This window comes from Pseudomonadota bacterium (genome assembly GCA_018823285.1).
Taxonomy (GTDB): domain Bacteria; phylum Desulfobacterota; class Desulfobulbia; order Desulfobulbales; family JAGXFP01; genus JAHJIQ01.
Window position 1 is genome coordinate 1 of sequence record JAHJIQ010000048.1, and the last position, 57,671, is coordinate 57,671.

At 54.4% G+C, this 57,671-nt stretch carries 49 protein-coding genes, 1 other RNA gene and 1 pseudogene (1 of these 51 running past the window's edge); 22 read left to right on the plus strand and 29 right to left on the minus strand.

Annotated elements, in window-relative coordinates; all coding sequences use genetic code 11:
- Positions 1 to 193: 193 nt before the first annotated feature.
- Positions 194 to 1,027, minus strand: coding sequence for a sulfotransferase domain-containing protein (locus KKG35_11660; protein ID MBU1738783.1), 834 nt, complete (start codon positions 1,025 to 1,027; stop codon positions 194 to 196).
- 216 nt (positions 1,028 to 1,243) lie between these two features.
- Between KKG35_11660 and KKG35_11665 the strand changes: the two genes are divergently transcribed.
- The 5 genes from KKG35_11665 (at position 1,244) to KKG35_11685 (ending at position 7,342) form a co-directional block, all read left to right on the plus strand.
- Positions 1,244 to 2,539 carry a glycosyltransferase family 4 protein gene (locus tag KKG35_11665; GenBank protein ID MBU1738784.1) on the plus strand — a complete coding sequence of 432 codons (1,296 nt, stop codon included), beginning with the start codon at positions 1,244 to 1,246 and terminating at the stop codon, positions 2,537 to 2,539.
- 178 nt (positions 2,540 to 2,717) lie between these two features.
- Positions 2,718 to 4,046 carry a nucleotide sugar dehydrogenase gene (locus KKG35_11670; GenBank protein MBU1738785.1) on the plus strand — a complete coding sequence of 443 codons (1,329 nt, stop codon included), beginning with the start codon at positions 2,718 to 2,720 and terminating at the stop codon, positions 4,044 to 4,046.
- A 17-nt stretch (positions 4,047 to 4,063) separates the two neighbouring features.
- Positions 4,064 to 5,077 (plus strand): UDP-glucose 4-epimerase GalE, encoded by a 1,014-nt coding sequence (galE, locus tag KKG35_11675; protein MBU1738786.1) that lies wholly within the window; start codon positions 4,064 to 4,066, stop codon positions 5,075 to 5,077.
- A 123-nt stretch (positions 5,078 to 5,200) separates the two neighbouring features.
- On the plus strand, positions 5,201 to 6,337 hold the full coding sequence (gene gmd, locus KKG35_11680; GenBank protein MBU1738787.1) for a GDP-mannose 4,6-dehydratase: 1,137 nt from the start codon (positions 5,201 to 5,203) through the stop codon (positions 6,335 to 6,337).
- 6 nt (positions 6,338 to 6,343) lie between these two features.
- Positions 6,344 to 7,342: a GDP-L-fucose synthase gene (locus tag KKG35_11685; protein ID MBU1738788.1), complete on the plus strand. Its 999-nt coding sequence runs from the start codon at positions 6,344 to 6,346 to the stop codon at positions 7,340 to 7,342.
- Between the two features lie 105 nt (positions 7,343 to 7,447).
- On the opposite strand, the gene KKG35_11690 is transcribed toward KKG35_11685, so the two are convergent.
- Positions 7,448 to 7,816 (minus strand): PilZ domain-containing protein, encoded by a 369-nt coding sequence (locus tag KKG35_11690; GenBank protein MBU1738789.1) that lies wholly within the window; start codon positions 7,814 to 7,816, stop codon positions 7,448 to 7,450.
- Between the two features lie 92 nt (positions 7,817 to 7,908).
- On the opposite strand from KKG35_11690, the gene KKG35_11695 reads away from it, so the two are divergent.
- Positions 7,909 to 9,039 carry a VanZ family protein gene (locus tag KKG35_11695; GenBank protein MBU1738790.1) on the plus strand — a complete coding sequence of 377 codons (1,131 nt, stop codon included), beginning with the start codon at positions 7,909 to 7,911 and terminating at the stop codon, positions 9,037 to 9,039.
- 125 nt (positions 9,040 to 9,164) lie between these two features.
- Here the strand turns inward: KKG35_11695 and KKG35_11700 are convergent, their stop codons facing one another.
- The 14 genes from KKG35_11700 to KKG35_11765 all read right to left on the minus strand — a co-directional run bounded on the left by KKG35_11700 (position 9,165) and on the right by KKG35_11765 (position 23,655).
- On the minus strand, positions 9,165 to 9,914 hold the full coding sequence (locus KKG35_11700; protein MBU1738791.1) for a methyltransferase domain-containing protein: 750 nt from the start codon (positions 9,912 to 9,914) through the stop codon (positions 9,165 to 9,167).
- A 44-nt stretch (positions 9,915 to 9,958) separates the two neighbouring features.
- Entirely contained in the window at positions 9,959 to 10,936 is a 978-nt protein-coding gene (locus tag KKG35_11705) for a calcium/sodium antiporter (protein ID MBU1738792.1), read from the minus strand.
- Entirely contained in the window at positions 10,933 to 11,844 is a 912-nt protein-coding gene (locus KKG35_11710) for a M48 family metallopeptidase (protein ID MBU1738793.1), read from the minus strand. The genes KKG35_11705 and KKG35_11710 overlap by 4 nt, the downstream gene beginning before the upstream one ends.
- Before the next feature lie 2 nt (positions 11,845 to 11,846).
- Positions 11,847 to 12,170, minus strand: coding sequence for a hypothetical protein (locus KKG35_11715; GenBank protein ID MBU1738794.1), 324 nt, complete (start codon positions 12,168 to 12,170; stop codon positions 11,847 to 11,849).
- A complete protein-coding gene (locus KKG35_11720; protein MBU1738795.1) occupies positions 12,124 to 12,492 on the minus strand; it encodes a hypothetical protein in 369 nt (122 codons plus the stop codon). The genes KKG35_11715 and KKG35_11720 overlap by 47 nt, the downstream gene beginning before the upstream one ends.
- 185 nt (positions 12,493 to 12,677) lie before the next feature.
- Positions 12,678 to 13,037: a transfer-messenger RNA gene (ssrA, locus tag KKG35_11725) on the minus strand.
- A gap of 59 nt (positions 13,038 to 13,096) precedes the next feature.
- Entirely contained in the window at positions 13,097 to 13,558 is a 462-nt protein-coding gene (gene smpB / locus KKG35_11730; GenBank protein ID MBU1738796.1) for an SsrA-binding protein SmpB, read from the minus strand.
- 115 nt (positions 13,559 to 13,673) lie between these two features.
- Complete coding sequence (gene tadA / locus KKG35_11735) at positions 13,674 to 15,470, minus strand: Flp pilus assembly complex ATPase component TadA (GenBank protein ID MBU1738797.1); 1,797 nt, start codon at positions 15,468 to 15,470, stop codon at positions 13,674 to 13,676.
- Positions 15,471 to 15,672: 202 nt separating this feature from the next.
- A complete protein-coding gene (locus tag KKG35_11740; protein MBU1738798.1) occupies positions 15,673 to 15,948 on the minus strand; it encodes a hypothetical protein in 276 nt (91 codons plus the stop codon).
- Between the two features lie 168 nt (positions 15,949 to 16,116).
- Positions 16,117 to 21,048 (minus strand): thrombospondin type 3 repeat-containing protein, encoded by a 4,932-nt coding sequence (locus KKG35_11745; protein MBU1738799.1) that lies wholly within the window; start codon positions 21,046 to 21,048, stop codon positions 16,117 to 16,119.
- A gap of 16 nt (positions 21,049 to 21,064) precedes the next feature.
- Positions 21,065 to 21,718 carry a hypothetical protein gene (locus tag KKG35_11750; GenBank protein ID MBU1738800.1) on the minus strand — a complete coding sequence of 218 codons (654 nt, stop codon included), beginning with the start codon at positions 21,716 to 21,718 and terminating at the stop codon, positions 21,065 to 21,067.
- Entirely contained in the window at positions 21,708 to 22,166 is a 459-nt protein-coding gene (locus KKG35_11755) for a hypothetical protein (GenBank protein ID MBU1738801.1), read from the minus strand. The genes KKG35_11750 and KKG35_11755 overlap by 11 nt, the downstream gene beginning before the upstream one ends.
- Positions 22,167 to 22,195: 29 nt before the next feature.
- Positions 22,196 to 22,876, minus strand: a complete 681-nt coding sequence (locus tag KKG35_11760) for a prepilin-type N-terminal cleavage/methylation domain-containing protein (protein MBU1738802.1) — start codon at positions 22,874 to 22,876, stop codon at positions 22,196 to 22,198.
- Positions 22,877 to 22,914: 38 nt separating this feature from the next.
- Positions 22,915 to 23,655: a GspH/FimT family pseudopilin gene (locus KKG35_11765; GenBank protein MBU1738803.1), complete on the minus strand. Its 741-nt coding sequence runs from the start codon at positions 23,653 to 23,655 to the stop codon at positions 22,915 to 22,917.
- 559 nt (positions 23,656 to 24,214) lie between these two features.
- Between KKG35_11765 and KKG35_11770 the strand changes: the two are divergent.
- From KKG35_11770 to KKG35_11840, 15 genes and pseudogenes are all read left to right on the plus strand, one after another.
- Positions 24,215 to 24,313, plus strand: a pseudogene (locus KKG35_11770) (prepilin-type N-terminal cleavage/methylation domain-containing protein).
- A gap of 694 nt (positions 24,314 to 25,007) precedes the next feature.
- On the plus strand, positions 25,008 to 27,998 hold the full coding sequence (locus KKG35_11775; protein ID MBU1738804.1) for a phosphoribosylformylglycinamidine synthase: 2,991 nt from the start codon (positions 25,008 to 25,010) through the stop codon (positions 27,996 to 27,998).
- Between the two features lie 10 nt (positions 27,999 to 28,008).
- The gene (locus KKG35_11780) at positions 28,009 to 29,049 is read left to right on the plus strand and encodes an HD domain-containing protein (protein MBU1738805.1); all 1,041 of its coding nucleotides are present in this window, start codon (positions 28,009 to 28,011) and stop codon (positions 29,047 to 29,049) included.
- Positions 29,037 to 30,041, plus strand: a complete 1,005-nt coding sequence (gene holB, locus KKG35_11785) for a DNA polymerase III subunit delta' (GenBank protein ID MBU1738806.1) — start codon at positions 29,037 to 29,039, stop codon at positions 30,039 to 30,041. Before KKG35_11780 ends, holB begins: the two co-directional genes overlap by 13 nt.
- A 355-nt stretch (positions 30,042 to 30,396) precedes the next feature.
- Positions 30,397 to 31,248 (plus strand): hypothetical protein, encoded by an 852-nt coding sequence (locus tag KKG35_11790; protein ID MBU1738807.1) that lies wholly within the window; start codon positions 30,397 to 30,399, stop codon positions 31,246 to 31,248.
- Complete coding sequence (metG, locus tag KKG35_11795) at positions 31,215 to 33,149, plus strand: methionine--tRNA ligase (GenBank protein MBU1738808.1); 1,935 nt, start codon at positions 31,215 to 31,217, stop codon at positions 33,147 to 33,149. Before KKG35_11790 ends, metG begins: the two co-directional genes overlap by 34 nt.
- Positions 33,146 to 33,451 (plus strand): hypothetical protein, encoded by a 306-nt coding sequence (locus KKG35_11800; GenBank protein ID MBU1738809.1) that lies wholly within the window; start codon positions 33,146 to 33,148, stop codon positions 33,449 to 33,451. The genes metG and KKG35_11800 overlap by 4 nt, the downstream gene beginning before the upstream one ends.
- Positions 33,448 to 34,221, plus strand: coding sequence for a MinD/ParA family protein (locus KKG35_11805; GenBank protein ID MBU1738810.1), 774 nt, complete (start codon positions 33,448 to 33,450; stop codon positions 34,219 to 34,221). Before KKG35_11800 ends, KKG35_11805 begins: the two co-directional genes overlap by 4 nt.
- 166 nt (positions 34,222 to 34,387) lie before the next feature.
- Positions 34,388 to 34,687: a YggT family protein gene (locus tag KKG35_11810; GenBank protein MBU1738811.1), complete on the plus strand. Its 300-nt coding sequence runs from the start codon at positions 34,388 to 34,390 to the stop codon at positions 34,685 to 34,687.
- Between the two features lie 84 nt (positions 34,688 to 34,771).
- Complete coding sequence (locus KKG35_11815) at positions 34,772 to 35,719, plus strand: DivIVA domain-containing protein (GenBank protein ID MBU1738812.1); 948 nt, start codon at positions 34,772 to 34,774, stop codon at positions 35,717 to 35,719.
- A gap of 5 nt (positions 35,720 to 35,724) precedes the next feature.
- Positions 35,725 to 36,021 carry a YggU family protein gene (locus KKG35_11820; protein MBU1738813.1) on the plus strand — a complete coding sequence of 99 codons (297 nt, stop codon included), beginning with the start codon at positions 35,725 to 35,727 and terminating at the stop codon, positions 36,019 to 36,021.
- A 109-nt stretch (positions 36,022 to 36,130) separates the two neighbouring features.
- Positions 36,131 to 36,628, plus strand: a complete 498-nt coding sequence (locus KKG35_11825; GenBank protein ID MBU1738814.1) for a YfcE family phosphodiesterase — start codon at positions 36,131 to 36,133, stop codon at positions 36,626 to 36,628.
- A complete protein-coding gene (locus KKG35_11830) occupies positions 36,628 to 37,134 on the plus strand; it encodes an HIT domain-containing protein (GenBank protein MBU1738815.1) in 507 nt (168 codons plus the stop codon). Before KKG35_11825 ends, KKG35_11830 begins: the two co-directional genes overlap by 1 nt.
- Positions 37,127 to 39,757 carry a DNA mismatch repair protein MutS gene (mutS, locus tag KKG35_11835; protein MBU1738816.1) on the plus strand — a complete coding sequence of 877 codons (2,631 nt, stop codon included), beginning with the start codon at positions 37,127 to 37,129 and terminating at the stop codon, positions 39,755 to 39,757. Before KKG35_11830 ends, mutS begins: the two co-directional genes overlap by 8 nt.
- A gap of 268 nt (positions 39,758 to 40,025) precedes the next feature.
- Positions 40,026 to 41,858, plus strand: coding sequence for an N-acetylmuramoyl-L-alanine amidase (locus tag KKG35_11840; protein MBU1738817.1), 1,833 nt, complete (start codon positions 40,026 to 40,028; stop codon positions 41,856 to 41,858).
- A 63-nt stretch (positions 41,859 to 41,921) separates the two neighbouring features.
- On the opposite strand, the gene KKG35_11845 is transcribed toward KKG35_11840, so the two are convergent.
- On the minus strand, positions 41,922 to 42,899 hold the full coding sequence (locus KKG35_11845; GenBank protein MBU1738818.1) for a TonB-dependent receptor: 978 nt from the start codon (positions 42,897 to 42,899) through the stop codon (positions 41,922 to 41,924).
- A gap of 130 nt (positions 42,900 to 43,029) precedes the next feature.
- Entirely contained in the window at positions 43,030 to 44,433 is a 1,404-nt protein-coding gene (locus tag KKG35_11850) for an NAD(P)-dependent oxidoreductase (GenBank protein ID MBU1738819.1), read from the minus strand.
- Positions 44,434 to 44,549: 116 nt separating this feature from the next.
- Here KKG35_11850 and KKG35_11855 point away from each other — a divergent pair, with 116 nt between their 5' ends.
- Positions 44,550 to 45,026: a chemotaxis protein CheX gene (locus KKG35_11855; protein MBU1738820.1), complete on the plus strand. Its 477-nt coding sequence runs from the start codon at positions 44,550 to 44,552 to the stop codon at positions 45,024 to 45,026.
- Positions 45,027 to 45,104: 78 nt separating this feature from the next.
- On the opposite strand, the gene KKG35_11860 is transcribed toward KKG35_11855, so the two are convergent.
- The 11 genes from KKG35_11860 to mtaB form a co-directional block, all read right to left on the minus strand.
- Positions 45,105 to 45,518: a F0F1 ATP synthase subunit epsilon gene (locus KKG35_11860; protein ID MBU1738821.1), complete on the minus strand. Its 414-nt coding sequence runs from the start codon at positions 45,516 to 45,518 to the stop codon at positions 45,105 to 45,107.
- An 81-nt stretch (positions 45,519 to 45,599) separates the two neighbouring features.
- Positions 45,600 to 47,024: a F0F1 ATP synthase subunit beta gene (atpD, locus tag KKG35_11865; protein MBU1738822.1), complete on the minus strand. Its 1,425-nt coding sequence runs from the start codon at positions 47,022 to 47,024 to the stop codon at positions 45,600 to 45,602.
- An 89-nt stretch (positions 47,025 to 47,113) separates the two neighbouring features.
- Positions 47,114 to 47,989, minus strand: a complete 876-nt coding sequence (atpG, locus tag KKG35_11870) for an ATP synthase F1 subunit gamma (protein ID MBU1738823.1) — start codon at positions 47,987 to 47,989, stop codon at positions 47,114 to 47,116.
- A 14-nt stretch (positions 47,990 to 48,003) separates the two neighbouring features.
- The gene (atpA, locus tag KKG35_11875) at positions 48,004 to 49,527 is read right to left on the minus strand and encodes a F0F1 ATP synthase subunit alpha (GenBank protein ID MBU1738824.1); all 1,524 of its coding nucleotides are present in this window, start codon (positions 49,525 to 49,527) and stop codon (positions 48,004 to 48,006) included.
- Between the two features lie 3 nt (positions 49,528 to 49,530).
- Positions 49,531 to 50,076 carry a F0F1 ATP synthase subunit delta gene (locus KKG35_11880; protein MBU1738825.1) on the minus strand — a complete coding sequence of 182 codons (546 nt, stop codon included), beginning with the start codon at positions 50,074 to 50,076 and terminating at the stop codon, positions 49,531 to 49,533.
- The gene (locus KKG35_11885) at positions 50,073 to 50,672 is read right to left on the minus strand and encodes an ATP synthase F0 subunit B (GenBank protein ID MBU1738826.1); all 600 of its coding nucleotides are present in this window, start codon (positions 50,670 to 50,672) and stop codon (positions 50,073 to 50,075) included. Before KKG35_11885 ends, KKG35_11880 begins: the two co-directional genes overlap by 4 nt.
- Positions 50,672 to 51,097, minus strand: coding sequence for an ATP synthase F0 subunit B (locus KKG35_11890; protein MBU1738827.1), 426 nt, complete (start codon positions 51,095 to 51,097; stop codon positions 50,672 to 50,674). Before KKG35_11890 ends, KKG35_11885 begins: the two co-directional genes overlap by 1 nt.
- A gap of 270 nt (positions 51,098 to 51,367) precedes the next feature.
- On the minus strand, positions 51,368 to 54,010 hold the full coding sequence (gene alaS, locus KKG35_11895; protein MBU1738828.1) for an alanine--tRNA ligase: 2,643 nt from the start codon (positions 54,008 to 54,010) through the stop codon (positions 51,368 to 51,370).
- Between the two features lie 174 nt (positions 54,011 to 54,184).
- Positions 54,185 to 55,186 carry a recombinase RecA gene (recA, locus tag KKG35_11900; GenBank protein MBU1738829.1) on the minus strand — a complete coding sequence of 334 codons (1,002 nt, stop codon included), beginning with the start codon at positions 55,184 to 55,186 and terminating at the stop codon, positions 54,185 to 54,187.
- 83 nt (positions 55,187 to 55,269) lie between these two features.
- Positions 55,270 to 56,508, minus strand: a complete 1,239-nt coding sequence (locus KKG35_11905; GenBank protein ID MBU1738830.1) for a competence/damage-inducible protein A — start codon at positions 56,506 to 56,508, stop codon at positions 55,270 to 55,272.
- 3 nt (positions 56,509 to 56,511) lie between these two features.
- Positions 56,512 to 57,671 carry the 3' portion of a tRNA (N(6)-L-threonylcarbamoyladenosine(37)-C(2))-methylthiotransferase MtaB gene (gene mtaB / locus KKG35_11910; protein MBU1738831.1) on the minus strand. The gene runs 163 nt beyond the window's last position, so 1,160 of the gene's 1,323 nt are visible here — the last part of the coding sequence; the start codon falls outside the window, past its right edge — the gene reads right to left on this strand; it ends in the stop codon at positions 56,512 to 56,514.

The window sequence follows — 57,671 nt, forward strand, 5'->3', positions numbered from 1 at the left end:
CAGTTCAGGTGAATTTGCAGAAGATGTAATTGTTGCCATGCTTGATGCAATCATGGGTGCTGCCATAGAGTTCATCCAAACAAGCAGCACTTTATCCTTAACAATGGCCGAAAATCCAGCATGTTGAGTCAACCCGGAAAGATGAGCTCTTTACTTTTTGCAAACGTATAACTATCTGTCCATCATTAAACATTCATCTTCCGTAACCCAATTTTTCGACAACATTCCCTGAAAGTTCATCCAATAAATCGGAGAGGCCGGAATCAAAATAATTCTTCCAATCACCAGATATTCCTTTCCGGAAGTGGGATTTTTGATCGAATTCTCCCTGATTTCTTCCGCCACTCATTTTTTTGAATGAGTGCGCATCCAGCACAGCACGCAAAGTAGCTTCTGACATTTCAATATCCAAATGAAATAAGAGTTTTTTGAATTCACAAATTTGACCCGGACCAGTAAGATCCTCATACTTTGTCAGCAACACCTTTGAATCATCACTTTGAGCATCAATCCATGAGTTCAGGGCATCGAAAACGCCATATTCAGCCTGTGCATTCAAGCAATAAACCAAACCTTCAGAAATCCCCAGGGAGTTGAGCTTTTTTCTATGGGTATGAGTAGCGCCCAATTCAGTTGAATGAGAAAATTTCATGGAAAAATACCATGAGATCACAATATCCCGTGGGTCACGTGACACAAAAAAGGCTTTATAAACCTGTGGTTTCGGTATGGCCTTAAATGCCTCATAGCTGAGATACAGCGGCGAAACTATTGTTCTGGGTGGCAAAGAAATTGCGACACGATCTTCCGTAAGCCTGATTGATGGCTTGACGCCAGCTGGAAGATTACGGTTATAGTCAAAGGTTCTCAGGCCGCAATTTTTGAATATCCGGGCATCCGATAGCACGTCTCTAACCCATTGACTCGCAGTTTTCTGTACACAGCAATGATAAATATTCTCTGAAGAAGACCTGCGTTTTACTCCCAACTCGGCAAGTTTTCTTATCAAATATTTTGACAAGTTCATAAATTAACCCTCTTCAAATGGTTGATCCTCTTCTTAATATACCGGCAAATGAGCGGATATACAGGAGGAATCTCTGGTCTCAAATATGATTTTCTGCTAAAGGTTCAAATCATGCCATCCTATAAACACATCGGTTTATCTGTGGTTGGCTAATAATCGCACAAAAAACCTCTCGTCTTCTTTTAATTTGATAAAGCCTATATTTTTGAGATTTAAATGATGACAAATATAAAAGTAACTCATTTCAATACACATGATATTGAAGGTGGCGCTGCCCGAGCGGTGTTCAGGCTCCACACTGGTTTATTATCTCAAGGCCTTGACTCAAAAGTGTTTGTACTGAACAAACACAGCGATGATTCACATGTTATTCAATTCAACTATAAGGTCCCGGAAAAGCTCACGACACGCCTCAGACAATTTCTTTTTTTCAGACAGATTCTTTGGGATTTTTCAAAATATAAGAGATCAAGACCTCATGGGTTGGAACCCTTTAGCGATGATCGAACAGTCTTCAAAGAGTACATCACGGACCAGATGCCGGTGTCTGATATTGTCAATCTGCACTGGATTGGAGATTTTATCAGCATTGCCGATTTTTTTCGACTGTATCAAAAACCTGTCGTCTGGACCCTGCACGATATGAATGCCTTCACGGGCGGATGTCATTACACCATCAACTGCGATAGATTCACAGCGGAATGCGGGCACTGCCCGCAATTGGGTTCTTCCCGGCAAAATGATTTATCACGTCAGGTATGGCACAGAAAGAAAAATGCATACTCCCGAATTAAAGCAAACAACCTGCACATTGTCACTCTTTGTAACTGGATGGGAAAGGAGGTTGCCCGAAGCCCTCTTATGAAGGACTTCCCTCTTTCAATTATTCCCAACGGCATTGATCATCACGTTTTCAAGCCTAGAGACAAGAACCTGGCACGCACCCTGCTCGGTATTGACGTAACAGCAAAGGTCATTTTTTTTATTGCTGAATCTGTTACGAATGAAAGGAAGGGCCTCTCTTTCTTGTTAAATTCCCTGGCTTTGTTGCAAAAAGATAAAAGCATCGTATTAATTTCTGCCGGCAAGGGCAAACCAGACATCCCTTCCTCAATATCGCATATTCATGTCGGCAACATCAGTAATGATATTATTTTATCCCATCTCTACAGTGCCGCAGATGTTTTTGTTATCCCCTCATTGCAGGACAATTTACCCAATACTGTTCTCGAAGCCATGGCATGCGGTTCGCCGGTAGTAGGTTTTGATACTGGAGGAATTCCGGACATGGTCCGCCCCGGCGAGACTGGTTACCTGGCTCCCGTTTCTGATGTGGGGGCTCTTGGTGAAGCTATCTCCTGCATGTTGTCCGACTCTCAAAAACGTGCCGCCATGTCAAAAAAATGCCGAGAAACAGTGGAGAATGAGTACACCTTGGAAATTCAGGCACGGAGATATAAGTCTCTGTATAATCGCCTGTACAAGGAAAATGTTGAAACAAAGAAGTACTGAACAATATAAGACCACTATATCCCACTACTCTCTCCTGCCACTTTTAAACCTCACCTCTACATTCTTCACCCTGCCCCCACAAACAACTCCTTGATTTCAATTACAAATTCATGCTAGTATCGCATCTTTCGCTTGCTACACAGCACAATATTATCAATGCAAAGAGAAACTACACGCGATGACCAATCATCCCCATCTTGCCGGATTAGCCAAGAAAATATCCAATCAATCCCTGACCCTTGGAATTATTGGCCTTGGCTATGTTGGACTGCCATTGAGTCTTACTTTTCTACGAAAAGGGGTAAAGGTCATCGGTTTTGATCTGGACCAGACCAAAATCGCTAAACTCGCAGCAGGTAAAAGCTACATAAAACACATCCCCTCAACCGAACTGGCAGAGCACGTTACTTCCGGCAGATTTTCCGCCACCAACGATTTCAGCAGACTGAATGAACCTGACGGCCTCCTGATTTGCGTGCCGACACCGCTCACCGCCAGCCGTGAGCCTAATCTTGAATTTATTAAAGATACCGGGAAGACAATTTCCAAAGCCCTTCGCCCGGGGCAACTGATAATTTTGGAATCCACCACCTACCCGGGAACAACCGTTGAAGTCCTCCAGCCAATCCTCGAAAAAAGCGGGCGGAAAGCAGGTGTTGATTTCGCCCTGGCCTTTTCGCCGGAAAGAGAAGACCCCGGCAACCCTGATTTCGGCACTGCTGATATCGCCAAGGTTGTCGGTGGCATCGACCCCGCTTCTCTTCAACTGGCCAGCGATCTATACAGGATTGTCATGACCAGAGTGGTCCCCGTCTCTTCCACACAAGCCGCAGAACTCACCAAGCTTCTGGAGAATATCTTCCGTAGCGTCAACATAGCATTGGTGAATGAGATGAAAATACTGTGCCTGCGAATGGGAATCGATATTTTCGAAGTAATAAATGCTGCAGCAACCAAGCCCTTCGGCTACATGCCCTTTTACCCTGGGCCCGGACTCGGAGGCCACTGCATTCCAATCGACCCATTCTATCTCACCTCCAAAGCACGGGAGTATGATATCCCGACCAAATTTATCGAACTTGCAGGCGAAATCAACACCGCTATGCCGAACTTCGTGGTACAGCGGGTTATGGATGCATTGAACGAACACGGCAAGGCCCTGAAAGGGGCAAGAGTCCTGATCCTCGGTGCAGCATACAAAAAAGATGTTGATGATGATCGGGAATCGCCATCTTACAAGCTGATGGAGATTCTGCAAAATAAAGGTGCGGTCATCAGCTATAACGACCCACACATCCCCAAACTCCGTGCCACTCGTAAATACAATTTCAATTTGACCAGCACGGCTCTTTCTGCCGAAAACATTATCGGTGCCGATTGTGTATTGGTTGCTACCAACCACTCCGCATACGACTACAACTTTATCTTTGATCACGCTCGCCTGATCGTTGACACCCGAAATGTCTTTGCCGGCAAGGAAACCGGCAACAAACTCTTTGTGGCCTGAATATGAAGAATCGGAAAATGAAAGTACTGGTTACCGGTGGAGCCGGATATATCGGCAGCCACACCTGCCTTGAACTCCTTGCAGAGGGACACGAGGTTGTAGTTGTCGACAACCTCGTCAACTCCAGTGAGGAATCATTAAAAAGGGTCCAGGAAATTAACGGTCAAGTGTTGGAGTTTCACCAGATTGATCTCAATGACAAACCTGCCCTAACAGATATCCTCGCCGACTCAGGAATCAACACGGTTATTCACTTCGCAGGTCTGAAAGCAGTCGGGGAGTCAGTTCAAATCCCCCTACGCTATTACCAGAACAACCTCTCGACCACTTTGGTTCTCTGCGAAGTAATGGCTGCAACCGGAATCAAGAATATTGTTTTCAGTTCTTCTGCCACAGTATATGGTGATCCGGCATCTCTCCCGATCACCGAGGATTTCCCAGTCTCAGTTACCAACCCATACGGCCGCTGCAAGCTGATGATAGAAGAGATTCTTCGCGACCTCAATATTGCCGACCCGTCCCTCAACGTGGCCTTGCTCAGATATTTCAACCCGGTGGGCGCCCACAAAAGTGGCAGGATAGGCGAAAATCCAAAGGGTATCCCTAATAATCTCATGCCGTTTATCAGTCAGGTCGCGGTTGGCAAACTGCAGGAATTGCTGGTCTTCGGCAACGACTACCCAACCCCGGATGGCACTGGTGTCCGGGATTATGTCCATGTGGTTGATCTTGCCCGAGGCCATTTAAAAGCCTTGGAAAAGCTCCAGGAAAATCCCGGGGTGATCACTTACAATCTGGGAACCGGGCGTGGATATTCAGTCCTTGAAATGGTTCATGCATTTGCCAAAACATCCGGCTGCGAAATTCCTTACCGTATCGTGCCGCGCCGGGCTGGTGATGTCGCCAGTGTTTATGGAGACTCAAGCCTTGCCAAAAAAGAACTCGGCTGGCAAGCGGAACTGGGCCTTGATGAAATGTGTGCAGACACCTGGCGGTGGCAATCAAAAAATCCCGATGGGTACTCATCTTGATCCTGGTCGGTATCTGATAAAATTCAAGTCGGATTTGAGATAGAAAACCATATACGTTTATGGTAAAACATCCCTCACTTTTTAATATAGCGTTCACTAGAGATTCCATAACAGGAGATAGGCATGGCGAAAAAAACGGCGTTAATCACCGGAGTCACCGGCCAGGACGGGGCATATCTTGCCGAATTCCTGCTGGACAAGGGATATGAGGTGCATGGCCTGAAGCGCCGGACGTCTCTGTTCAACACCGACCGGATCGATCATCTCTACCAGGACCCGCATGAGAAAAACAAAAGATTCTTTCTCCATCATGGAGACCTGACCGACTCTTCCAGCCTGATCCATATTATCGCAAAAATCCAGCCGGACGAGATATACAACCTGGCCGCCCAGTCCCATGTTGCCGTTTCCTTTGAAGAGCCTGAATACACGGCCAACTCCGATGCATTAGGCGCCTTACGCCTGCTGGAAGCGATCCGAATCCTCGGCCTGGCCGGCAAAACGAAATTCTATCAGGCCTCCACTTCCGAGCTGTTCGGAAAGGTGCAGGAGATTCCCCAAACCGAAAAGACCCCTTTTTATCCCCGCTCGCCTTACGCAGTTGCCAAACTCTATTCATACTGGATCGTTATCAACTACCGTGAGGCATACAATATTTTTGCCTGCAATGGCATTCTCTTCAACCATGAATCACCGGTCCGGGGCGAAACCTTTGTAACCCGCAAGATCACCCGCGCCCTGGCACGAATCAGCCTGGGCCTGCAGGACTGCGTTTACCTGGGAAACCTGGATGCAAAAAGAGACTGGGGCCACGCCAGGGATTATGTTGAGATGCAGTGGCTGATGCTCCAGCAGGAAAAACCTGATGATTTTGTAATCGCCTCCGGGAAACAGTACTCGGTCAGAGAGTTTGTCGATCATGCGGCAAAAGAGATCGGCATCACTTTAAGCTGGCAGGGAAAAGGAGTTGACGAAATCGGAACCATCACCGCTCTTGATCAAAAAAGAACGCCCGATGCAAACGGCAGAACCCCTCGCGTTGGAGATGTGATTGTCCGGGTTGACAAACGTTACTTCCGGCCGACCGAAGTTGAAACGTTACTGGGCGATCCTTCCAAGGCCAAAAAAAAGCTGGGCTGGGAAACAAAAACAACGTTTGCGGAGCTGGTGAAGGAAATGATCGAGGCGGACCTGGAAACCGCCAAAAAAGATGAGCTCTGCAAAACTCACGGTTTTAAAACCATGGATTTTCATGAGTAAAAAATCATGTCATATCATACAAAATACTCTTTGCCCCTCTCAGTGAATGCAAAAATTTACGTGGCCGGTCACCGTGGCCTGGTCGGCTCGGCCATGGTCCGCGAACTGGAAAAGAATGGCTTTTCCAACCTGATCACCAGAACCCGCTCCGAACTGGATCTGCTCAACCAGGAGCAGGTCGACACCTTCTTTGCTGAGATCCGTCCTGAGTTTGTTATAGACGCTGCGGCTAAAGTGGGAGGGATTTATGCCAATAACACCTATCCGGCAGACTTCATTTACGAGAACCTGAAAATCCAGAACAACATTATCCATGCCAGCCACGTAAATAATGTCAACAGACTGCTGTTTCTCGGCAGCTCCTGCATCTATCCGAAGCTGGCGCCCCAACCCATGAAGGAGGAATACCTCCTGACCGGGCCTCTTGAAGCGACCAACGATGCCTATGCTCTCGCCAAAATTGCCGGGATCAAGATGTGCGAGTCCTACAACCGGCAATATCACACCAGGTTCTTATCGGTCATGCCGACCAACCTCTACGGTCCGGGAGACAATTTCGACCTGGAAAACTCCCATGTCCTCCCGGCCCTGATCAGGAAGTTCCATGAGGCAAAAATCAGCGGGGAGAAAACGGTTACGGTCTGGGGCACGGGAAAAGCCCGCCGCGAATTCCTGCATGTCGATGATATGGCGAGAGGATGTATCCATCTTCTGGGGCTTGAAGAAGAAAAATTCACCGAGCTGATCACCCACCTCAAACCGACCATCATCAATCTCGGCACCGGAAAGGACACCACGATCCGGGACCTCGCTGAAACGGTTCAGAAGGTGGTTGGTTTTCAGGGGGAAATAGTCTTTGACCCCGGCAAGCCGGACGGGACACCCCAAAAGCTGCTCGACATCTCAAGAATATCCGCTCTTGGCTGGCAACCGGAAATACCCCTTGAGCAGGGGATCAAATCAACTTATGAGTGGTTTCTCGCCTCTCCGGAACTGAGGCTCTGATCAGAATCGAAAATAGTTGACCGCAGGCAAAATGGAACGCTTTCCCCACGACTCGATGTCTTATACTTTATGCGATCTCCCGCAGGAAGCTGCAACATAGCACCCCTAGTTCCAGGTAAGAATCTCAAGCCAGCGCCTGTAGGAATAAACCGGGTCGGTCATCCCGGTCAACTCAATACCCAGTCTGGCTTTCTTTCTTTCCCCACTCTCTTCATTCCTGCGCCAGCAGACAAAACCCACAACCTTGAGGGGTGGTTCATCGTCAAACACCCTGATCCTTACATCAACCGTATCGCCTTCACCCGGGACATCCTTGCTGTCGATCAGGATACCAAGCCCCCTGAGGGAAATATCGCTGGTCCGTCCGCTGAAAAGCCGGGCTCTGCCGCTGCTGTCACAATGGCGGCCAACAAAATCGTAGATCTGTTTCTTTCTGTCAAAACGACGACTGTCTTTGACCGGTTCTATCTCCACAGACACCTCCCGATGCACCTTTTCTCCTTCTCTACTATAGGATCGCTAAAAACCGTTTGTAAAGCATAAAAAAATCTGTTCTCCTGCTCAATATGACCCGCTCCCGCAAGCATATTTTTCGGCTCACGATTTTAATCGCCGCCCTCACGGCGACGTTCCTGCTCACCCATTTTCTGCAACGGTATGTAGAAATCGGCCAAGAACTTCTCACCAACCATGATTTCAGCAGCAACCTTGAGGCATGGAAAACCAGACCGGCGGGCACCGGAGCCATTAACCTTGAAAGCGGCAATATCCTGCATCTGAGTTCTGAAGATACCGACAACTTCATCTCCATCTGGCAGGATCTCCCCCCACAACCTGTTGACTCCCTCCTGAAGCTCTCGGCATATATAAAAGTCCAGGATGTCGTCCAAGGCCCGAAGGGTTGGCACAAGGCACGCCTGATTCTCGATCGCCGAGACAGTTCCGGGAAAGGACAGAAACTGCCTCATCATGCGGCGTCACTGGATGGTACGGCAGGCTGGAAACTCTATGAAGAGGTCTTCCGAATGGCTCCGGATACTGCAAAAATGTCGGTTAAAGCCGAGCTGGCAAGATCTTCCGGCAACATGTGGGTCCGCAAACCGGGCCTGAAACAGGTTTCGATAAGCCCCCTCTTCACCGCGATCAGGCCGCTCGTTTTCATCCTCTGGGCATTTGTCCTTGCCTGGATGTTCCATCCGTATTTTACGGGTAAACCGGGCGTGATTGCATCGACCGCCACCCTGCTCGTTCTGTCGGCCATTCTCGCCGGGACACTTGCCCCTGCCGTTTCAAAGACCCAACTTCAGGGAACGGGCAAGGAAGTGCTGATATCCATCGGTTCGAAAATCGACATGATCGGCAAAAACCTGGAAGAGCCCGGAGAAGAACATCCCTATGACGTGTATATCAAAAGAACTGAGATCGGCAAGATCGGCCATTTTCTGTTGTTCGGAGTTTTTTCTTTCCTGCTGTTCACCTGCGGAAAAACCATCCCCGTCGCCACCATTCTGGCAGACGCCGGGATCCTGGCCGGCACCACAGAACTCCTCCAATTCTTTACCGAAGGAAGAACTCCGAAACTCTATGACTTCGGTATTGATCTGGGCGGGATCCTGACCGGCCTGCTGATTTTCTTTTTGTTGTTCAGAAACAAGCGCAGAAGCAACTGGCAACTCGAACTGCCGGCCGATATTTAATCCTTGCACATCGCGCTCATCCGCAACAACTTCGAATCCGGTTTTCGGACGCCGGTCCGGTTCCCAAAACAGAAATTGAACAGGGTCGCCCAGGCAAGCAATCCTCCCGCCGGTGGGATCATGCCTCACACCTTTTTTGCCAGATAGACGCCGTAGCTGAAGAAGTCCCGATATTTTTCATACAGGGCTATTTCGTGCCGTTCCGCATCGACGACAGCCTTGGCCCGCTCGCTGTGGCCATGCCGCTCAAGGAACGCTTCAAAGCGATCCTGCATGGGGTGATAGTAATTCTCAAGCCAGCAATGTACCGGCAGGACAAAGTAGCCTTGTGGACTGTACCCATGTCGCTCAAGGAGTCCGATCTTGTGTGATGCGACATCGATCTCCGGGTACTCCTTCTGCCAATGGGACTGGAGCTCCGCCGGCACCGTGGCGAGAAGCCAGGTGATTTCGGAAACGATGAGCATTCCACCGGGCTTCAGAAATCGGCTCCAGGCGGACACCCCGGCTTCGAAGCCCATGTTGTAAACGGCACCTTCGGACCAGATCACGTCGAACGCCCCTTCATCAAAAGGCAAGGCATCCATGGAGCAGTTCAGCGTGGTGATCCGGTCCGCCACGCCTTGGTCGTTGGCTCTGGTTTGCAGCTCGTCGAGAAACTCCGCCAGGAAGTCCACGGCGGTGATCTGGGCATTCAACTCCCTGGCCAGGAGGATCGTCGATGCGCCGGTGCCGCAGCCGATATCAGCGATCTTCAACAAACGAGAGCGGTCGAGTCCGCCCAGTTCCAGAGCCCGTTTTGTTTCAGCGTCCCCGCCTGGCCCTTGCCGTTCCGCAGTCCGGTGGAGGTCAATAAGCAGTTGAAAATCGTTCACGGTCTTTCCTTTGTCATTATGGTTTCAGCAGTGTTCATTGCCTTTTATCCGGACTGTCCGAATACCGTGCTGATCAGGTAGACCGTATAGCCCGCGTAACAGGCGAGCAGAACCGCGCCCTCGATGCGGTTGATCCGACCAGGCCCCCGGAACCCGTAGCCGATCACGAACAGCGACAGGGTCAGCGCGGCCATCACCAGCATGTCGCGGCTGAAGACCTCCGGCCCTACCGTCATCGGGTGAATCGAACCGGCGATCCCCACCACCGCCAGGGTGTTGAACAGATTGGAGCCGAGCACGTTACCGAGGGCGATGTCATGCTCCCCCTTGCGGGTGGCAATAATCGACGAGGCGAGTTCCGGCAGCGAGGTGCCCACCGCGACGATGGTCAGACCGATAATCAGATCGCTGACCCCGAATCCTTGCGCGATTTCCACCGCGCCCCAGACCAGAATGCGGGAACTGACAATCAAAAGCGCGAGCCCGACCACCAGCCGGAAGACCGCTCGGCGGATGGGCATGGCGCGGACGTCCAGCTCCTGCTCCATCTCGCTGGCCAGCGCATCCTCTTTCTTCCGCAGCCCCTGCCGGATGGTCCAGGCCATCAGCCCGCCGAACACGATCAGCAACACGATGGCATCAATCCGGGTGATCTCGCCATCCCTGATTTGCCAGGCCGCCAGCACCGTGACCAAGGTCAGGATGGGCAGCTCCTTGCGCAGCACCTGCGAATGGACGGCGATGGGACTGATCAGGGCCGTCACTCCCAGAATCAGGGCGATGTTGGTGATGTTCGAGCCGTAGGCGTTGCCCAGCGCGATGCCCGGGTTGCCCTGCGAGGCGGAAATCGCCGAGACCACCATCTCCGGCGCGGAGGTGCCGAATCCGACAATCACCATCCCGATCAGGAGCGGCGGCATGCCGAAATGCCGGGCGGTGGAGGCCGATCCCTCCACAAAACGGTCGGCGCTCCAGACGAGGAGTGCCAAGCCAAAAATTAAGGCGATCAAGGCAAGGGTCATACGGCTCCTTTTTTCATACCGGCCTGTCCCGTAAGACTTCTGATCAGCTCCGCGACATAATCCCGCAATAGGTTGTACCAGGCCGTCGCCCGGCATTTGATCGCTCCCGGCAGGTTTTCTTGGGTTTCCTCGACGGAAAGACCCTTGCCCTGGATCTGCAGGTTTATTCTTTCGGCCCGGAGGGCTGGATCGGGATGGCTGGAAAGAAAGGAATGGCCGCTGCCCAGACCGGCAAGTTTGGTCAGGGCCGAAACCGCACTCTCCGGCGCCTGACCATGCGCCTTGAGGAAGTCCAGGCCATAGTCATCCGCCACCTTCTCCTCAAGCTGCGAGAATTGGGCCCCCATAAGCCTTTCGACCAATCCTCCCAGTTGGGAACGGGCAAGATCAGCCGCCCCGCCATCCTGAGCCGCCAGCCCCTTGCGCACCGCGCTGGCGGCATAGGCAAGGCGCAACTGTTTGCGGGTATGCTGTTTCACGACATGCCCCATTTCGTGGCCGATCACAAAACGCAGCTCGCCATCGTCGATCATATCCATCAGGCCGCTGAAGATCCGGATGGTCCCGTCCGCCATGGCAAAGGCATTTACCTCGTCCTTCACATACACCCTGTAATCGAAGGCGTAGCCATCCTGCTCATGCAGATCACCAACCACCGCCCGTAACCGCTTGGCATACCCGCTATCTGCCGGGGCGATCCGGTGTCGACTGTCCATGGCCGCGGAAGACTTCGCGGCCAACTCCGCCACCGCCTGATCGGAAAGAGTGACCGCTTTATAGGCATCAATCCCGGCCTCGGTGGCCAGTTGCATATCGGTGTTTTCGCATCCCGGGAGAGCGCCGGAAAATGCGATGAGAAGCAGCATGAAATAAGCGCGGAAACTCTCCGCGTTCCTGTTCCTGGCCATATTCACATTCCTCTCGGAAGCCAGCCTTCGACCTGCGCGACATGGTATTCGGCGGGCCGCATGTCCGGCTTGAGGAATTTACCGAGGTTTTCGTCCATATCCGCCTGTCGCAGCCAGGCGGAAGCCACATAGGCATCGTGCGGGTCGAGCGTGCAGCCCGCCCGTGGAGTGCTCTTGCTCCACAGTGACGGAAAAACCTCCACCGGCGCAGACTCGCGACCGGCCTGGTAAACTCGAAGCTCCTTCAGACTGGCGTCCGGGGTTTCAGCATCGGAGGAGTCAATGCCGATATAGCGACTGAACCTTGGTTTGATACGTTCCGGCATCTTTGAATTCACCATGTGCCCATGAGCCTCGTTTGTTCATTGGCGTGGACAAAATGCTATCCACTCGATCACGGAGTTCCGCAGCAAAGCTGCCGATCATGGTTGCCGTAACAGCTTCCGCGTTTTCAAGATCCCAAGAGTCAACGTACTCGGCTGGATCTTCGAAAATGTCCACCAGATGAGCACGAACCCCTCGCAGCCATTCATCCTCGGTTTTGAACCGGCTGGCCATTGAGCCGAGTTCGGCTCTTAGAGTATCCGAGACTCGGGAGGCGCTGCCCATAATGCGCCAAGCCATTTCAGTCAGATCGTCGGTATCCATAAAGTCAATTCCTGAATAAGGTTGAACCTGCTTGAGCGGTTAGCTGGTCGGGACCTGGCCGGTGCCGGGGGGCTGTCACCCCGGAAGGGCCTTGTCGGGCAGGCGGTATTTCTGTATGCTGCTGCGCGGCTTCCCCTTTCGTTCATAAAAAAACCCCGCCCACATCATGGGCGAGGTTTTGCAAATGGTGGAGATGGCGGGAGTCGAACCCGCGTCCGAAAACACTCCCCTGCAGGCGTCTACATGTTTAGTCCTGTACAAGTTTTTTTTATCGTGTCAGAGCATCTCCAGAACAAGAATTTCCGACACTATCCTGCTTTGTTTTCGCCCGTCAGCCGGCAGTCGCAGCCGACAGGCTATCCCACATTAGCGACGTTCAATCAAAACCCCGTGGGAGGGGGTTATGGTGAACGGTAGCAGGTTAAGCTGCTACAGCGTGTGCATAATCGTCTGCGATTATGTTTAAAGTCTGACAGTTTAACGAGTTATCAGAACTCGACATGCAGCCCAAGCTTATATGTCCCCGTCGAATCCGTTTCATCCCCATATTTAGAATTAAGAATTAAGAATGCAGAATTAAGAATGACAAAACTTCAACCCCGCATCAGCCTCTTTTTCGATCAACCATGGCCCGTTCCATGTCGCGGTCGCCCTCTTTTTTCTTGAGGGTGGCTCTTTTGTCGTACAGCTTTTTGCCGCGACCGAGTCCGAGCTCCACTTTTACCTTGCCGCTGCTTATAAAGTATATCCGAAGCGGCACAAGGGCAAATCCTTTTTCCTGGGTCTTGGCAATCAGCTTCCGGATCTCCCGTTTATGGACCAGGAGTTTTCTGACTCTTACCTGGTCCGGGATCTCGTGGGTGGTGTGGCTGTACTGCGAAATATGGACCCCGTAGAGAAAAAGCTCCTCGTTCTTGATCCTCGCGTAGCCGTCCTTCAGGTTCGCCTTGCCGGCCCGCAGGGATTTGACCTCCGGCCCTTTCAGAACAATCCCGGTCTCTATCACCGATTCGATAAAATAATCGTGACGCGCCTTTTTATTGGTCGCCACTGTTTTTTCAGACATCCCCGGACCCTGTGGTAAGCAAAAAAACAAAACCCCCTGCTTCATCAGCCAAGCAAGGGGAGAACATCCGCAAATATACCCGAATAAGCCGGTTTTGGCAAAGCTCTTTACACCACTACGCCAACCCGGTCACCCTGGCCGCCTCCTCATAGGTGGTCACCCCTTCTTTTACTTTCACCCAGGCATCTTCTTTCAGGGTGGTCATTCCTTCTTTGATTGCCTGGGCTCTGATCTCATTCTCCGACACTCCGGTACAGATCATCCGGTTGATGGTGTCGGACACCGGAAAAATCTCAAAAACCCCGCACCGGCCGAGATAACCGGTACCCCGGCAATGAATACACCCTTTACCCCGCTGCAGTTCAATATCCCCCTGCCCTTCAGCCGGAAAACCGAAGCTGCGCAGAATATCACCGGAGACCTTATACTTCTCCCGACAATGCGGGCAGATTCGCCGGACCAGCCGCTGGGCCATGGCCCCCAGCAATGTCGAGCCGATCAGGAACTCCTGGGCGCCAAGGTCCTTCAAGCGGCTGATCGAGGAAACCGCATCATTGGTGTGCAGGGTGGAAAAAACCAGATGCCCGGTCAACGCCGCCTGAATGGCGTTGACCGCCGTATCCAGGTCGCGGATCTCGCCGATCATGATAATGTCCGGGTCCTGGCGCAGGATGTTTCTTAAAATCGTTGAAAACGTTACCTCGATCTGGGCCTGGACCGCGATCTGATTAAACTCCTCACAGACCATCTCGACCGGGTCTTCAACGGTGATCACATTATTTTCCGCCGAAGACACCTGTTTGAGCGTTGAATAAAGAGTCGTCGATTTACCGCTCCCCGTTGGCCCGGTAACCAGCACGATCCCGTGCGGGGCGGTCATGAACTCCTGATAGACGGCCAGGTCTCTTTCCGAAAAGCCGATGGACGACAAATCCTGAAACATAATATCGGGGTCCAGAATCCTCATGACCGCCTTCTCGCCAAAGGCAACAGGGATGGTAGAGACCCGAATCTCCGCCTCCTTTCCTTCATGATCGATCTTGATCCGGCCGTCCTGGGGACGTCTTTTTTCGGCTATATCAAGCCTTGACAGGGTCTTGATCCGAGAGACAATTGCGGAATGCACCGCTTTCGGCAGGCTGTAAATAGTATGGAGGATCCCGTCAATCCTTAACCTGACATTGCTCTTGTCCCGCTTGGGCTCAATATGGATATCACTCGCCCGCTGGTCAAAGGCGTAGGTGAAAAGATGATCAACTGCGCTGGTGATATGGTGATCGGAGGAGTTGATCTCCCCGCCGCGTTCGATTTTCACGAACTGTTCAAGATTGCCAAGATCGATGGTCGGCTTGGCCAGATGATCTTCCGCAGCGGAAATTGATGACTGAAAACCGAAGAATTCGGCCAGCATCCGACTGATATCGCTCCGCGTGCTCAGGTAAGGTCTTACGGTTATCTTGTAGACCCGTTCAATTTCAGCAAGAGTCTCACGCTTGGCCGGATCATAAACAGCCACCTCATGCACACCATCCTTGATCGCAAAGGGCAAGAGGAGGTGTTTCAACGCATAATTCTTCGGAAAGGTCTTGGTGACGATATCAAGATTCAGTTCAAGCGGATCGAGCTTCTTGAAGGGCATGTTCATATCTGCCGCCACTGCCCGGATGATCAGCTCCTCGGTCAGTGGTTGAGGATTTTCACCGGGGATCTGCAGGTTCAGCGAGACAATCACCTCAACCAGATCCGGTTCCCGAACCTTGCCGAGACCTTTTTTTGCCTTGCGTCGTTCACGCAATAAAAGCTGCTTCTGATGGGGAAGTTTCTTTTCCAGCATTTCTCTCTGTTCTGCAGAAATCAGCTGATCCGCCTCAAGGAGGGAGAAAAGGTATGATGTGTCGTTCATCTTGCCCATAGTCATACTATACAGACCAATCGTCTAAACTGCCGCTCAAAAAAATCATCCGGTCTGATCAGTCGGATCAGACCGGATAGCACTACGAAAATTATCAATATTTGCCCGGAACAATATCTGTCGTTTTAACTCCAATCCATACCAATCGGCAGACCACGGCCCTCACATTCATCTTCTTTTTGACCCACGAGCCTCTGATAGATTATTCCTTTACCTGTTTGATCTTGCCGATCATTGAGATCACATTATCGGTCCCGTCTTTCAAAACATATCCCACCGGCATATTTTTGGCAAAATATCCACTGCCGATCTGCTTGCCGTCCAGGGAGTAGAATTTAGTCCCAGACTCGTAACGGAAATCCATATCATCAATCACGATTCTGTTTTTGTCCATCATCAAAATGGTGCCCCGCCGCTCGAATTTTTCCGGATCAATCTTTGTCCCGCTCCATCCTGAAGTCACAGAAACAAGGATCATAACAGTCAAGACCAAAATCAACGCGGGAGCCTGAAGGATTAATCTATTCACTCTCATTATTCCGCCTCATAAACAAATAATTGATAATCAGGAGAGGATGGGGATGCCGTGGATCACCAGACCAGAGGCACCTCCCATCCATATTCCATTGACCGAAAACTCTCACAGTTAGAACTTCTTCCAATAAGTAAGCCCCCGCCCCTCACCTTTCTCGGTCATCATCATAATACTCCCGGTCGAGGAACTGAAATATTTTTTCTCGGTTTTCCCGGCTGCATTATCGCTCTCGACAAGAATGGCCGGCGCCTGCAACCTGCCCTCAAACTTCAATCCGGTCGGAGGCACTGTCCCGGGACCGGCAACCGTGATTAAGTCTGAGGCATCGATCTTCCCGTCATTATTAATATCAAATATCACCTCCGGCATCCTACCGCCGGAACAGGAGTTCAGTTCATGGACAATCGAGTATCCACCGCCACTGCACGGGAGTCTCTGCGGGACAAAGGAAATAGCAATCGTCTTCGAATCCCGGACCACAAAATCGGTGATATTTCTCTCAGCCGGTTCATCATCAAGCGGATCCGCCACAACATTTACCCCTCCTATCGGCAGATCAAAGTACCAGCCGGCATGGATTATATCTTCACCATTGTCGACAATGCCGTCACCATCACTGTCTTCGCCATCACTATCGTAGGGAAGAGAGTTGCTGGGATTTATCGGAATCCCAGGATTCGGCAGATTAGCCGGATCAGGCACATCCGGATCAGGATTTCTGTCAGGATCAACCGCAGACCACAGGTGTATTTTGTTGTCGGTGACCACCCGCAGCCAATTGGCCCCCAGAGTACCCTCCCATTCAGCGGTCTGTTGCAGCAGAGTCACATTGGCAGGCTGATTAGAAAGGGTCACTCCATTCCAGTAACCAAGATATTCACTGTCATCGCTGTCATCTCCATAATCCCAGATACCGTAGAGCGTCTCCTGCTCGGTTGTCTTCAAATCAGCATCGGCAAAATATTTTCCGGTCCCGAACAGTATCATATAGCCCGGATTCTGGTTCCCAGTAAAATCCTTGCACGCCCTGATAACCTCCGGCTGGGTGGTAATCGGCCGATAATTTTTGGCGGTCATCACCGGTGCCGGGTAGCCAAAACTATCTTTGTAGGCAACTTCCCAATCTGCCGGGTTAGAACTGCTCATATCAAACTTCCAGAGATTGCCGCGCAGGTCACCGGCATAGACATAGTCAAGCAGGAAATCGTTGTTCGCGTCAATCGGCACCGGGGTGGACATCCCGTTGCAACCGGCCCGCAAGGTATCAAATCTCGCGATCTCTGTGCCGGTCACCGGATCAAGAATGTAGAAAACCGCCTTTTCATCAAAACTCTGATAGCCATTGCCGAAGATCACCACATAACCTTCATAAGGAGTCCCTGGGTTCAGGGCATACGGATTGCTCACATAGGAAAAGGAATTATCATCCCAGACCAGGGCAACGGCAGAGGTTTTGACCAGAAACGCCTTACTGAACGTGTAGCCCATGTCCGGGTCATACGCAGGCGGGAACTCCCACATCACCCTGCTTGCCAATTCGGCCTCGGTGGTAATGGCTGTCGGATTAGTCACATCCAGAGCATAGATCCCTTTTCCACCCTTGCTGAGACCACCTACCAGCATTGTCTTCTTTTCCCCGATGTTAGATACCAGCTCCTTCACATAGGGTTCAAGATCGACAAAATATTTATGGCTGTATGTCGTGCTGGCAAGGCTTGCGAGATTCTCATAGACAAAGCTCGGCACATAGCAGAAGAGTTCAATACCGGTATCCGCATCAAAAGCATGAAGCATCCCGTCATTGGCTCCCGCATACAGCACTCCTTCATTAAATACCGCACTCGAATTGACAAAGTCACCAAGGGCAAAGATCCGATTCCGCAACGGCCCGCCATTATCCTTCTCTCTTAAATCATCCCCGCGAAGATAATCAACCATCTCCGGGCCGGTCACTCCGCCACCGCTCAACAGGGTCTGCTGGGTTGCATTCAGGGAGCTATAACGGAATGGGACACCGCTTGTGCCATCGAAGGTGGCAATAACCCGGTTTGCTGCCCCGGAACCGTCAAGAAAAGTCTGCAGCTCCAGATTGGCCGACCAGGCAATCGGATCGGTGATGACCAGGCCAGTGGTAGGATTAATATTATAAGCCTTCACATCGCCTCCCCAGCCGTCGGAGGTATAACTGGTCTGATACATCTTGACTGCGGTCCCGACCTTCTCGAACAGCTCATCACCATTCACCGAAACCGATGCGGACGAACCGACCCTGTTGGAGACACTTGCCAGGATATTAAGCATCGCCTCAACCATCTCGTCGGAGTTGCCGGCGCTGAAGAACAATCCCCTGCCGTTGACACTTGCGTGCCAGAGGTCATCAATCTTCTCCGGGTCCCCGGCAGTCGGATTGGGCCAGGTCGGATATGGACCATTCAAGACATCATAGTCTTCAGGGATCAGGGTGCCGAAAACACCGAATGAAACACCGTAGGTGACCATATGCTGCTGGCTGGAAGGGTCATACACATTGGTTGGCACCTGATCAGGGAGAGTAGTGTTCAGATCCCTCTTGTAATAATGCATGGCCACATCGGCCAAAGTGTTGCTGTACCCGTCCTGGAAGGGTACTCCCAGGCCGCCGTCGGCATTGCCGACGCTCGGGCTCGGGGTTCCGCCGTTGTAATAACCGTCGGTCATGGCAATGGCGAAAGCCTGCTGACAAGCGCCGCCGTCAGCTTCCGCAGCCCACGGATTTGATGCGCCGAAGCCACCGTTAGCCGCACCATCGGTCTGGTCAAAGTACTCGCCAACATCCTGCAATCCCAAACGCAATGGAGTTCCCACGCTAGCTCCCACGTAGTCATAAAGAAGATCCAACAAAACCTGCGTGTCATCCAGTGCCCCAACCTTCACCGGTAGCGGCACCTGTGGACCGATCTGGTTGTTGATCCCCTTCAGGCCGATATAGACGCCGTTCATCTGGTTGATAACCTTGGCCAGCGAAGCGAGAGAAACCAGTTCGCGCCGGCGGTAGAACGAATACCAGTTGGCAAAACGCTGAATCTCCTGTGTATACGCCGCAGCATCGGTCGGCTTCCAGAAGGTGATCACGGTCACCGGCAGGGAAGCGGCCGGAACTGGAATCAACTCACCAATTTCAACCCGGTTGTCCCCGTCATCGTCAAAACGATAGTATGTTATCGGACTGGTCAGATTGACCAGATATATCTTTTCGTCTCCGGCATCCCAATTGCCGTCGCCATTGACATCAGTCCAGACTCCGTCATCGTCGACATCGTCAAAGGTATAATAATGGGCCCGCTTGATCGATACCCCGACCGCCGCCGCCCCCAGATACTCGTTATTGATATTAAAGGTCGGGGCTGCATGGTTCGGGTGAGACCTTGGGGTGGTCGTATTGGCGTCGGAAAAGTTGGGCCACGGCGAGTAATCGATCGACGGCTCCGGATCGTAATAGATCTTGTTGTAGCCGCTCCACTGGGACTTGAAGTAAGCCCGGTTGGTGTCATTGATCACCCCCGTATAAAGGTTGTCGCCGGGGTTGTCGAATACATAGTAATACCCGTTAAAAAGACCATTGTTTTCGCGGGTGACAAATTCCCAGTCCATACTCCCGGAATCATCGAGAACAAAGATAATATTCGCCGGGGCCGGGGTGAGTTGGGCATCCAGAGGAATATCGGAAATATCCGAGGCGGGGCAGATAACAATCTCACAGGCGTCACCGACGCCGTTCAGGTCACTATCCGTCTGAGCTGTATTGGCAACTGTCGGACAGTTATCAACATCGCCACAGACACCGTCTGAATCTATATCATTCAGAACATCCCCATCGCAGACGTCGCAGGCGGCGCCCAGGCCGTCTCCATCAGCGTCGGTCTGCGCGGGGTTGGCAGCATTGGGGCAATTGTCCACATCTGCACAGATCCCATCGCCATCCACATCATCAGCAGCATCGTTCGGACAAGTATCACAAGCGTCACCGGCGCCGTCGGCGTCAGCATCGGCCTGGCCGGCATTGGCGATGTTCAAACAGTTATCAACACCGTCACAGATTCCATCCCCATCAACATCGCCGGCACAGGGTGTGCAGACATCACCCGTCCCATCACCATCGGTATCGAGCTGGTCCAGGTTTGCATCACCGGGACAGTTGTCACAGAGATCTCCGATCGTATCTCCATCACTGTCGTTCTGGGCTGGATTGACCGTCGTCGGGCAGTTGTCACAGGCATCGCCGAAAGAATCTCCGGGGCCGTCCGCATTAGCCTGGTCCGCATTGATCACATTGACACAGTTATCACAGGCATCACCAAACCCGTCACCATCGGTGTCGAGCTGAGTAATATTGCTGACGGCTGGGCAGTTGTCACAGGCGTCTCCGACCCCGTCACCATCGGTATCGGTCGGGTCACTGCAAGGGGAAACGAATTTCACCGCATCGGCGCTGACCTTTTTACTGCTATCCCTTAATTCCAGGGTCACTCTTTCCCTACTGTCTCCGGTGAAATCACAGGTGCCGAGATAGATCCACTGGTCGCCGTCAAAACGCTGGTCAACAGTGACCCTAACATCCTCGTTACTGTTCCGGAAACTTGATGGATAAGCGCTGGTTTTGGCGGTACAGGTGCCGTTTCTGGTCTCAATGGTATATCTGGCACCGGCATCGTAACCTGCATTCGCCACCCAGCGAACGTAAACATCCCATGTCCCGGCCGCAAAATACCCACCGGGATCACCAATCGGGTACCAGCGTGATTCACCGGGTGAACTATGGTTTGACACGTAATGGGAACCGCCATACCCCTTTGTTCCATCAAGGGTCCAGCGGGTCGGTTCCTCCTGGTAAAACCCCCACTCACTCCGGTTGTTCCGGTTGCCGTCGGTATTGTCGATAATAATCTCGACAGCAGACGCCTGCCCGGCCAGCAGCAGCAGAAGAAACGGCAGCAAGAGCCCGCAGCGGATGATGGCCGACCTAAAAGTTCTTACTGATTTCTGTACAACACTTTTCACTGACATAAGATCTCCCTCCTGCTTAATACCGCGTCCGGTAGCCAATTGACACTTCCGTCTCTCCGTTGATATTCGTCACACGACCCCGGAGATTATACTCGTAAACCCTACTGGCCGACATGTCGAGGGAACCGCCGGGAGACCCGTTATTGACCATCATATAATCAAAAACGTCTGTCGCCTGATTCGGATTCCCGTTTTCCCAAGCCAGAGAGTTGGGCCAGAGTATCTGGGCCGGAACAGGGCCGCCGGGGAGAAATGGAAATCCCCAATCAGCATTCAGCCAGCCATGAAATTCGCTGCCGTCCGTTTCTCCCTCAGCCCATTCACTAGGATTCGTGCCAGGAGGTCGGGCTGGCAGAACGGCCTTTCTCATCAGCCTGTCCGGGGCAGTCACCCCGTTAAAAGCCGCCAAAAGCGGATTCTTTAGAAGCTCAGCAGCGTTGTCACGCACATTTTCAAGATCGACTGCCGCCTGACTTATTAATGCCTCTGAGATGTACAGATTCCGGTCATTGGTCTGCTTGTTTTTGCTGATCTTGATCTCGGTGGTACTGCTCCGGTTACCACCGATGATGACAATGGCCAGCAGCATGACCATCAGCAGGGCAACAACGATGATTGAGCCACCCTCGTCGGCCGCAATTCTTATCCAGAACGATTTTTTAGTCTTCATCCTTAATAACCCCCGTTACACCTATTCTTCGCTGGACCCCTTTTTCCGACCAGGTAACGACCACCCGGGTCGTCGTACTGTTCGGCCCGGGTTGCCCGGGAGCATTGTTCCATAAAACGGTAAACGCCGTATTTCTTCCCTGTGGCGGGTCATTCCAATCAGCAGTCGCAGGCATGAAATCAAACAGACCGAAGGGGCTGCCACCTGCGGCATCGCCATCGGTGTCTGCAAGATCTCCTCCCGCCACCGCTGCGGTGTCATAGTTCTGACTCATCAGGTCCTCCAGCTTGCTGTTGGCGAGAAATGTCGCCTCCGACAACCGGCTGGAAAAAGCGTTGCTGTTCACCGAGGACATCAGCAGCGCCAGGACCCCCATCAGCCCCAGGGCAAAGACCGAAACACCCATCAAGATCTCAATTATGGAAAAACCCTTGTCAGATAACTTCATCTCTGTCTCTCACTGGTAAATGATCATCCTTAGGAATTGTTGCGGCACTTGACCTCCATGGTCAGACAACGCCGGTGGAACCTGTCATTCTTCGGGTATCCGGGAAAAAGTATCCCTTGAATATTGCCATACGTTTCATCGTGGCTGTAGGTCGGGTCCTGATCACCCACTCTCACCACCAGCGCGATCTGCACCGAGCGGATACTTTCAGGATTAGCGACCGGCGGGGGGAGAACATTCCGGGCATCGTCCAGATAGACCAAATCGAGCACCTCAAGGTTCTCAATCAGCGTATCGGTAGTCGCAAGAGCACCGGGTATCGATTCTGTCCGCCGCAGGTCAAATATACCGGGACCAGTGGGAGCAATTGCATAGTTGATGGTTCGAATACTTACCGGCCTGCCTAAATCCCTTATATCCCCCCGGAAGGAGAAACCTGTGGCACTAGTGTTGTTGAACCGTATCGTCGGGTCTCCCGTCGCAACCTGCACCTGTTGCGGATTGTACCCGGCCAAGCGAATATCATCGACCATTCTGTCCAGCACGATACGCATACTCTGGTTCAGGGCAATAACATCCTCCTGAGTCTCATTGGCCACTACCATGCCGACATAGCCCCGGTAGATTCCGACCATCGCCAAACTGGCGATAACCAAAGCCACCATCAACTCGATAAGTGTGAAACCTCGCTCCAGCTTTCTGCTCATCATGTCTCTACCCCTGATCATTCGCAAAATAGTCATCGAAATCATCTGGTCTCCCAGGTCCCGGTTGAAGTGCGCCAACGCTCGACCCTCACCCTGCCGGTACTGGTACTCACCACCATTGCCAGAGGCGGGGCCTTCATAACCCGCACATCATCCGACGAAGGGGCATAAATGTATATGGTGCCGCCATTATTGCTGGTGCCGTCAGGCAGAAAGGCCAACCAGTTGACACCGGGAGCAATAGCCACTCCATCATCATCGGTATCGCCGTTTTCAAAATCAATTCCCCCTCCACCGGGCTTTATCAGAGGCCCGCCTGTCGCGTTCACATCGTAGAACTGCACTTCATCGGCAAACGCCACCGCCTTTAACAGACAGTCCCCTACCTCCGCCTCATCACAGATTCCGTTGCCGTTGGCATCATCAGCAGCAAGAACCCAGGCTTCATAATTGCCGTTATTATTTTTATCGGTCCAGATTCCGTACCCGTCATCCATGGTCCCGTCACCGTCCAGATCAACCCGGTCAGCAACAACCGGGTCGTCATCAAGGAAAAAATCAACCCGCACATTACGGTTGCGGCTTACCGCCTCGGAACGGGCAAAATTCATATCTCCCCGCAGATTGAAGGCCACACTCTTGACCTTGCTGGCCTGGGAGTCAAACGAAACCCTGACCATGGCCGCCAGGATTCCGATGATTGCAATGACGATCATCAACTCTATAATTGTAAAGCCGCGCTCTCTTTTCAGCCAAGATGATTTACTGGATAATGTCCGCATAAATTAACCTGTTCAGTTGTTTGAAAATCATAAATTGCCGATACGAGCTCACAGTATATCAAAACGTGAACCGACAACCAACTTTTGATCCGGTGACAGTATTCAGCAATAATTATACCAAAAAACACCTGGAGGCCACTTAAACAGGCTGCAACAATATCCCTGCCACCTGTATCCCCCTCCACATGGGCGATTTGACAGTCCCTTTCTCACGTGTTGGAATATTTGTCCATTCCCGAGAACGCCCTTCTGCAAAAAAGAACACGCTGGATTGTTAATTTTTTTTACACAAATCTCCGGTAAAACTATAAACTTTTTTAACAATCCTGTTTACTATGAAGATTCCCCCCTGCCAGGAAGACATACAAAATATTATTTACCGTCAGCCTCCTTCCCCGCCCTGCTTATTCACCAAGTCTTACCCGAAACATTCAGGATCAGGATAAATATATTGCCCCGGTTTCAGCTGATATGATATCATCAAGACTCATTGCTACGATTGAAAATAGTGACAATAAGAACTATTTAATCTGAAGCACTACTTTTGAGGATAAAAACAATGAAGAGACTCTTTAACTCATCAGGCTTCAATTTACTGGAACTCATGATAGTTCTCGCCATTGTGGGTATACTTGCAGCAGTTGCCACCCCTGCCTATGTCAGCCATGTTTACAAAACCAGGGAAACCATCGCCCACCAGTACATCCTTGACGTCCAGGCCGCCCAGGAAAAATTCTATGCACTGAATGACAGATACTCAGCCAACGTAGCCGGCCTTACCAGCCACTTGAGTTTTGATACCGCCGACACCCAGTTTTATGTGCTTACCATGATAGCAGCCAGCACAAATACCTATACCGCCCAGGTTGCCGCCGATATCAATCAGGACGGTGTCTACAGTAACTGTACGAGAATCCTGCCTCCGCCCGCTCAACCCGTTCCCGAAATAGCTGCCGGCTCCTGCGCAGACAAAAACGAGGGCTTCAAGATATCGCTTATCGCAGGGTTGTTTTAATTAAAACTCCCCGCTGGCGGCGGGTCGCGGGAAATCTCTCCGTGTAGGAGGTTGTTTTTTTCAGGTTTAAGCCGGTATTTCACCGGCTTGATTCTAACCTCTAGCCCTGCAAAAACGGAACCGATAATTCCTCTGGAAGGGAGTCTAGCATATTCAAGGCTCCTTTTTTAGAGAACCGCAGATACTCTTCACCTGCACACTTTCATGTAATTTCAAGTTCCAAAAATCTCTTTTCCTTATTATAGTGATGTGCTTATAGATGCACGCCTGTCCGCTGCCCGGCCAGCTACTGCTTTCTCCTTAAATTTCAAGCTCATACGAACCAGAGGACATCTCTATGCTCGCCCGTATCCAGGTAGGACTGAAACCAGCCATTACCGATTCCTTCGGCATCGCCACCGGCCGCAAGATCAGGACCGATCTCCAGCTGCCGGTCGAAGAGGTGCGGACCATCAAGGTCTTCACCGTTGAGGCTGATATCACCGAGGAGCAGCTGCAGGAAGCGGCCGCCGGCCCCTTCTGCGATCCGGTGACCCAGGAATGGTCCCTTGGCCCGTTGGCGCTGGACTGGAACCTCGATTTCGACTGGCTGATCGAGGTCGGTTTTCGCCCCGGGGTCACCGACAACGAAGGGCGGACCTCCTCCCAGGCCCTGGAGCTGATGATCGGCCGCAAACTTTCCCGCAATGAGGCGGTCTACACCTCGGTGCAGTACCTGATGTCAGGCGCCATCTCCCGGCAGGACGCCGAGAATATCGCCAAAAAACTTCTGGCGAACGAACTGATCCAGCGTTTCACGGTCATGGACCGGGCCGAGTTCAAGGCCGCCGGCGGCATCAAGCCCTTTGCGGCCAAAGTTGTGAGCGAGGGCTCGGTGCGGATGAACGAGATCGATCTGAACGTCTCCGATGCGGAACTGGTCCGGATCAGCAAGGACGGGGTACTCGCCCTGACCCTGGATGAAATGAAGCTGATCCGCGATTACGTGACCAACCCGGCCACCCTGGCCTGGAGAAAGTCCCTCGGGCTTTCCGAAAAGGTGACCGATGTGGAGCTCGAAGTCCTCGCCCAGACCTGGTCTGAGCACTGCAAGCATAAGATATTCTCCGGCGACATCGACTACGAGAACACAGTCGACAAGACCCGCCGCACGGTCCACTCCCTTTTCGACACCTATATCCGCACCCCCACCAAAGAGATCCGGGAAAAGATGGGCGCGAACGACTGGTGTCTGTCGGTCTTCAAGGACAACGCCGGGGTCATCAAATTCAACGACGACTGGAGCGTGGTCTTCAAGGCGGAGACCCACAACAGCCCGTCGGCCCTCGACCCGTACGGCGGAGCGCTTACCGGCATTGTCGGGGTCAATCGCGATCCGTTCGGCACCGGGATGGGCGCGAAACTGATCTGCAACACCAACGTCTTCTGCTTCGCCACCCCGTTCTACGACAAGCCGATTCCCGCCCGGCTCCTGCATCCGAAACGAATCCAGGAGGGAGTGCGGGAAGGAGTGGAACACGGCGGCAACAAGAGCGGGATCCCGACGGTCAACGGCTCGCTGGTCTTTGACGACCGTTATGCCGGAAAGCCCCTGGTTTTCTGCGGCACCGTCGGCCTGATGCCGGCGAAGATGCACGGCAAGCCTTCCGAAGACAAAAAGGCGCTGCCCGGCGACCACATCGTGATGACCGGTGGCCGGATCGGCAAGGACGGCATCCACGGCGCGACCTTCTCCTCCGAAGAGCTGAACGAGAATTCCCCGGCCACCGCGGTCCAGATCGGCGACCCGATCACCCAGAAAAAGATGTTCGACTGCCTTTTGAAGGCGCGTGATCGCGGGCTTTACAACTGCATGACCGACAACGGTGCGGGCGGCCTTTCCTCCTCGGTGGGCGAGATGGCCCAGGATTCCGGCGGCTTCGAACTGCATCTCGACCGCGCCCCGTTGAAATACGCGGGTCTCCAGCCCTGGGAGATCTTCATCTCCGAGGCCCAGGAGCGGATGACCCTGGCGGTGCCTCCCGCGAAGCTCGCCGAGTTCATGGCCCTCTGCGAGAAGATGGACGTTGAGGCCACGGTCCTCGGCACCTTCACCGATTCCGGCAAGTTTCATGTCCTCTACGACGGCAAAACCGTCGCCTGCATGGACATGGAGTTTGTTCACAAGGGACTGCCGCCCATGCAGATGGTGGCCCGCTGGGAAGAGAAAAAACATCCCGAGCCCGCTCTGCCGGCCGACCTGAATCTCGGCAGCGAACTGAAAAAACTTCTCGGCCGCCTGAACATCTGCAGCAAGGAGTACGTGGTCCGCCAGTACGACCACGAGGTCCAGGGCGGCAGCGTGGTGAAACCTCTTACCGGCGCCGAAAATGACGGCCCGAGCGACGCGGCGGTCATCCGGCCGCTCCTTGACTCTTTTGAAGGGCTGGTCATCGCCCACGGCATCTGCCCGCGCTATTCCGATATCGACAGCTACCATATGGTGGCCTGCGCCATGGACGAGGCGGTGCGCAACGCAGTATCGGTCGGCGCCTCCCTCGACAAGATGGCCGGGCTCGACAACTTCTGCTGGTGCGACCCGATCCTCTCCGAAAAGACCCCGGACGGCCCCTACAAACTGGCCCAGCTGGTTCGGGCCAACGAGGCCCTCGCCACCTATGCCGAAACTTACGGGGTCCCGTGCATCTCCGGCAAGGACAGCATGAAGAATGATTATCTGGTGGGCGAGACCAAGATCTCGATCCCGCCGACCTTGCTCTTCTCGGTGGTCGCCAAGATCAACGATGTGCGAAAAGCCGTGACCATGGACGCCAAGAAAGCGGGCGACCTGGTCTATCTGCTGGGCACCACCTACCCGGAACTGGGCGGCTCCGAATACGCAGCCCAACTCGGGGCCATCGGCAACCGGGTCCCGAAGGTGAACGGCGGGGAAGCGATTGCCAGATACCGCGCCTTAAGCGCCGCCATCGCCGACCGCCTGGTCGCCTCCTGCCACGACTGTTCCGACGGCGGCCTGGGCGTTGCCCTGGCCGAAACCGCCTTCGCCGGCAACCTCGGCATGCGCATCGATCTGCGGGAAACGGCACGTGAGGAGATCGAGCGTGACGACATCCTGCTCTTCTCCGAATCCCAGAGCCGTCTGCTGGTGACGGTCTCGCCGGAAAATGCGGACGCCTTCGAGATCGCCATGGCCTTGAGCGGCTTTCGGAAGATCGGTACGGTCACCGCCGAGCCGGTTCTTTCCATCAAGGGACTGAGCGGGGATATCGTCCTCGACGAGCCCCTGGCCGACCTGAAAAAAGCGTGGCAGCAGACCCTGGATTTCTGATCCATCTCACATGGAAACTCTGCAGATCCGAGACATCAAGGACAACCAGACGGTTGACGGGACTTATCTGGTCCGGGAGATGACGAGGGGCGAAACCCGGACCGGCAATCCGTTTCTCTCCCTGACGGTGATGGATTCCTCCGGCGAGATCGGCGGCCGGGTCTGGGAGAATGCCGAGCGCCTTGCCGAACAATGCCCGGCCGGATCGTTTATCCGGCTGAAAGCCCTGGCCCAGTCATACAAAGGGACCCTGCAGCTCCGGATCGACCATCTGGAACAAATCGAAGTCCCGGAAAAGGAACTGGGACGGTTTCTGCCCTCGACCCCGGGCGACATCGATGTGATGGGGGCGGAGCTGATCCGGCTCGCCAAAGGGATCGAGGACCAGGATTACAGAAACCTGGCCATGGCCTTTCTCGGCGACAGCAAGATCCTGAAATCATTAAAGAAAGCCCCGGCCGCGAAGGCCATGCATCACGCCTATTTCGGCGGTCTTCTGGAGCACACCTTAGGAGTTGCGCGGCTTGCGAAAAATGTCGCCGAACTCTACCCGGCGATCGACCGCTCGCTGCTCTTGACCGGAGCCATCCTTCACGATATCGGCAAGCTCATCGAGTTCAGCTACGATACCTTTCCCTACGACTATTCCGACCAGGGGCGCCTGGTCGGGCACATGGTTCTCGGGATCGAAATGCTCCAGGAGAAAGGCCGGGCCCTGCCGCACTTCCCCGGTGAAAAGATGACCCACCTGAAGCACCTGATCCTCTCCCATCACGGCCGCCACGAATTCGGCTCCCCGTCCCTGCCCATGATGCTGGAGGCCTTTGTCTTAAACTTTCTCGACGATCTGGACGCGAAGATCAACTATATCCGGGATCTGGGCAGGAAAACCGGCGGGGAAGGCTATCGCTGGACCGATTACCAGCGCAACCTGGAACGGTTTCTCTACGTCCAGGGTGAACAGAACGATGATGTCGATAACGGAAACGGGCGGCAAAATCAGGCGGAAAACGAAATTGACCCACGGCAGAGAAATCTATGGCTGAAATAGCAAACGCCAATCTCACCATCTCTTCGGTTCTCGGACAGGAAAAGGCCAAGAAAATGCTGCGCCGGGCGGTGACCGGCAACCGCCTGAGCCACGCCTATCTGTTCCGGGGTCCGGCAGGGGTCGGCAAGCGGACTCTGGGCCGGGCCTTCGCCAGATACCTGAACTGTCTTTCCCCCACCGATACCCAGGACGCCTGCTGCAGCTGCGCTTCCTGCCATAAGTTCGCCAGCGGCAGCCATCCCGACCTGATGGTGATTGAACCGGTCGGAGTATCAATCAAAATTGAACAGATCAGGGAGCTCAAGCACGCACTTTCCTTTCCTCCCTACGAAGCGGGAGTCCGGGTGGTTATCCTGACCGAAGTCCACACCATGCGCCGGGAGGCGGCGAACAGCCTTTTGAAAATCCTCGAAGAGCCCCCGCCCGGGAACCTCCTGATCCTGACCGGCAATGAAGCGGGCGATATCCTGCCCACCATCTCCTCCCGCTGTCAGGCGGTCCCTTTCGTCGGCCTGTCGACCGGTCTGATTGAGGAAACCCTGGTGGCCGACGGAATCGACCGAGACACCGCCCGCACCCTCGCCGCGATGACCGGCAACAGTCTCGGTCAGGCCAGGCTCCTGGCCGGGCAGGGGTTGCTCGAGATCCGCCGGACCCTGATCGAGAAATTGCTGGCGACCTCCCCCGGAAAGCCGGAAACCGCCGAATCGGTCTTTGCCCTGGCGGAAACGACCTCTTCCCACAAGGAAGATCTGCCGGAAATTCTCGAACTCATCCGCTCCTGGCTGCGCGACCTCATCCTGCTCAGTTGCCGCGTTGAGGGCAGGATCATCAACCACGACCTCTCCTCCCTCCTTGAGCAGGCAGGCGGGCGATGGGACTACAACGACCTGCTTATCCGCCTCGATCTGATCGACAAGGCCAGGCGGCAGCTCGCCCGCAACTGCAACCGGACCCTGGTCTGTGAAGCGCTCTACTTTGGATTGCTTTAAACCCCCGCAACTGTTAATATCGCCGATTAACTTCAGTTGAATATCTCGACCGACTAGCCATTCTCATAAAGAGAGATCAGGATACATTTTGCAGAACGATCCTTCAGAAAATATTGACCCTGAAAACCAGGAAGATGAAGAGTTGATTGAGGCTGAACAGGAGCCGGACACTCTGGAATCCTACGGGGAAGACCCACCAATCGGGACCGAACAACCGGATTCATCCGCCCGGGAACCGGAACAGGAGACGCCGGATGGTGCTCCGGACCATCATTACTACATCCGATTCAGAAAGGATGATCCGGCCTATTCAGCGCTCTCCAGAATCTCCGGTCTGACCAGGGGCGACGTGGTGATGGCCCAGGCTGAGCATGGCCTTGAACCCGCCACCGTGGTCGGCCTTGGCCCGGACATGACCGGACTGCCGAAAAAAGAGACCACCAGCGCCTCCTACCTCCTGACCAGAAGGGCCAACCGGGATGAAATCAGCAAGTTCGAACGTCTGGTCGAACGGGAAGAGGAGGCCTTCGCCATCTGCAAGACCCATATCGAAAAGCATCGGCTCAATATGAAACTGATCCGGGTCGAGCGATATTTCAACGGCAGCAAAATCATTTTTTATTTTACCGCCGAAAACCGGGTGGATTTTCGGGAACTGGTCAAAGATCTGGTCCAGGAATTCAGAACCCGGGTTGAAATCCGCCAGATCGGGGTCCGGCATGAAACCAAAATGGTCGGCGGCCTTGGCTGTTGCGGCCGGGAGCTCTGCTGCTCCTCCTTTATCAAGAACTTCTCACCGGTATCGATCAAGATGGCCAAGACCCAGAACCTGCCGCTCAACCCGGCGAAGATCTCCGGAGTCTGCAACCGTCTGCTCTGCTGCCTCACCTACGAATACGATACCTACCGGAAACTGCGCAAGGGGATGCCCAAAGTCGGCAAGAACATTGTCCTGGACGACAAGGAATACAAGGTGATCAACAGTGACGTCCTTGCCGAGACCGTCACCGTCGTCATCCCCGGTCAGCCGGATCCGCCCCGGGTGGTGACCCGCAGGGAGTGGGCCGCATCCGACCCGAGACCGCAGGACTCCGCCCCGAAGGGAGACCATAAAGAAAGGGAGCAGCCGCCAAGTCAGCAACCCAGAAAAAAGGGACGCCCGGGGAAAGGACAATGGCAGAAAGGGAAAAAGAAAGAACAGCAATGAGTTACTACATCACCACCCCGATCTTTTATGTCAATGCCCAGCCCCATCTGGGCCATGCCTACACAACCATCATCGCCGACACCGCCGCCCGTTACCAGAAACTGGCCGGAGAAGAAGTCCGCTTCCAGACCGGCACCGACGAGCACGGCGATAAAATTGCCGAAGCCGCCGCCAAGGCCGGGGAAACTCCCCGCCAGTATGCGGACCGGATCAGCGACATGTTCCGTACCGCCTGGCCGCCGCTTAATATTGCCAACGACACCTTCATCCGCACCACCGATCCCGGACATATCGCAACCGTGCAGAAGATTCTGCAGCAGGTCTACGACCAGGGCGACATCTATTTCAGCGAATATTCCGGCCTCTACTGCCAGGGTTGCGAGAGATTCCTGACCGAAAAGGAACTGGTCAACGGCAACTGCCCCGATCACCTGCAGCCCCCGGCCGCCATTACCGAGCAGAACTACTTCTTCAGGATGTCGAAATACCAGGAGTGGCTGATCGACCATATCGAAAAAAATCCGGAGTTCATCCAGCCTGAACGTTACCGCAACGAAGTGCTCTCATTTTTAAAGGAGCCCCTTGAGGATCTCTGTATTTCCAGGCCGACCAGCCGGCTGACCTGGGGGATCCCGCTGCCCTTTGACGACAAGTATGTCACCTATGTCTGGTTTGATGCCCTGATCAACTACCTCACCGGCATCGGGTACCCGGACGGCGCCGATTTTACGAAACACTGGTCTGTTGCCGAACATGTGATCGCCAAGGACATCCTGAAACCCCACGCCATCTTCTGGCCGACCATGCTCCGCTCCCTTGGCCTCGCCCCATATCGGAAACTTCATGTCCACGGCTTCTGGACGGTCGATGGGGTCAAGATGTCCAAGAGTATCGGCAACGTGATCCGCCCGGCGGAGATGGTGGAGAATTTCGGCGCCGATGCCACCCGCTTTTTCCTGCTGCGGGAGATGTCTTTCGGCCTCGACGCCGATTTCAGTTACGATTCCCTGATCGGCCGGCAGAATTCCGACCTCGCCAATGATCTCGGCAACCTGTTCAGCCGCTCCCTGACCATGGTCAGAAATTTCTCCGCCGGCAAGGTCCCCGCTCCGGCGGAGATGAGTGACGGTGACCGGGAGCTGGCCGAGGCCGCCCGGGAAATGATCGTCGAATACATTGCCCAGATGGATGACTTTCTGTTCCACCGGGCCCTGCAGTCGATCTGGAAAGTGATCAGCCTGGCCAACAAGTACATCGTCAGCAACGCCCCGTGGGAACTGGCCAAAGATCCGGCGCTGAAAAACCGGCTCGACACGGTGCTCTACACCCTGCTGGAAACCCTGCGCCTGATCACCCTCACCCTGCACCCGATCATTCCCGAGACGGCAGCAAAGATGGCCGCAGCCCTCGGAGTTGAAGAAGTGCCGGACCTCGCCGCCCAGAAAGCGTGGGGTCTCATAAAAACCGGGACCGTGATTACCCCGGGTCCCGCCCTGTTCCCCCGGCTGAAGAAGGAAGACATCGTACAGCAGGAAAACAGGGAGAAAGCTCCACCAACTGCCACAAAGGGGGGAGATGACAACCAGCTCGAGTATTCCCATTTCCAGAAACTCGACCTCCGGATCGCCGAGATCATCACCGCCGAAAAAATCAAAAAATCGGACCGTCTCCTGAAGCTTACCGTAAAGGCGCCGGAACCGCGGACCATCGTTGCCGGCATCGCCGAGCATTACGACCCGGAAACCCTGATCGGCCGCCAGGTCATCATTGTCGCGAACCTCAAACCGGCCAAACTGATGGGCGTCGAGTCCCATGGCATGGTCCTGGCCGTTAAAGACGGGGACCGCCTGGTTCTTTCAGCTCCAAGCGAGCAGGTGACGCCGGGCAGCAAGGTTTCATGACCGACACGCCCACTCAATCTGAAAAAGAGGTGACCGGGTTCTTCCGCAAAACCGCCGAGCAGGCGGCAACCCTTCCGGTCAGAGTCACCACTATTCCCGCCGCTGATCACACCATCGCCGGCCTCTGCCTGATTGCCGAAGAAAGACCTCCCGCCGACCCGCAGGCAATCGCCGCCGCCATCGTTGCCGATCTTGAAAGCTGCCCCGACAGGGAACGGGCGAGCATCCCCCCCCCGCCATGCCAGGTGACGGTGGAGGAGCGGGCCCAGCTTTTCAAACTGTTCAGCAAGGACAAGGGATGAGTCGAAACGTGAATCTCAACACCAGGGCAAAAATCATCAGCATCAGCAGCGGCAAAGGCGGTGTCGGCAAGACCGGCTTTGCGGTGAACCTGGCCCTCGCCCTTGCCGCAAATGGGAAACAGGTCCTGCTGATTGATGGCGACCTCGGCCTCGCCAATGTCGATATCGTGCTGGGCCTGAATGTCCGCCACAACCTGCAGGAAACGATTCAGGACGGCAGGGACCCCTCTGAACTCCTGATCGAAATCAACCCGGGCTTTCAGGTGCTGCCGGCAAGTTCCGGGGTCCCTGAAATGGCAAACCTCTCCCCGGCAGAACAGTACTCCCTGACCAGCTCTCTCGAAAAACTGGTGAACAAGTTTGATTATGTCCTCCTTGATACCGCCGCAGGCCTTGGCGATTCGGTACTCTGGCTCAACACCTGGGCCATGCACAACATCGTGATCATGACCCCCGACCCCACCTCTTTAACCGACGCCTACGCGCTGATGAAGGTGCTGGCGACCCTCCATGAGAGAAAAAAATTTCTTCTGGTCATCAACAATGTCAAAAGCGGCCGGGAAGGAAATGAGGTTTTTGCGAATATGGCCTCGGTCCTGGAGAAATTCCTGTCGATCACCCCGTCTTTTCTTGGCAATATCCCGAGCGACAGTGCCGTGACCAGAGCGGTCCGGGAACAGCGCCCCTTTTTCCTCACCACCCCTGATTCCGGAGCCGCCGGCGCCATCGCCGGAATAGCCGGCCGCCTTGTGGAACTCCTGCCTGATTGAGCGCTATCTATTTGTAATTATTGACTTTATCAATAAAGAAGATTCCAGGTAGGGTCTCCCTAATCATAATATTTTTGAAAAAATTCTTGTTTTATTGCCTAAGTTCTTGTTTTTTATAGTAAAATACCAATCACGACAGAATCTGGAATAAAGGGATAGAAACCATATGTTCGTTGTCAGCAATTTTTTAAGCGCCCTGGCCACCCTCATTGACCTGGTACTCGGGGCCTATATGTGGGTCATCATCGGCAGGGCGATCATCTCCTGGGTGAACGCCGATCCCTATAATCCCATTGTGCGCTTCCTGTATGAAGTCACCGAACCCCTGCTGTCGAGAATCCGGAGAGTTGTCCCGATGTTCGGCGGCGGGATCGACTTTTCGCCAATGATCCTTATTGTGGCAATCATGTTTCTGAGAAGCTTCATCGTGCCGACCCTGCAACAGATCGCTTTAAGCCTTGGTTGATTGCTTTCTATTAAAGCTGCGTTGAGCAGCTTGGCTGCGCAAACGAAATTTATGCCCCTGGGGTATAAAGAGGAAGAATGAAAAATGCCGATCACTCCGCAAGACATACAATCCAAACAGTTCCACGTCAGAATGCGTGGCTTTGATGTTGACGAGGTCGACAAATTCCTGGAAAAGATCGCCGAGGAATTCCTGATCCTGACCCTTGAAAACAAGCAGATCATTGAAAAGGTCGAGAGCATGGAGAAGGAGATTGCGAACTTCCGCAACAAGGAACAGACCTTCCAGAATGCCATTCTCTCCGCCCAGAGAATCAGCGACGAGATGCAGGAAAAAAGCCGCCAGGAGGCTGAGAAGACTCTAACTCTGGCCCGGAAGGAGTCCGAAGAGCTGCAGGCCAGGGTGCGGGAAGAGGCCGAAGCGCTTCAGGAGCGGGCCCACAAGGAAGCAAGTGAAATGAAGCGAAACGCCAGGGCTGAAGCTTCCCGCCTTGAAAGCGACGCCCGGGCGCGGATTGCCCACCTCACCTCGGAAGTAAACACCCTGATCGGCATGAAAGACCGGATCACAAACGATCTGCGGGCGCTGCTGGGGAACTATCTGCAAAAAATCAACGAAGCGGTCCCCGAAACCCTGAATACCCTGGAAGAACTCCCCGAACCGGAATTCTCCGGCCGGTCGGCAGGTGATTTTTCCCTCTCGGCCGACGACCGGGAAGATGATCTGGGAGATCTCTACGAAAAGATTGATCTGCCCGACGACACCTTTTCTTCGCAGGACGAGGAAACCGAAATTGCCGCCCCCGAACCGCAGGAACTCGGACTTGATGATCTTGAGCCTCTCGGCCTCGAAGACGAGGAAGAACCGGGAACCATGGTCGCCGTTCAGATCGACGGGGATGAAGGGTTTGATCAGGACCCGGACATCTCCATTCCCGACCTGGACGGGGAGATGCTGTTCTCGCTTGACGACCCCCTTGATGAACTGGAGCCGTCGGTCCGGATTTCCCCTGAAAAAAATATCGACCGCTGACCCGAGTGCCCTATCTCAGCGCCGGCGGAGACAATGCGGTTCTCCTTGAAATCTACGTCCAGCCGAAGTCTTCAAAGAACCGGGTGTGCGGCATCCACAACCGGATGCTCAAAATTGCGATCACCGCCCCTCCGGTTGACGGCAAAGCCAACAGCCAGATCACCGCCTTCCTCGCCAAGCTATTCAGGGTGCCGAAATCGGCGGTCACCCTGGTGAGCGGCCTGCAGGGGCGGACAAAAAAAGTCTCGGTTTCCGGAATCAACCTTGAGCAGGCGCGAGCCGTTCTCTCAACGATTCTCTAGAACTCTTTTCCGCACGCTAAACCATTGACCGCATTGACTTTTCCCCCCATCAGGTTACAATGGCCACTCAGTCAACAATTCATTCACGTTCATCAGATTACGAAAGACCATGACAAGGATCGGCATCCTGTCCGACACCCACCTGACCCGGCCCGACGAGCTGTTCACCGCCCGGGTGAGCGCCTGTTTTGCGGAAATCCCTGTGATTATCCATGCGGGAGACCTGACCAGCCCTTCAGTTCTTGAGGTTTTTGCGGGCAAGGAGGTCTATGCGGTTCATGGCAATATGTGTGACCATTCCTCCCGCTCCACCCTGCCGCCCTGCCGCAAACTGGCAATCGACCGCTTTGAGATCGTCGTCGTTCACGGCTATGGATTCGGCTATGGGAACGACCTTGAAGAGCGGTTGTTCAGCGAATTTACCTCCGCCGACTGTATCATCTACGGCCACACCCATTCACCGGTGTGCCATACGGTGGGAGAGGTCCTGATCATGAACCCCGGCAGTTTCCAGTCCACCGGCCGTTTCGGCAGTCCGGGCACCTATGGTGTGCTTACGGTCGGCGAGAAGCTTTGCGGCAGAATCCATACTGTGCCGGAGGGATGATGAAAAATCTGTGGGCCCCTTGGCGCATGTCATACATCATGGAAAAAAAGGCGCCGGCAGAAGCATGTTTTTTCGACGCAGCCCCTGAAAAAAATCACGATCGGCATCACCTGATCCTTTACCGCAATGCAGCCACCGTCGTGCTGCTGAACCGCTATCCCTATGCCAACGGCCATCTCTTGGTCGCACCGGCACGGCACGTGGCGACCCTTCTCGAACTGGCTGAGGCTGAAGCAGCCTCCCTGATCGCGATGGTCAGATCGGCCACCGCGATCCTCGAAAAGCATCTCCGCCCGGACGGCTTTAATATCGGCCTCAATCTCGGCGAAGTCGCCGGGGCCGGAATTGCCGACCACCTCCACTTCCATATCATCCCGAGATGGTCCGGAGATCACAACTTCATGGCCACAGTCGCCGAAATCAGGACCATCCCGGAACACATCGAGCAGACGTTTGACCGGCTGCTCCCCGATTTTCAATCTCTGGCGGAGATCCCCGATGAGTAATCCTCCCAAAGTAACGCCGATGCTCCGCCAATACTTGGAGATCAAGGAACAGTACCCCGATGCCATTCTCTTCTACCGGCTGGGCGACTTCTACGAGATGTTTTTTGATGACGCGAAAATCGCCTCAAAGGTTCTCGGAATCACCCTCACCTCCAGAAACAGCAAGGAAGACGAAGAAAACCGGATTCCCCTCTGCGGCGTCCCCCACCATGCCGCTCCTGGTTATCTTGCCAAACTGGTCAAAGCCGGTCACCGGGTGGCGGTCTGCGAACAGATGGAAGACCCCCGCGAAGCCAAGGGGGTCGTCAAAAGGGAAGTGGTCAGGGTGGTCACCCCCGGCCTGATCACCGAGGAACAGGTGCTGGACGACAAATCCAACCGCTATCTCGCCGCCGTCTGCCTGATCGGTAAAACCTGGGGTTTAAGTCTGCTTGACCTTTCCACCGGAGAGTTCCTGGTGTCCGAGAAAGAGGAGCCCGCGGAACTGCTCGACGAACTGAACAGATTGATGCCTTCCGAGCTGCTCTACGAGAAAGAAGGAGGCGGCTCCGAACTTTTCAAAAACAACCCGCTGCTGATCCCGGACATCTGCATGACCGGGCGACCGGCAGGTTATTTTCAGCAGGAAACCTCCCGGGAACTTCTGCAGGAGCATTTCCAGACCACGAGCCTCGCCGGGTTCGGCTGCGAAACCCTTGAGGCCGGTGTGACCGCCGCCGGAGGGCTGCTCCAATATCTGCAGGAAACCCAGAAGACCTCCCTTTCCCACATCGAGCGGCTGACCCCGCTTTTGCTGCAAGATGTCCTGATGGTGGACGATTCGTCCCGGCGAAACCTGGAGCTCACGGCAACCCTGATCGGCGGCAAGCGCGAAGGGTCACTCCTTCACTGCCTCGACCGGACCTGCACCCCGATGGGGGCAAGACTTCTCAAAAAAAATCTTCTCTTTCCGCTGCAGGATGTCGGCGTGATCAACGAACGGTTGGACACCGTGGAAAAACTGGTCCGGGAGCATGGCCGCTGCCAGGAATTGCGGGAAGAACTGGCCGGGGTCTATGACCTCGAACGGCTGAACAGCCGGATTGTTCTCGGCAGCGGCAATGGTCGGGATCTCACCGCCCTCAAGTATTCGCTGAAGAAACTCCCCTTTCTGCAGAAAAAAGCTCTCGCGGCTAAAGTTCTGCCCCACCAGTCGGAAAACCTTGACCTGCTTCAGGACATTCATGACCTGATCGACACCGGGATCCGGGAGGATGCGCCGATAACCATCCGGGACGGCGGCCTGATCCGCGGAGGCTATAACGAAGAGCTTGACGAACTGGTCGAGATCCTGACCCGGGGCAAGGAAATGATTCTCGCTCTGGAAAATCGGGAACGGGAGAAAACGGGGATCAGCAATCTGAAAATCGGCTTCAACAAGGTATTCGGCTACTATCTCGAGGTGACCCGGGCACAGCAGAGCAAGGTGCCGGATTATTTCATCCGCAAGCAGACCCTGGTCAACGCCGAACGCTTCATCACCCCTGAACTGAAAGAGTTTGAAAGCAAGGTGGCCGGCGCATCGGAAAAACGGCTTGACCTGGAATACCGTCTATTCTGCGATATTCGCGGCCGGGTCGGCGCCTGCAGCAGCCGGATCATCCAGGCCGCGGCTTATGTCGCGGAACTGGACTTCATCTGCTGCCTGGCCGAAATCGCCCGGCGCAACCATTACGTCCGACCGCGAATCAACTCCGGCGATGAGATAACTATCAAGGAAGGACGTCATCCGGTGATCGAAAAAGCGCTGCCGGCAGGACGTTTCGTCCCCAACGACATCCATCTTGACCAGACCGCAAACGAGGTGCTGATCATCACCGGCCCCAATATGGCCGGCAAATCGACCGTCCTCAGGCAGACGGCGCTGATCGTGCTGATGGCCCAGATGGGAAGTTTTGTCCCCGCCGATGAAGCCGAAATCGGCGTCGTGGACCGGATCTTCACCCGGGTCGGCGCCATGGATGACTTACGGAAGGCCCAGTCAACCTTCATGGTTGAGATGAATGAAACGGCAAACATTCTAAACAACGCCACCGACAGAAGTCTGGTCATCCTGGACGAGATCGGCAGGGGCACCAGCACCTTTGACGGGCTGTCGATCGCCTGGGCGGTCAGCGAAGATCTGGTCAACAAGAACGGTAAAGGGGTCAAAACCATCTTCGCCACCCATTACCATGAACTGACGGAACTGGCGGCAACCTTCAACCGGATCAAAAACTTTAATATCGCGGTCAGGGAATGGGATGATACGATCCTCTTCCTCCATAAGCTCCTGCCCGGCGGCACCAACCGCAGCTATGGTATCCAGGTCGCCGCCCTGGCCGGAGTGCCGACCCGGGTCGTTGACCGGGCAAAGGAAATTCTCCGGAACATTGAAAAAGGAGAATTCAACAGCCTCGGGCAGCCGCGGATTGCCGGCGGCAGAAAACCCATGCCGGGGAAACCGAACCAGATGGCCCTTTTTACGCCGCCGCCCGACCCGGTCCGGATGAAGCTCGATGAAATATCCCCGGAAACCTTAAGCCCACTGGAAGCGCTGCAAATGATTTACCAGCTCAAGGAACTGAATGACAAAGAGTCATGACGGCCGATACAGGCGAGAATCACCCTCCTGCTTTATCTTCATATAACCTGTTGAAATAAAAGGAGATCTTTGTCATAATGTGAAACAGTGAGGGGAATACGCCGGAAAACTGTTTCCGGGGAGAACGAAAAACCTCTCTTTTCAGGCGTCCGAAGATTACGGCCGGGATGGGAAACAGTGGCTGCTTGCTGCAAACCACCCAAGAAACACACACATTCAGCCAGATACCTGGCAAAGACTGTTATTGATCGAAAGCTGCGAGATGATCATGCCAAAAGCAACATACCCGCCTCCGGAAGTCCAACCCCTGCCGGGTAAGACCGAAGTGACGAATCGGCGCAACAGTCATGTATTCTCCGGGCAGGCCACATCCTCTTTCCGCTTCCGGACCCGCACCGGACAAAAAATCTCCGCCGCCTTGGTCCTGTTCATCCTGCTCCTCTTCCCGGTGCTTTCCTGGTCGGCCAAGGGCAAAACCGACCTGAATGAGCACTACGCCCTGGCCAAGGAGTACTATCAGAAGATCTCCTCCGATCGCAACCTTTCGACGGACCGGAAAAACTGGCTTGAATCAATCGGAAAATTCAGGCGAATTTACCGAACTGACCAGAACCACGAACTGTCGCCGTCAAGCCTGTTCATGATGGCCAGAATTTACCATGACATGTACGACAAGTTCAAAAACCCCCTCGACCTCGGAGAATCGATCGCCTACTACGAAGACATCATCTCCCTCTATTCAAAAAACCGCCTTGCCGATGACGCTCTCTATGCACTTGGGAACATCTACCTGGACGACCGAAAAGATTTGAAGAAAGCGGGCAGGTTTTTCAAAAGACTCTTAACCAACTATCCGGATGGCGATATGGCCATGGCCGCCGCTGCCCGGTATGAGAAAATATCCGTCGGGAGCGAACAGCAGGAAGGGGATAAAATCATCCTGACCGGCACCCTGAAAACCCGGGCAACCGGCAACAGCGATCTGAAAAACAGGCCTGTCGGCAGTAAAGCGAACCTGAAACCGCTTCGCTACTGGTCTACAGTCAAGTACACCAGGGTGGTGATCGAAACCACTTCCCCGGTCCAATTCAAGGAAAATCTCCTTGAGAAGATCGGCGACCAGCCCCGCCGCCTCTATGTGGATCTCCAGAATTGCCTGATCGCCCCGGAACTCCAGAAGTCGATCCCGATTGATGACGGCCTGCTGCGCAGGGTCAGAAGCGGCCAGTACACCGCCGACTCGGTCCGGGTGGTACTCGACACCCAGTCCCTGTCGGATTACAAGATTTTCAGCCTGGAAGACCCGTTCCGGATCGTCATTGATGTGAATGGCCAGAAGGAGGAAAAGACGCCTGAAGCAGACAGTGATCCCATGGGAATTCCTACCCTCGCCCAGCAGCTGGGTCTCGGGATCAAGCGGATTATTCTTGATCCCGGCCATGGCGGCAAAGACTCGGGCGCCAGAGGTTTCGGCCTCATGGAAAAAGACATTGTCCTCGACGTTGCCAGAAAAGTAGCCGCCAGACTCAGAAACACCATCGGCTGCGAAGTAATCCTGACCAGGGATATGGATGTCTTCATCCCCCTTGAAGAGCGGACCGCCATCGCCAACACCAAGGGCGGGGACCTCTTTATTTCCATCCATGTCAACGCCTCACCCTCCAAACGGGTGCGGGGAGTCGAGACCTATATCCTCGATCTGGCCAGGAGCAATGATGCGATGCAGGTAGCGGCCCGGGAAAACGCCACCTCCACCCGTCAGATCAGTGACCTGCAGACCATCCTGCTCGACCTGATCCAGAACAGCAAAAAAACCGAATCGATCAAATTGGCCGAGCTGGTTCAGGAGAGCATGGTCAGCGGATTGAAAAAGTCATACAAAAGCGTCCGCAACCTCGGGGTCAAGGAGGCGCCGTTTGTTGTTCTGGTCGGCGCCCAGATGCCCGCCATTCTGGCCGAGATTTCCTTTATCAGCAACCCCACCGAGGCGAAACTGCTGAAATCGGAACAGTATCTGAATACGATTTCCGACCAGATCACCGCCGGAGTGTCCCAGTATGTGACCGATCTCAACGTATCAAACCTGGCATATATGCAATGATCTACCAGGGGTAACCGGTCAAAATCCCACACAATCCGGAAAAACCCGGACCGAGAGTATTTTTTAGAAGCGGAGGGTCACACCCGCCGAAACACTTGTTGATTCCCAGTTCACTTCATTCAGCTTCGTCGCTGCAGTGGTGCCATCCCAATAATAAGTGATATCGACACCATCATCGGCCTGCCATTTCTGATACTTCAGATCAAGATTAATCAGCACTTTTCTCAGTTCAAATGTCCCACCAAATTTCCCTGCAAATCCATCCGCCGAATCAGAGTCGTGGGCAAAACTTCTGGGATGAGCGTAATCAGCTCTCAGGTTCCAGTTCGCTTCAGCCTCGTATCTCGCTTTGGGGTGATATTCCACTGAACCATGCAGTTCCAGCCTTGATGTCAATTGATACCCGAGATCACACCCAACCCAGGCGCTTCGCCATTCTGCGTCATAGGTGCTGTCGAGGTCAGAGAAAGGCCCGACTGGCGGAGGATTGTCTGCACTGTTTGAGCTGAAGGGGTTATCCTCCGAAATAGTCTGAAAGCCGTCGCGGATTGTCAGATTCTGCTGGTGCAGAGAGACCCCGACTAAAGGGGACAGTGTAAACCTGCCACCCTTCGTGTTGAACACGAGCCCCCAGGCCAATGAAAAATCGGAGACCTCACCACGATCAGCCCCGTTATTCGAACGAGACCATTCATCGCCACGATCATTCGTCCCATAATCAGAGTCCTGATTGTCGCCGGACTGGATTTCGCCATAGCTGCCAAAAGCCTTGAGCGTCGTGGCAAAAGGGAATCTGTCATTGACCATCACAACCCGGGCTCCGGCGCTGACCTCATAGATCTCCAGATCACTCCAGGTCAACTCTGAAAGGATATTTGGGCTGGGGTCCCTCGCGATATTCCAGTCTAACTGATCCACCCGGGAACCCGCATTCAACTCAATTTCCAGACCTTCCACCCTGTCCACCGCCTGGGCGAAACCAGGGAACAGAACAGACGCGCCGACGAGAACACAGAATGCCTGAAAAGATCGCGTTGTCATACTTTGCATAGTTTCCTCTTAACTTAGGGGTCAACGCAACTGGGACCGGCGACTAAACCGGTCCCTGAGATTCGGGTACTCATAGTGAGCATTCGGCGGTAGTAACGGAGCGTCCGGCACTACTCCGTTATTATTCCTTTTCAGCTACCCGACCCGCCTTCAGGTCTTTCCCTTCCAGATATCGGATAATGGACTCTGCCGCCTCCTTGCCCTGATAAATCGCCTTGGCGGCTGTTTCCGGCCCCAAGACATCATCGCCGCCGGCAAAAAGCCAGTCGACGGAACTCTGCATGGTGACCTCGTCAACCTCGATGGTCTTCCAGCGGGAGAGTTTCAGCTCCACTCCATCGATCGCCCCCAGGTCGACATCCTGGCTGATCGCCGGGACGATGGCATCCGCCTCGATCATGAAATTCGACCCTTCAATAGGCTCAGGACGCCGCCGTCCGGAGGCATCGGGTTCACCGAGTCCCATCCGGATACACTCGATCTTGTTCAGACGGCCATTTTCACCATGGATCTTGACCGGGGCGGCCTGCATCTCAATCCTGACGCCCTCCTCCTCAAGATGATGGATTTCAGCCCTGGAGGCGGGCATCTCGTCCTTGCTCCGCCGGTACAGGATAAAGACCTGGTCGGAACCTGTCCGGAGTGCGGTCCGGGCACAATCGATCGCCACATTGCCGCCTCCGACCACCACCACGTTCCGGCCCAGGTTCAGATCTTCACCCAGGTTCACCTTGCGCAGGTAATCCACTCCGTGCACGACCCCTGCAAGATCCTCACCTTCAACCCCGAGTTTCCGGCTTGAATGGGCACCGACTCCGACAAAAACGGCATCGAATCCATCTTGCCGCAACTGGTCAAGGGTCTTGTCCTTGCCTATTCTGGTGTTGGTGACAATGTTGACCCCACAGCTCTTCAGGGATTCAAATTCAGCGGCAATAATCGCTCTGGGCAAACGGTAAGCAGGAATTCCGACTCCGAGCATCCCCCCCAGAACCGGAAGGCTCTCGAAAATGGTACACGGGTAACCGGCATGGGCGAGGATATTGGCAACAGTCATCCCGGCAGGACCGGAACCGACGATCGCCACCTTTTTGTCCTTGGGTATTGCGCAGGATTTGACAAGGTTTTTGCCATTGGCGACCATCCAGTCGACAAGATATCTTTCCAGCATGCCGATCGCGACCGCCTCTCCTTTTTTGGCCCTGATGCATGATCCCTCACACTGAAATTCATGGGGGCAGACCCTGGAGCAAATCGCCGGCAACGAGTTGGTTTCACGATCAGCCCAATATGCCTCTTCGACCTTTCCTTCCTTCAGCAGACGGATAAACCTGGGAATATCGTTATGGATCGGACAACCCTCCCGGCATTTTGGTTTCTTGCACTGCAGACACCTTTCCGCTTCAAGAAGTGCTGTTTTTTCGTCAAAACCAAAGACCACTTCATCAAAATTCTTCACCCTGGTTTCAGGAGACAATTCCCTCGGCTGCTGCCGGGGAATCGCCATTCTTTCCTTGGCATCCATTTTATGTCAATCCTCCTCAAAAAATGAAATGGCAGTTGACAACCCGAGTTGAAAACTTCTACCATTAACAAAGATTACTGATTACCTAGTCGCTCATCCTACGGGTCACCAGAAACATGAAAGCTGAACTTATAAACCCCTTTCTCAACTCCGCCAAGAATGTTCTGGAGACCATGTGCCAGACCCCGTGCAAGTCAGGGAAACCTTATCTGAAGGACAACAAGGTCTCTTTCGGTGAAATCACCGGGATCATCGGCATGGCCTCGGAAAAAATCAGCGGCTGCATGGTGGTCAGTTTCTCCGGCAACTGCATTCTCCACGTCGTTGCCAGCATGCTCATGGAAGACGTTAAACCAAAGCTGGACGCCGAAGTTACAGATGCCGTCGGTGAACTTACCAATATGATCTGCGGCGGCGCCAAGGCACAGCTCGCCAAGCTGAATCACAAGTTCGATCTGGCCACTCCGACCATGGTCGCCGGTCAGGGTGTCGAAATCAGCTTTTATTCAGATGCCCCCACCATCGTGATTCCTTTCACTACCGAACATGGCGACTTCGTGATTGAAGCCAATCTCAGCGAAAAAGAAGCCTGAAACTTACCCCATACTCCGGACATAAAAAAGCCGCACGGGAAAAAAAGTGCGGCTTTTACTATCCATTCATGCAGGAGCTTATTCTCGCCCGGCAGCCCGCAAACGGGCCATTGCCCTTTGCATGGCGGCTTCAGCACGCACCTGGTTGATGTTTTCCTGTTTCTGCATGGCAGCGGCAAGTCTCTTTTCGGCCCGCTCCTTGGCGCGCATTGCCCGATCGACATCGATATCCCGTCCGAACTCGGCAGATTCAACAAGAAAGGTGATGACATTGTCGGAAACTTTACAGAATCCGCCGCTGATCATGACATTTTCTGCATTCCCGCCCTTCTTGTAGGTCATCACCCCGATCTTGATGGTGCTCAGGAAAGGTGCGTGGTTGGCGAGTACTCCGAATTCACCGCCATAACCGGGTGCAGTCACAATATCAACATCATCGCTTAATACTGCACCGCGCGGTGTTACAACCTCAAGCTTGATAGTTTCAGCCATCAATCCAGCCTCACTTTATCACAATGAGCAAGTCCCGCAGCAAACCTGCGTTCCTGACTCTTAAGTTTAATATCAGACGAATCAGGCTGCTTTCGCTTTATCCTTGGCAGCTTTCTCCAGGGCTTCATCGATCGTTCCAACCATGTAGAAGGCGATTTCAGGCATGTCGTCATGCTTGCCTTCAAGAATCTCCTTGAAGCCACGGACTGTTTCAGCAACCTTGACATAAGCGCCCTTCATACCGGTGAAAACCTCGGCAACCGTGAAAGGCTGGGAGAGGAAACGCTGAATCTTCCTGGCCCTGATAACTGTGACCTGGTCTTCATCGGAAAGCTCATCCATACCGAGAATCGCGATAATGTCCTGCAGGTCTTTATATTTCTGCAGGGTAGTCTGGACGCCACGGGCAACCAGATAATGCTCTTCACCGACAACGTGAGGATCAAGAATTCTGGAAGTTGAATCCAGCGGATCAACCGCCGGATAAATACCGAGCTCCGCAATCTGCCGGGAAAGAACAACTGTTCCATCAAGATGGGCGAAGGTGGTAGCGGGAGCAGGGTCGGTAAGATCGTCCGCAGGAACGTAAACACACTGTACAGCGGTGATCGAACCCTTGTTGGTGGAGGTGATCCTCTCCTGCAGGGCGCCAAGGTCGGTGGCCAGCGTCGGCTGATACCCTACCGCGGACGGGATACGACCAAGCAGCGCGGAAACCTCGGACCCGGCCTGGGTAAAACGGAAGATGTTATCAACGAAGAAGAGCACGTCCTGGCCTTCCTCATCACGGAAATACTCGGCGGCGGAAAGACCGGTCAGGGCCACCCTGGCGCGTGCGCCCGGAGGCTCGGTCATCTGGCCGTAAACAAGAGCCGCTTTCGGCAGTACGCCGGACTCTTTCATCTCGTGATACAGATCGTTTCCTTCACGGGTACGCTCGCCAACACCGCAGAAGACGGAAATACCGCCGTGGTGCATGGCGATGTTGTTGACCATCTCCATCATGATAACGGTCTTGCCGCAACCGGCACCACCGAAGAGGCCCATCTTGCCGCCACGGGGAAACGGTACCAGAAGATCGATAACCTTGATCCCGGTCTCAAGAACGTTGATTTCGGTGTCCTGATCGGTAAACGCCGGAGCAGGCTTGTGAATCGGCCGCATCTTGTCGGATTCAATCGGGCCGAGACCATCCACCGGACGGCCGACAACATTCATGATCCTGCCAAGTGCGGTCGGTCCACAGGGAATCTCGATGGGCTTCCCGGTATCCCTGGCTTCCTGACCTCTTCTCAAACCATCGGTCTGGTCCATGGCGATACACCGGACCACATTGTCACCCAGATGCTGGGCAACCTCAATAACCAGGTTGTCAGCTTCATCACTGATCCCGGGATTTGAGACCAGCAGACTGTTCATGATCTCCGGAAGTTTTCCTGATTCAAACTCCACGTCGGCAACCGGGCCGATAACCTGGACTATCTTTCCTACATTCTGTTCACTCATATGGCATCAAGCCTCCTCAGCTTTCTGTATATTTGCTGCAATGTCCGCCGCCCTCATGGTTCTCGGATCGAGACCGGCAAATTTGATAACTAGCCTTTCAGTGCCTCAGCACCACCCACAATATCCATCAGTTCGGCGGTTATACCTGCCTGACGTGCCTTGTTATAGATCAGGGTCAGACTCTTGATCATGTCGGCACAGGCATTGGTTGCGTTATCCATGGCCGTCATTCTGGCGGCATGCTCACTGGCTCCGACCTCAAGCATGGTATGATAGACCATGACATTGAGATAGAGCGGTAACAGAACATCCATGATCTCGGCAGGGCTTGGTTCATAGATGTAATCACCGCTTGCGGCCTGTTCAGCGCCACCTCCCTCGGCAACCACCGGCTGTATGGGAAGGAGTTCCTTTACTGCAGGTCTCTGCACGGCAACACTCTTAAAGGACCCGTACACCACCTGGACCTGATCGGACTCACCAGCCAGGAAGTTGGCAGCGACCTCCTGGGCAATCTCCCTGGCGTTGAACATCTGGAAAGTACCCATGATATCCAGGTATTTTTTTCTGACCTTGCCGGTTTTGCGGAAATAGGAATTCCCTTTTTTCCCGACGCAGACCAGGGAAACTTTCTTCCCTTCCGCTTCAAGACTTTTCATCAGCTTCTCGGCGGTCTTCATAATGTTTGCATTGAAGCTTCCGCACAAGCCACGGTCTGAAGTAACGACAACCAGCTCAACGTTTTTGACTTCCCGCGCCTCCATCAGCGGAAACTGGGAGGTCTCCATATTGCCGGACATGCTGGTCATGGCGGTGTTGAACTGTTCGGCATAGGGACGGAAATTTTCCATCTTCTGCTGTGCGCCGCGAAGCTTTGCGGCCGCCACCATGTTCATGGCCTTGGTGATCTGGGAAGTCTTTTTGACACCCGAGATCTTTGTTTTAACATCCTTGAGACTTGGCATTGACAATCCCTCGCTTAGTTAAGTCCCCTGGCGCCTTTAAACGTCTGGACAAAGGCCGAGATCGTTGTTTTCATCTTCTCCTCAAGATCGCTGTCGATCGCCTGCTTTTCTTTCAGGGTGTCGAAAATTGCCGGCGCGTTCTGCGAAATGTGGGCGTAGAGTTCCTGTTCAAAATCAGCAAGGGTATTGACCGGCAGGGTATCAAGAAACCCTCTGGTTCCGGCGAAAAGGATCGCAACCTGCTTTTCCATCGGCAGCGGCTGGTACTGGGGCTGCTTTAAAATCTCAACAAGTCTTTCTCCACGGGTCAGCTGGGCCTGGGTTGCCGCATCAAGATCGGAACCGAATCCGGCAAACGCTGCCAGCTCGCGGTACTGGGCCAGATCAAGGCGCAGCGTTCCGGCAACCTGTTTCATCGCTTTTACCTGGGCGGCGCCACCAACCCTCGATACGGACAGACCGACGTTGATTGCCGGGCGCACACCGGCGAAGAAGAGGTTCGGCTCAAGATACACCTGGCCGTCGGTAATGGAGATAACGTTGGTCGGGATGTAGGCGGAAACGTCGCCGGCCTGGGTTTCGATGATCGGCAGAGCGGTCAGAGAACCAGCGCCCAGCGCGTCATTGACCTTGGAAGCACGCTCAAGAAGACGGGAATGGTTGAAGAAGATGTCCCCAGGGTATGCCTCACGTCCCGGCGGACGGCGAAGCAAGAGGGACAACTCACGATAGGCAACGGCCTGCTTTGAAAGATCATCATAGATAATCAGCGCGTGCTGCCCGTTATCACGGAAATACTCGCCCATGGAACATCCGGCAAAGGCGGCCAGATACTGCATCGGAGCGGGATCGGATGCACAGGCGGCGACCACGGTGGTGTATTCCATGGCGCCGTGCTTGCGCAGCGCTTCAACAACCAGGGCAACGGTTGACTTCTTCTGACCGATGGCCACGTAGATGCAGTGAACGTCGGTTTCTTTCTGGGCAATGATCGCGTCAACACAGAGCGCGGTTTTCCCGATCTGCCGGTCACCGATGACCAACTCGCGCTGGCCTTTGCCGACCGGGGTCATGGCGTCAACCGCCTTGCTGCCGGTGTAGCATGGCTCATGAACACCCTTTCTGGCGATAACGCCGGGAGCAAGAACTTCGATCTTGCGGGTTTCCGTGGTATTCACCGGTCCCTGTCCGTCGATCGGCTTGCCGACGCCGTCAACAACCCTCCCTTCCATGGCGGGACCGACCGGAACCTCGGCAATCTTGCCGGTCCGTTTGACGATGTCGCCTTCCTTGATGTTGCTGACACTGCCAAGAACGGCACACCCTACGTTATCCTGCTCAAGGTTCAGGGCCAGGCCGAGAATCCCGCCGGGGAATTCAAGAAGCTCCATGGCCATACAGTTTTCCACACCATGAACACGGGCGATACCATCACCAACGGAGATAACGGTTCCGGTTTCACTCAGATCAACTTTACTCTCGTAATCCTTGATCTGACCCTTAATTATCTGGCTGATCTCTTCGGCTTTGATCTGCATTGCTTATTCACTCCCTTTTATGGATTCTTTTAAACCCTTTAATTGCGTTTTAATGCTGCCATCTAGCACCAGGTCGCCAACCTTGGCGACGATGCCGCCAATAATTGAAGGATCGACCTCGTTACTGATAACGACCTGTTTACCGGTTATCTTCTCAAGGGTCGCCTTGATTTTATCATTGACCCCTGAACTGAGCTGAGTTGCCGAGACCACCAACCCCTGACACATGTTGCGATCGTCATCAACCAGCGCCTGAAAAACCTCTGCGATTTCGGGCAGCACATCAGCCCTTCTTTTCTGAACCAGCAGATTCATGAAATTTGCCATCAAGGGAGAAGCTTTCATCGCCCCGAGGACATGACTCATGACCTTTTCCCGAACATCCAGCGGATAAACGGGGTTGGTCAGACCGTCAACCACTTCCGGGACCGCCACATACAGAGCGGCCATCTTACCCAAAGACTTGTTGAAATCGTCCAGGGCATTCTCATCTTTGCCAACGGCGAAGAGGGCCTTGGCGTACCTTTTTGCGAGAACTGTATTTTTCACTGGATGGCCCCCACCTTGTCGAGATAATCTTCAACCAGTTTATTCTGGTCGGCGGCCTGCAGATTCTGCTTGATCAGTTCTTCCGCCATCAGGATCGCCTGCTCGGCAATCTCGCTGCGCAGCAGCAGTTTCGCCTCAGCCACTTCATGCTGGATGGCCATCTCGGCCTGACGCTGGATATCCCCGGCAGCCCGGTTGGCATCCGCAATAATCCGCTCTTTCTCAGCCTCGCCCTGCTTTACCGCAGAACTGATGATCGACTCGACCTCCTGATCGATCTTTGAGAGCTTGGCTTCATATTCCTTATATTTTCTTTCCGCTTCGGCTTTCTGATCCTCAAGGTTCTCGAACTGTTCGGCAATCGCCTGTCGGCGACTGCCTAGCCCGTTGGCAATCGGCTTTTTCAGGGCCATGATCAGAATGACCGCCAGGCCCGCGAAGTTCAAGGTCCGCCACAACAGATCCATCCATTTTTCACGAGGGATCCCGCCTTGAGCCCCTGCGCCGGAGGAGGCAAACGCCAGGGTTGCGAAACCGGTGACCACCACTGCTGCCAGAAGGACCGACGTCAGTTTCGACCAGTTGATATTTTTCATCAGATGGCCCTCCCCAGAATTTTGCCGGCCATCTCCGTGGCAAAAGCAGCAACCTGACCCTGAAGCTCGCTCCTCGCCTTGCCGATTTCTTCCTCTACCCGCTTCAGGCTCACTGCCTTTTCGGCATCAGCCTTTTTCCGGATCTCGGCTAGCTGGGCCGCGCCGGCAGTCTGAGCTTCCCCACGAGCCGTGTCCAGCTCAGCCTTGGCTTTTGCCCGAGCATCGTTCAGTTTCTTGTCGAACGCCTCAAGACGCAACCGGCCATTTTCCGTGAAATTCTCCACGTCCTTTTCAAGACCGGCGATCCGCTTTCCGCGCTCCTCAAGAATCGTCCTGATCGGCTTGTAGAGAACGGCATTCATTATCCAGATCATGATCAGAATATTCGCGATCTGGATGAGCATGGTCAAATCAATGGTTATCATTGTCTGCTCCCTGCAACCTTAAAATTGATAAAAAAAACCGAAAAAACAGCAAAAAAACCAACAGGGAATAAAACTAACCCCTGAATTTTACTTGCAAAAATCGAACATCTGAAAATGAATGCCCGTTCAGTGAAATGAAGGATTTCTACCCCATTCAAAAGGTGCTGTCAATATTTTTTCCTCTCCGGAGCCTTTAAAGAACAGAGCCGGAAGAGATCCCCCGGAAAGGTGAATCCCAATTCAATTCCAGAGGATTTATCATGCACTCAATTATTTCTGCTGACGCTTTACAATTTCATACACCAAGGCAACCGCCCCATCAAGCTTGTCAGGCATGGTCCCTCCGGCCTGGGCCATATCAGGCCTCCCGCCGCCGCTGCCGCCGACTATTCCCGCCACCTCCTTCACCAGGTTCCCGGCATGGTATTTACCGGCAAGATCCTTGCTGACAATGGCGAGCAGGCTCACTTTTTCTCCAATCACCGCCCCGAGCAGCGCAACCCCGCTGCCCATCCGGTCCCGCAGCTTGTCCCCCAGGTCCCGCAGGGTTTTCGGCGAATCGACCTCCACCCTCGCGGCGACCACCCGCACCCCGTCAAGTTCCCGGGCGCCGGCAATGATCGCGCCGAGGTCATTCACCGACTGACTGGTGGCGGCCCGCGCCAGCTGTTTTTCCAGATCTTTCTGTCGTGAAAGAAGTTTCTCGATCTTGATCATGATCTCATCCGGGCCGGTCTTGAGCATGAGCGCAATATCCTGCAGCTGCCTCTCCCTGCCCTGAATCCGCTCGAGGACCGCCGGCCCGGTTATGGCCTCGATTCTTCGGACCCCGGCGGCGATCCCGCCCTCGGAAACAACCTTCACCATCCCGATCTCTCCGGTATGCCCGACATGGGTGCCGCCGCACAGTTCCTTGCTGAAGCCGGGCACCGAAACCACCCGCACCTTCTCCGCATACTTCTCCCCGAAGAGGGCGGTCGCCCCTCCCCGGATCGCCTCTTCGCGATCAAGGACCTCGGTGACCACCGGCTCATTGTCACGGATCTTCCCGTTGACCAGCACCTCAACCCGAGCAATCTCTTCCGGTGAAACCGGTGAAAAATTTGTGAAGTCAAAGCGCAGACGATACGGATCGACCTGGGAGCCGGACTGTTTGACATGTTCTCCCAGCACCTTGACCAGCGCTGCCTGCAGCAGATGGGTTGCGGTATGGTTGCTGGCGATATTCCGCCGTCGCTCCAAGTCCACTGCGAGATGCACTTTTTCCCCGGGCGACAGCGACCCTTCGACCACTTCCGCCTGATGGAGAATCAGGCCGGCGCCGACCGAGACGGTATCCCGGACGAGGGCCCTGCCGGACGCACAGGATATTTCCCCGATGTCTCCGCACTGTCCGCCGGACTCGGCATAAAACGGGGAGCGGTCGCAGACAATGGCAACTTTGTCACCGGCACAAGCCTTGCCGACAGCATCGCCCTGCCGGTCAAGCAATCCGGTGACAACCGCATCGGCGGCAACGGTTTCATAGCCGAGAAATTCCGTCCGTGCGCCCAAGTCCAGAAGGGCCTGCACACCACGGCCGACTTCGGCCATACTTTTGCCCTTCCAGGACTTCTTCGACTGCTGCCGCTGGACTTCCATGGCCGCGTGAAATCCCGCCTCATCAACAGACAATCCTTTCTCCAGAGCCAAATCGCGGACGATATCGACCGGGAATCCATAGGTGTCGTAGAGTTTGAAGATAAAAGCGCCGGCAACTGTTTTTTCCCCTGCCGCGACGACCCTCTGCAGCTCCTCATTGAGCATGACCAGACCGTGGTCAATGGTTTCCAGAAAGCGCTCCTCCTCGTTATTGACCACCTTGACCAGCAGCTCCCGGCTCTCTTTCAGGTGGGGATAGGCCCCCTGCATCTGGTTGAGAACCGCATCGGTGATCTCGGCCAGAAAGAGCTTGTCCAACCCCAGAGAGCGGCCGAAGCGGATCGCCCGGCGCATGATCCGCCGGAGGACGTAGCCGCGCCCCTCGTTTGAGGGCAGCACCCCGTCGGCCACCAGAAAGGCGGTGGCCCGGCTGTGGTCGGCGATGACCCGCATCGCGGTGTCGGTCTTGCCGTCTGTCCCGTATTTTCTGCCGGTCACCGCAGCGATCCTGGCAAAGATGGTGGTGAAGAGATCGCCGTCGTAATTGGTCTTCTTCCCCTGGACCACCGCGGTGATTCTTTCCAGCCCCATCCCGGTATCGATACTCGGTTTGGGCAGCGGGGTCATTGTTCCGTCTTCTGAACGGTTGAACTGCATGAACACCAGATTCCAGATCTCCAGAAAGCGGTCACAGTCACACCCCATCTTACAATCCGGGCCGCAGGCCATCTCCTCGCCCTGATCGAAATGGATCTCGGAACAGGGCCCGCAGGGGCCGGTATCGCCCATGGCCCAGAAATTCTCGTCCTCCCCAAGGCGGACAATGCGCGAGGCGTCAACCCCGGCCACCCTCTGCCACAGCTCAAAGGCCTCATCATCGTCAAGAAAAACCGAGATCCACAACCGGTTTTTATCAAGCCCGATCACCTCGATCAGAAATTCCCAGGCATAGCGGATCGCATCTTCCTTGAAATAGTCACCGAAGGAAAAATTACCGAGCATCTCGAAAAAGGTATGGTGCCGGGCGGTGTAACCCACATTCTCCAGATCGTTGTGCTTGCCGCCCGCCCTGACGCAACGCTGGGAGGTCGCCGCCCGCACATAGTCCCGTTTCTCATCGCCCATGAACAACCGCTTGAACTGCACCATGCCCGCATTGGTGAACAGCAGGGTGGGATCATCCTGGGGAACCAGGGGGGAGCTCTCCACCACCCGGTGCCCTTTCTCGGCAAAATACTGCAGAAATTTTTCTCTTATCTCGTTTCCGGTCATCTCGATCAATCTTTCTATGCGCTAGTGTTAATAAACTCGCCCCGCCGCAGGACGGCAGGGCGCTTGATAGCAAAACAAAAAGCACAATACCTCCGGCCGCGGCAGACAGGTTTCACATCATCCCGTCTCCGGCCCGGAGGTATTTGGCACCGCCAGTCTGCCTGCCTCAAGAGATCAATGCTCAGCCAGACCGAAACCCATCCTGACCTTGTTGTCGATCTCCTTGAAGATGTCCGGATGCTCCTTGAGAAAGGCCTTGGCGTTCTCCCGGCCCTGGCCGATCCTCTCGCCATTGAAGGAATACCAGGCCCCGCTTTTCTCGACAATATCCTGTTCCGCCGCCATATCGAGCAGATCGCCGACCCGCGAGATGCCCTCGCCGAAGACAATGTCGAATTCAACGGTCTTGAACGGCGGCGCCACCTTGTTCTTGACGATCTTGACCTTGGTCCGGTTGCCGACCGTTTCGGTGCCGTCCTTGATCGCGGTCATCTTCCTGATATCAATCCGCAGAGAACTGTAGAACTTCAGGGCATTGCCGCCGGTGGTGGTCTCGGGATTGCCGTACATCACCCCGATTTTCATCCTGATCTGGTTGATAAACACCAGGGCGGTGTGGGTCCGGTTCAGAATGCTGGTCATCTTCCGCATCGACTGGGACATCAGGCGTGCCTGCAACCCCACATGGGAGTCCCCCATAGCGCCGTCGATTTCCGCTTTCGGGACCAGGGCGGCAACCGAATCGATCACGATCACATCCACCGAGCCGCTGCGGATCAGGATTTCGGCAATCTCCAGGGCCTGTTCGCCGAAGTCCGGTTGCGAGACCAGCAGGTTGTCAATGTTCACTCCCAGCCGTTCGGCGTAGTGGATGTCGAGGGCGTGCTCGGCATCGATGAAGGCCGCCGTACCTCCGGCCTTCTGCGCCTCGGCGATCACATGCAGGGCGAGGGTGGTCTTGCCGGATGATTCGGGACCGAAGATCTCGGTCACCCTGCCCCGTGGAATTCCGCCGACCCCGGTTGCGATATCGAGACTTAAGGTCCCGGTGGAAATGGAAGGAACCGCTTCCGCCTGGTCGATGCCGAGGCGCATGATCGCGCCCTTGCCGAACTGTTTCTGAATCTGGTAGATCGCGGAGTCCAGGGTCTTGGTTTTATCGTCTGCAGTGGCCATTATTCAATTTCTCCCGGAGAATGTATTTGTCATCTGAAGCCATTTAATGAACGCGGAGCGGTACAATAGCAAAATTCGAATGATTAATCCATAAGGAAGCGGCGGACAATATCCAGCGCCTGGCTGGACGATATTTCCTGCACCTGTCGGCGGTCACCGCCGAAGGTGTGGCGAAAATCCCTGGTCCCCCCGGATATGGCCAGACCGAAACAGACCGTCCCGACCGGTTTTTCAGCGCTCCCCCCGGATGGCCCGGCGATCCCGGTGACCGAGATCCCGATATCCGCCCCGGTTGCCTGCCGCACCCCTTCGGCCATCGCCCTTGCCGTCTCGGAACTTACCGCGCCATGATCGAGAAGAGTCCGCGCGGGAACACCAAGCAGTTTTTCCTTCAAGCCGTTGCTGTAGGCGATCACCCCGCCGAGGAAATAATCGGAGCTGCCGGGAACTTTCGTCAGTCGGTGGCCGATTCGTCCTCCGGTGCATGACTCGGCAACGGCCAGAGTGAGTTTTTTCCCGGCAAGCATCCTGCCGACCACCATTTCCAGGGTCTCGTTTTCAACCCCGAAAAGGTGCTCTCCGAGCCGGGAAAATATTTCATTTTCACTGTCCCGGGTCAGCACATCCACCTCGGATCTCTCTTTCCCGCTCACCGTGAGACTCACATGCACCTCTGGAAAAACGGGATAATAGCCGATCTTCACCTGTGGTCCATACTTTTCAAGGTGGCCGATTCTCCGGTTGATCTCCACCTCGGGCAATCCAAAGAGACGATACAACCGTTGCCGGACCTGCCGCACCTCCTCCCCCTGCCAGACGGCGAGACGGCTGATCACCGTCTCGACCAGGAGCTCCTTCATCTCATGGGGAACGCCGGGCAGGAAAAAAACCGGCTTCCCCTCGTGGACCAGAAAATACCCGGCCATCCCGGCATCATATTTCAAGGCGTGAGCCCCTTCGGGCAGCCAGGCCAGTTTTTCCAGTGAGTGCAGCACCTCCCGGGAAGTTTCACGACTGCTGTTTTTTATCTGCGCCAGAATATCAGGGTAGAAAATTGACGGCCGGTCGAGGGCGTCGGCAACCGCCTCGCTGGTCAGATCGTCGGTCGTTGCCCCGAGCCCGCCGGTGACGACCACGAATTCAGCCCGCTCGAGAGAGGTCAAAAGCGTTCTGCCGATCAGTCCCGGATCGTCTCCGACCGTGGTCATCGCCACGATCTCGTGCCCTGCAGCAAACAGCTGGCTTGCCGCAAAATAGCTGGTGGTGTTCAGAATCCTTCCGGAGGTGAGTTCGTCACCTATCGCGATAATCTCCCCGATCATTTCCTACCCTTCCTGAACCGTGCCGAACACAGCGGCGTCTTCTTCAACCCGGTCGATCCTGATCGCGCACAGCCGGTTCGCGTCCCCGGAGGTCCCCGGAAAACTCACCGGGATGTAATTGTCCGTAAAGCCCTGCATCAACTTTTTCTCCCTGCTCCCTCTTTCCACCAGCGCGCTTCTGACGGTCCCGATCTGCGATCGGTAAAACTCCCTTCTTTTTCTTACACTCAGATCACGCAGAATCGCAACCCTTTCATCTTTTATCTGCTGCGGAACCTGGCCGCTCATCTCCGCCGCCCTGGTCCCCGGCCGCTTCGAGTAGGGAAAGACATGCAGGTAGGAGACAGCGAGACCTTCCAGAAGCTCGCAGGTGTTGCGGAAGGCCGAATCATTCTCACCGGGATAGCCGACCAGCACGTCGACCCCGATGGCCATCTCCGGCATCATCTTTTTGCACCGGTTTACCAGTTCGGCGAAATCATCCCGGCGGTACCTCCGCCCCATGCTCTGCAGAATCCGGTCATCCCCGCTCTGCAGCGGAATGTGCAGATGCGGCATCAGGTTTTCCTCCACTGCCATCAGTTCGAGCAGCTCCGCCGACACCTCGCCGGGCTCCAGCGAGCTTATCCGATAGCGCAGGGGGTGTTCAGCAAGCAGGCGACGCAGCAGGGTGGCAAGATCGATCACCGGATCCAGATCCTGCCCGTAGAGGCCGGTATGGATGCCGGTCACCACCAGTTCCCGATAGCCGTTCGCGGCATAGATCCGGGCCTGCTCCAGCACCTCGTCCGGAGCCTGGCTGCGACTCCTGCCCCGGGCATAGGGAACGATGCAGTACGAACAGAAATTATTGCAGCCGTCCTGGATTTTCAGATAGGCCCGGGTGCGGTCGCCAAAGGTTGTCGCCTGAAGGGTGGCCGGCTCCTGCCGGCAGCTGATGTCACCCACCAGCACCCGTTCTCCGTTGGGCCTTAGATCTGCAAGAACCTCATCGACCAGACCGTTTTTATGGCTGTTGCCGATCACCGTCAGCCCTTCGCCAATCTTCAGGATCTCGTCCGTGCCGATCTGGGCGTAGCAGCCGGTCACCACCACCCTGGCGCCCGGATTGGTTTTGCCGGCCCGCCTGATCTGCTGCCGAGACTGCGCGGCCGCCTTGGCGG

Excerpts from the sequence above, each read along its gene's own strand:
- KKG35_11890 (MBU1738827.1), bottom strand. The coding sequence starts at position 51,097 with ATGATAACCATTGATTTGACCATGCTCATCCAGATCGCGAATATTCTG.
- KKG35_11740 (MBU1738798.1), bottom strand. The coding sequence starts at position 15,948 with ATGATCCTTGTTTCTGTGACTTCAGGATGGAGCGGGACAAAGATTGAT.
- KKG35_11750 (MBU1738800.1), bottom strand. The coding sequence starts at position 21,718 with ATGAAGACTAAAAAATCGTTCTGGATAAGAATTGCGGCCGACGAGGGT.
- KKG35_11660 (MBU1738783.1), bottom strand. The coding sequence starts at position 1,027 with ATGAACTTGTCAAAATATTTGATAAGAAAACTTGCCGAGTTGGGAGTA.
- KKG35_11810 (MBU1738811.1), top strand. The coding sequence starts at position 34,388 with ATGTTCGTTGTCAGCAATTTTTTAAGCGCCCTGGCCACCCTCATTGAC.
- mutS (MBU1738816.1), top strand. The coding sequence starts at position 37,127 with ATGAGTAATCCTCCCAAAGTAACGCCGATGCTCCGCCAATACTTGGAG.
- KKG35_11830 (MBU1738815.1), top strand. The coding sequence starts at position 36,628 with ATGAAAAATCTGTGGGCCCCTTGGCGCATGTCATACATCATGGAAAAA.
- KKG35_11840 (MBU1738817.1), top strand. The coding sequence starts at position 40,026 with ATGCCAAAAGCAACATACCCGCCTCCGGAAGTCCAACCCCTGCCGGGT.
- KKG35_11685 (MBU1738788.1), top strand. The coding sequence starts at position 6,344 with ATGTCATATCATACAAAATACTCTTTGCCCCTCTCAGTGAATGCAAAA.
- KKG35_11860 (MBU1738821.1), bottom strand. The coding sequence starts at position 45,518 with ATGGCTGAAACTATCAAGCTTGAGGTTGTAACACCGCGCGGTGCAGTA.
- KKG35_11670 (MBU1738785.1), top strand. The coding sequence starts at position 2,718 with ATGACCAATCATCCCCATCTTGCCGGATTAGCCAAGAAAATATCCAAT.
- KKG35_11665 (MBU1738784.1), top strand. The coding sequence starts at position 1,244 with ATGATGACAAATATAAAAGTAACTCATTTCAATACACATGATATTGAA.
- KKG35_11720 (MBU1738795.1), bottom strand. The coding sequence starts at position 12,492 with ATGGATACCGACGATCTGACTGAAATGGCTTGGCGCATTATGGGCAGC.
- KKG35_11800 (MBU1738809.1), top strand. The coding sequence starts at position 33,146 with ATGACCGACACGCCCACTCAATCTGAAAAAGAGGTGACCGGGTTCTTC.
- KKG35_11805 (MBU1738810.1), top strand. The coding sequence starts at position 33,448 with ATGAGTCGAAACGTGAATCTCAACACCAGGGCAAAAATCATCAGCATC.
- galE (MBU1738786.1), top strand. The coding sequence starts at position 4,064 with ATGAAAGTACTGGTTACCGGTGGAGCCGGATATATCGGCAGCCACACC.
- gmd (MBU1738787.1), top strand. The coding sequence starts at position 5,201 with ATGGCGAAAAAAACGGCGTTAATCACCGGAGTCACCGGCCAGGACGGG.
- KKG35_11885 (MBU1738826.1), bottom strand. The coding sequence starts at position 50,672 with ATGAAAAATATCAACTGGTCGAAACTGACGTCGGTCCTTCTGGCAGCA.
- tadA (MBU1738797.1), bottom strand. The coding sequence starts at position 15,470 with ATGGGCAAGATGAACGACACATCATACCTTTTCTCCCTCCTTGAGGCG.
- atpD (MBU1738822.1), bottom strand. The coding sequence starts at position 47,024 with ATGAGTGAACAGAATGTAGGAAAGATAGTCCAGGTTATCGGCCCGGTT.
- smpB (MBU1738796.1), bottom strand. The coding sequence starts at position 13,558 with ATGTCTGAAAAAACAGTGGCGACCAATAAAAAGGCGCGTCACGATTAT.
- atpA (MBU1738824.1), bottom strand. The coding sequence starts at position 49,527 with ATGCAGATCAAAGCCGAAGAGATCAGCCAGATAATTAAGGGTCAGATC.
- KKG35_11825 (MBU1738814.1), top strand. The coding sequence starts at position 36,131 with ATGACAAGGATCGGCATCCTGTCCGACACCCACCTGACCCGGCCCGAC.
- KKG35_11760 (MBU1738802.1), bottom strand. The coding sequence starts at position 22,876 with ATGATGAGCAGAAAGCTGGAGCGAGGTTTCACACTTATCGAGTTGATG.
- KKG35_11755 (MBU1738801.1), bottom strand. The coding sequence starts at position 22,166 with ATGAAGTTATCTGACAAGGGTTTTTCCATAATTGAGATCTTGATGGGT.
- KKG35_11815 (MBU1738812.1), top strand. The coding sequence starts at position 34,772 with ATGCCGATCACTCCGCAAGACATACAATCCAAACAGTTCCACGTCAGA.
- KKG35_11845 (MBU1738818.1), bottom strand. The coding sequence starts at position 42,899 with ATGACAACGCGATCTTTTCAGGCATTCTGTGTTCTCGTCGGCGCGTCT.
- KKG35_11695 (MBU1738790.1), top strand. The coding sequence starts at position 7,909 with ATGACCCGCTCCCGCAAGCATATTTTTCGGCTCACGATTTTAATCGCC.
- KKG35_11710 (MBU1738793.1), bottom strand. The coding sequence starts at position 11,844 with ATGGCCAGGAACAGGAACGCGGAGAGTTTCCGCGCTTATTTCATGCTG.
- metG (MBU1738808.1), top strand. The coding sequence starts at position 31,215 with ATGGCAGAAAGGGAAAAAGAAAGAACAGCAATGAGTTACTACATCACC.
- KKG35_11790 (MBU1738807.1), top strand. The coding sequence starts at position 30,397 with ATGGCCCAGGCTGAGCATGGCCTTGAACCCGCCACCGTGGTCGGCCTT.
- KKG35_11705 (MBU1738792.1), bottom strand. The coding sequence starts at position 10,936 with ATGACCCTTGCCTTGATCGCCTTAATTTTTGGCTTGGCACTCCTCGTC.
- atpG (MBU1738823.1), bottom strand. The coding sequence starts at position 47,989 with ATGCCAAGTCTCAAGGATGTTAAAACAAAGATCTCGGGTGTCAAAAAG.
- recA (MBU1738829.1), bottom strand. The coding sequence starts at position 55,186 with ATGGCCACTGCAGACGATAAAACCAAGACCCTGGACTCCGCGATCTAC.
- alaS (MBU1738828.1), bottom strand. The coding sequence starts at position 54,010 with ATGACCGGAAACGAGATAAGAGAAAAATTTCTGCAGTATTTTGCCGAG.
- holB (MBU1738806.1), top strand. The coding sequence starts at position 29,037 with ATGGCTGAAATAGCAAACGCCAATCTCACCATCTCTTCGGTTCTCGGA.
- KKG35_11780 (MBU1738805.1), top strand. The coding sequence starts at position 28,009 with ATGGAAACTCTGCAGATCCGAGACATCAAGGACAACCAGACGGTTGAC.
- KKG35_11715 (MBU1738794.1), bottom strand. The coding sequence starts at position 12,170 with ATGCCGGAACGTATCAAACCAAGGTTCAGTCGCTATATCGGCATTGAC.
- KKG35_11745 (MBU1738799.1), bottom strand. The coding sequence starts at position 21,048 with ATGTCAGTGAAAAGTGTTGTACAGAAATCAGTAAGAACTTTTAGGTCG.
- KKG35_11775 (MBU1738804.1), top strand. The coding sequence starts at position 25,008 with ATGCTCGCCCGTATCCAGGTAGGACTGAAACCAGCCATTACCGATTCC.
- KKG35_11850 (MBU1738819.1), bottom strand. The coding sequence starts at position 44,433 with ATGGATGCCAAGGAAAGAATGGCGATTCCCCGGCAGCAGCCGAGGGAA.
- KKG35_11855 (MBU1738820.1), top strand. The coding sequence starts at position 44,550 with ATGAAAGCTGAACTTATAAACCCCTTTCTCAACTCCGCCAAGAATGTT.
- KKG35_11765 (MBU1738803.1), bottom strand. The coding sequence starts at position 23,655 with ATGCGGACATTATCCAGTAAATCATCTTGGCTGAAAAGAGAGCGCGGC.
- KKG35_11905 (MBU1738830.1), bottom strand. The coding sequence starts at position 56,508 with ATGATCGGGGAGATTATCGCGATAGGTGACGAACTCACCTCCGGAAGG.